50 protein-coding genes and 2 tRNA genes (2 of these 52 running past the window's edge) are annotated in these 57671 nt (G+C 61.1%); 16 read left to right on the top strand and 36 right to left on the bottom strand.

Features of this window, described 5'->3' with window-relative positions; translation table 11 throughout:
• A protein-coding gene (locus V3W39_RS07610) for an AsmA family protein (RefSeq protein ID WP_177041337.1) crosses the window boundary here: on the bottom strand, nucleotides 1-109 show its beginning. Its footprint begins 1961 nt before the window's first position; only the first 109 of its 2070 coding nucleotides appear in the window; the start codon lies at nucleotides 107-109; its stop codon lies off the left edge, out of view.
• Between the two features lie 368 nt (nucleotides 110-477).
• Between V3W39_RS07610 and V3W39_RS07605 the strand changes: the two genes are divergently transcribed.
• Together V3W39_RS07605 and V3W39_RS07600 are read left to right on the top strand one after the other, a co-directional pair.
• Nucleotides 478-927: a hypothetical protein gene (locus V3W39_RS07605; RefSeq protein WP_177041335.1), complete on the top strand. Its 450-nt coding sequence runs from the start codon at nucleotides 478-480 to the stop codon at nucleotides 925-927.
• Nucleotides 928-1078: 151 nt separating this feature from the next.
• Entirely contained in the window at nucleotides 1079-1711 is a 633-nt protein-coding gene (locus tag V3W39_RS07600) for a TetR family transcriptional regulator (RefSeq protein WP_177041333.1), read from the top strand.
• 4 nt (nucleotides 1712-1715) lie between these two features.
• Here V3W39_RS07600 and V3W39_RS07595 read toward each other — a convergent pair whose 3' ends face one another.
• Nucleotides 1716-2195: a C40 family peptidase gene (locus V3W39_RS07595; protein WP_330212439.1), complete on the bottom strand. Its 480-nt coding sequence runs from the start codon at nucleotides 2193-2195 to the stop codon at nucleotides 1716-1718.
• Nucleotides 2196-2532: 337 nt separating this feature from the next.
• Between V3W39_RS07595 and ureE the strand changes: the two genes are divergently transcribed.
• The 5 genes from ureE (at nucleotide 2533) to V3W39_RS07570 (ending at nucleotide 6238) form a co-directional block, all read left to right on the top strand.
• Nucleotides 2533-3033, top strand: a complete 501-nt coding sequence (ureE, locus tag V3W39_RS07590; protein ID WP_330212438.1) for an urease accessory protein UreE — start codon at nucleotides 2533-2535, stop codon at nucleotides 3031-3033.
• Nucleotides 3030-3704: an urease accessory protein UreF gene (locus V3W39_RS07585; protein WP_330212437.1), complete on the top strand. Its 675-nt coding sequence runs from the start codon at nucleotides 3030-3032 to the stop codon at nucleotides 3702-3704. Before ureE ends, V3W39_RS07585 begins: the two co-directional genes overlap by 4 nt.
• Before the next feature lie 23 nt (nucleotides 3705-3727).
• The gene (ureG, locus tag V3W39_RS07580; protein ID WP_003217431.1) at nucleotides 3728-4342 is read left to right on the top strand and encodes an urease accessory protein UreG; all 615 of its coding nucleotides are present in this window, start codon (nucleotides 3728-3730) and stop codon (nucleotides 4340-4342) included.
• 24 nt (nucleotides 4343-4366) lie between these two features.
• Nucleotides 4367-4939, top strand: a complete 573-nt coding sequence (locus V3W39_RS07575; RefSeq protein ID WP_177041325.1) for a HupE/UreJ family protein — start codon at nucleotides 4367-4369, stop codon at nucleotides 4937-4939.
• A 168-nt stretch (nucleotides 4940-5107) separates the two neighbouring features.
• Nucleotides 5108-6238, top strand: coding sequence for an AGE family epimerase/isomerase (locus tag V3W39_RS07570; protein ID WP_177041324.1), 1131 nt, complete (start codon nucleotides 5108-5110; stop codon nucleotides 6236-6238).
• Here V3W39_RS07570 and V3W39_RS07565 read toward each other — a convergent pair.
• The 9 genes from V3W39_RS07565 to amaB all read right to left on the bottom strand — a co-directional run bounded on the left by V3W39_RS07565 (nucleotide 6210) and on the right by amaB (nucleotide 17375).
• On the bottom strand, nucleotides 6210-7115 hold the full coding sequence (locus tag V3W39_RS07565; protein WP_177041323.1) for a cation diffusion facilitator family transporter: 906 nt from the start codon (nucleotides 7113-7115) through the stop codon (nucleotides 6210-6212). The genes V3W39_RS07570 and V3W39_RS07565 overlap by 29 nt on opposite strands.
• A gap of 224 nt (nucleotides 7116-7339) precedes the next feature.
• Nucleotides 7340-8107 (bottom strand): SDR family oxidoreductase, encoded by a 768-nt coding sequence (locus tag V3W39_RS07560; protein ID WP_169386496.1) that lies wholly within the window; start codon nucleotides 8105-8107, stop codon nucleotides 7340-7342.
• Nucleotides 8108-8899: 792 nt separating this feature from the next.
• Nucleotides 8900-9616 carry an ABC transporter ATP-binding protein gene (locus V3W39_RS07555; protein WP_003217439.1) on the bottom strand — a complete coding sequence of 239 codons (717 nt, stop codon included), beginning with the start codon at nucleotides 9614-9616 and terminating at the stop codon, nucleotides 8900-8902.
• A complete protein-coding gene (locus V3W39_RS07550) occupies nucleotides 9613-10488 on the bottom strand; it encodes an ABC transporter ATP-binding protein (RefSeq protein ID WP_010173909.1) in 876 nt (291 codons plus the stop codon). Before V3W39_RS07550 ends, V3W39_RS07555 begins: the two co-directional genes overlap by 4 nt.
• Nucleotides 10485-11762, bottom strand: a complete 1278-nt coding sequence (gene livM, locus V3W39_RS07545; RefSeq protein WP_294739450.1) for a high-affinity branched-chain amino acid ABC transporter permease LivM — start codon at nucleotides 11760-11762, stop codon at nucleotides 10485-10487. Before livM ends, V3W39_RS07550 begins: the two co-directional genes overlap by 4 nt.
• Nucleotides 11763-11764: 2 nt before the next feature.
• On the bottom strand, nucleotides 11765-12679 hold the full coding sequence (locus V3W39_RS07540; RefSeq protein ID WP_003217447.1) for an ABC transporter permease subunit: 915 nt from the start codon (nucleotides 12677-12679) through the stop codon (nucleotides 11765-11767).
• Between the two features lie 252 nt (nucleotides 12680-12931).
• On the bottom strand, nucleotides 12932-14068 hold the full coding sequence (locus V3W39_RS07535; RefSeq protein ID WP_177133081.1) for a branched-chain amino acid ABC transporter substrate-binding protein: 1137 nt from the start codon (nucleotides 14066-14068) through the stop codon (nucleotides 12932-12934).
• 376 nt (nucleotides 14069-14444) lie between these two features.
• On the bottom strand, nucleotides 14445-15728 hold the full coding sequence (gene amaA, locus V3W39_RS07530) for an L-pipecolate oxidase (RefSeq protein WP_330212436.1): 1284 nt from the start codon (nucleotides 15726-15728) through the stop codon (nucleotides 14445-14447).
• Nucleotides 15729-15884: 156 nt separating this feature from the next.
• Entirely contained in the window at nucleotides 15885-17375 is a 1491-nt protein-coding gene (amaB, locus tag V3W39_RS07525; RefSeq protein ID WP_177041315.1) for an L-piperidine-6-carboxylate dehydrogenase, read from the bottom strand.
• A 155-nt stretch (nucleotides 17376-17530) separates the two neighbouring features.
• On the opposite strand from amaB, the gene V3W39_RS07520 reads away from it, so the two are divergent.
• From V3W39_RS07520 to nadE, 3 genes are all read left to right on the top strand, one after another.
• Nucleotides 17531-18427 (top strand): LysR family transcriptional regulator, encoded by an 897-nt coding sequence (locus V3W39_RS07520; protein ID WP_177041313.1) that lies wholly within the window; start codon nucleotides 17531-17533, stop codon nucleotides 18425-18427.
• 213 nt (nucleotides 18428-18640) lie between these two features.
• Nucleotides 18641-19855 carry a nicotinate phosphoribosyltransferase gene (gene pncB, locus V3W39_RS07515; RefSeq protein WP_177041311.1) on the top strand — a complete coding sequence of 405 codons (1215 nt, stop codon included), beginning with the start codon at nucleotides 18641-18643 and terminating at the stop codon, nucleotides 19853-19855.
• 3 nt (nucleotides 19856-19858) lie between these two features.
• A complete protein-coding gene (gene nadE, locus V3W39_RS07510; RefSeq protein ID WP_177041309.1) occupies nucleotides 19859-20686 on the top strand; it encodes an ammonia-dependent NAD(+) synthetase in 828 nt (275 codons plus the stop codon).
• A 270-nt stretch (nucleotides 20687-20956) separates the two neighbouring features.
• Here nadE and azu read toward each other — a convergent pair whose 3' ends face one another.
• Nucleotides 20957-21403 carry an azurin gene (azu, locus tag V3W39_RS07505; protein WP_177041307.1) on the bottom strand — a complete coding sequence of 149 codons (447 nt, stop codon included), beginning with the start codon at nucleotides 21401-21403 and terminating at the stop codon, nucleotides 20957-20959.
• Nucleotides 21404-21740: 337 nt separating this feature from the next.
• Here azu and V3W39_RS07500 point away from each other — a divergent pair, with 337 nt between their 5' ends.
• Nucleotides 21741-22328: a TIGR00730 family Rossman fold protein gene (locus V3W39_RS07500; RefSeq protein ID WP_063033377.1), complete on the top strand. Its 588-nt coding sequence runs from the start codon at nucleotides 21741-21743 to the stop codon at nucleotides 22326-22328.
• A 68-nt stretch (nucleotides 22329-22396) separates the two neighbouring features.
• Nucleotides 22397-22585: a hypothetical protein gene (locus V3W39_RS07495; protein ID WP_010173886.1), complete on the top strand. Its 189-nt coding sequence runs from the start codon at nucleotides 22397-22399 to the stop codon at nucleotides 22583-22585.
• 109 nt (nucleotides 22586-22694) lie between these two features.
• Here the strand turns inward: V3W39_RS07495 and V3W39_RS07490 are convergent, their stop codons facing one another.
• The 13 genes from V3W39_RS07490 to rnr all read right to left on the bottom strand — a co-directional run bounded on the left by V3W39_RS07490 (nucleotide 22695) and on the right by rnr (nucleotide 40961).
• Nucleotides 22695-23585 (bottom strand): transglutaminase family protein, encoded by an 891-nt coding sequence (locus tag V3W39_RS07490; protein ID WP_177041306.1) that lies wholly within the window; start codon nucleotides 23583-23585, stop codon nucleotides 22695-22697.
• Complete coding sequence (locus V3W39_RS07485) at nucleotides 23585-26071, bottom strand: circularly permuted type 2 ATP-grasp protein (RefSeq protein WP_330212435.1); 2487 nt, start codon at nucleotides 26069-26071, stop codon at nucleotides 23585-23587. Before V3W39_RS07485 ends, V3W39_RS07490 begins: the two co-directional genes overlap by 1 nt.
• 153 nt (nucleotides 26072-26224) lie before the next feature.
• Nucleotides 26225-29518 (bottom strand): transglutaminase family protein, encoded by a 3294-nt coding sequence (locus V3W39_RS07480; protein ID WP_330212434.1) that lies wholly within the window; start codon nucleotides 29516-29518, stop codon nucleotides 26225-26227.
• A 187-nt stretch (nucleotides 29519-29705) separates the two neighbouring features.
• Nucleotides 29706-30155 carry a hypothetical protein gene (locus V3W39_RS07475; RefSeq protein ID WP_177114203.1) on the bottom strand — a complete coding sequence of 150 codons (450 nt, stop codon included), beginning with the start codon at nucleotides 30153-30155 and terminating at the stop codon, nucleotides 29706-29708.
• Nucleotides 30152-31072, bottom strand: coding sequence for an NAD synthetase (locus V3W39_RS07470; RefSeq protein ID WP_177041301.1), 921 nt, complete (start codon nucleotides 31070-31072; stop codon nucleotides 30152-30154). The genes V3W39_RS07475 and V3W39_RS07470 overlap by 4 nt, the downstream gene beginning before the upstream one ends.
• Nucleotides 31073-31277: 205 nt before the next feature.
• Complete coding sequence (locus V3W39_RS07465; RefSeq protein ID WP_177041300.1) at nucleotides 31278-33581, bottom strand: YgiQ family radical SAM protein; 2304 nt, start codon at nucleotides 33579-33581, stop codon at nucleotides 31278-31280.
• A gap of 99 nt (nucleotides 33582-33680) precedes the next feature.
• Nucleotides 33681-35075 carry a replicative DNA helicase gene (gene dnaB, locus V3W39_RS07460; RefSeq protein ID WP_064450415.1) on the bottom strand — a complete coding sequence of 465 codons (1395 nt, stop codon included), beginning with the start codon at nucleotides 35073-35075 and terminating at the stop codon, nucleotides 33681-33683.
• Nucleotides 35076-35195: 120 nt separating this feature from the next.
• A complete protein-coding gene (gene rplI, locus V3W39_RS07455; RefSeq protein WP_003171376.1) occupies nucleotides 35196-35642 on the bottom strand; it encodes a 50S ribosomal protein L9 in 447 nt (148 codons plus the stop codon).
• Nucleotides 35643-35660: 18 nt separating this feature from the next.
• A complete protein-coding gene (locus tag V3W39_RS07450) occupies nucleotides 35661-36548 on the bottom strand; it encodes a hypothetical protein (RefSeq protein WP_010173874.1) in 888 nt (295 codons plus the stop codon).
• Between the two features lie 36 nt (nucleotides 36549-36584).
• A complete protein-coding gene (rpsR, locus tag V3W39_RS07445; RefSeq protein ID WP_002551829.1) occupies nucleotides 36585-36815 on the bottom strand; it encodes a 30S ribosomal protein S18 in 231 nt (76 codons plus the stop codon).
• Nucleotides 36816-36843: 28 nt separating this feature from the next.
• On the bottom strand, nucleotides 36844-37266 hold the full coding sequence (gene rpsF, locus V3W39_RS07440; protein ID WP_003217491.1) for a 30S ribosomal protein S6: 423 nt from the start codon (nucleotides 37264-37266) through the stop codon (nucleotides 36844-36846).
• A gap of 309 nt (nucleotides 37267-37575) precedes the next feature.
• On the bottom strand, nucleotides 37576-38331 hold the full coding sequence (gene rlmB / locus V3W39_RS07435; RefSeq protein ID WP_177041299.1) for a 23S rRNA (guanosine(2251)-2'-O)-methyltransferase RlmB: 756 nt from the start codon (nucleotides 38329-38331) through the stop codon (nucleotides 37576-37578).
• Nucleotides 38328-40961 carry a ribonuclease R gene (gene rnr / locus V3W39_RS07430; RefSeq protein WP_177120454.1) on the bottom strand — a complete coding sequence of 878 codons (2634 nt, stop codon included), beginning with the start codon at nucleotides 40959-40961 and terminating at the stop codon, nucleotides 38328-38330. The genes rlmB and rnr overlap by 4 nt, the downstream gene beginning before the upstream one ends.
• Before the next feature lie 224 nt (nucleotides 40962-41185).
• Here rnr and V3W39_RS07425 point away from each other — a divergent pair.
• The 4 genes from V3W39_RS07425 (at nucleotide 41186) to V3W39_RS07410 (ending at nucleotide 44270) form a co-directional block, all read left to right on the top strand.
• A tRNA-Leu gene (locus V3W39_RS07425) sits at nucleotides 41186-41272 on the top strand.
• A gap of 176 nt (nucleotides 41273-41448) precedes the next feature.
• Nucleotides 41449-41535: transfer RNA gene (locus tag V3W39_RS07420), tRNA-Leu, on the top strand.
• Between the two features lie 144 nt (nucleotides 41536-41679).
• A complete protein-coding gene (locus V3W39_RS07415; protein WP_177041295.1) occupies nucleotides 41680-42705 on the top strand; it encodes an extracellular solute-binding protein in 1026 nt (341 codons plus the stop codon).
• Complete coding sequence (locus V3W39_RS07410; protein WP_177076158.1) at nucleotides 42705-44270, top strand: ABC transporter permease; 1566 nt, start codon at nucleotides 42705-42707, stop codon at nucleotides 44268-44270. Before V3W39_RS07415 ends, V3W39_RS07410 begins: the two co-directional genes overlap by 1 nt.
• A 108-nt stretch (nucleotides 44271-44378) precedes the next feature.
• Here V3W39_RS07410 and V3W39_RS07405 read toward each other — a convergent pair whose 3' ends face one another.
• The 11 genes from V3W39_RS07405 to tsaE all read right to left on the bottom strand — a co-directional run.
• Nucleotides 44379-46313, bottom strand: a complete 1935-nt coding sequence (locus tag V3W39_RS07405; RefSeq protein ID WP_177129811.1) for a methyl-accepting chemotaxis protein — start codon at nucleotides 46311-46313, stop codon at nucleotides 44379-44381.
• Between the two features lie 139 nt (nucleotides 46314-46452).
• Nucleotides 46453-47742: an adenylosuccinate synthase gene (locus V3W39_RS07400; RefSeq protein ID WP_177041289.1), complete on the bottom strand. Its 1290-nt coding sequence runs from the start codon at nucleotides 47740-47742 to the stop codon at nucleotides 46453-46455.
• Nucleotides 47743-47796: 54 nt separating this feature from the next.
• Nucleotides 47797-48984, bottom strand: a complete 1188-nt coding sequence (locus tag V3W39_RS07395) for an ATP phosphoribosyltransferase regulatory subunit (RefSeq protein ID WP_093202353.1) — start codon at nucleotides 48982-48984, stop codon at nucleotides 47797-47799.
• A gap of 301 nt (nucleotides 48985-49285) precedes the next feature.
• On the bottom strand, nucleotides 49286-50152 hold the full coding sequence (hflC, locus tag V3W39_RS07390) for a protease modulator HflC (RefSeq protein WP_003217510.1): 867 nt from the start codon (nucleotides 50150-50152) through the stop codon (nucleotides 49286-49288).
• A complete protein-coding gene (hflK, locus tag V3W39_RS07385; RefSeq protein ID WP_177041285.1) occupies nucleotides 50152-51330 on the bottom strand; it encodes an FtsH protease activity modulator HflK in 1179 nt (392 codons plus the stop codon). Before hflK ends, hflC begins: the two co-directional genes overlap by 1 nt.
• Nucleotides 51331-51426: 96 nt before the next feature.
• Nucleotides 51427-52728, bottom strand: a complete 1302-nt coding sequence (gene hflX, locus V3W39_RS07380) for a ribosome rescue GTPase HflX (RefSeq protein WP_177041283.1) — start codon at nucleotides 52726-52728, stop codon at nucleotides 51427-51429.
• A gap of 12 nt (nucleotides 52729-52740) precedes the next feature.
• Nucleotides 52741-53004, bottom strand: a complete 264-nt coding sequence (hfq, locus tag V3W39_RS07375; protein WP_003217515.1) for an RNA chaperone Hfq — start codon at nucleotides 53002-53004, stop codon at nucleotides 52741-52743.
• Nucleotides 53005-53098: 94 nt separating this feature from the next.
• On the bottom strand, nucleotides 53099-54070 hold the full coding sequence (miaA, locus tag V3W39_RS07370; RefSeq protein WP_330212475.1) for a tRNA (adenosine(37)-N6)-dimethylallyltransferase MiaA: 972 nt from the start codon (nucleotides 54068-54070) through the stop codon (nucleotides 53099-53101).
• Complete coding sequence (gene mutL / locus V3W39_RS07365) at nucleotides 54070-55968, bottom strand: DNA mismatch repair endonuclease MutL (RefSeq protein WP_177041528.1); 1899 nt, start codon at nucleotides 55966-55968, stop codon at nucleotides 54070-54072. The genes miaA and mutL overlap by 1 nt, the downstream gene beginning before the upstream one ends.
• A gap of 14 nt (nucleotides 55969-55982) precedes the next feature.
• Complete coding sequence (locus V3W39_RS07360) at nucleotides 55983-57416, bottom strand: N-acetylmuramoyl-L-alanine amidase (protein WP_218170869.1); 1434 nt, start codon at nucleotides 57414-57416, stop codon at nucleotides 55983-55985.
• Between the two features lie 3 nt (nucleotides 57417-57419).
• A protein-coding gene (tsaE, locus tag V3W39_RS07355) for a tRNA (adenosine(37)-N6)-threonylcarbamoyltransferase complex ATPase subunit type 1 TsaE (protein WP_177114209.1) crosses the window boundary here: on the bottom strand, nucleotides 57420-57671 show its 3' portion. The gene runs 219 nt beyond the window's last position; the window shows 252 of its 471 coding nt (coding positions 220-471); the start codon falls outside the window, past its right edge — the gene reads right to left on this strand; its stop codon occupies nucleotides 57420-57422.

The following is a 57671-nucleotide window of genomic DNA, read 5'->3' as shown; positions in this document are numbered from 1 at the left end:
GCGGCTTGATCCGGTTCCAGTCGAAGAACACCAGCACCAAAACCACGATGGCGATTAACAAAACGAAGCTGGCGCAGCTCCAGGCGAGAATTTTACGAGTGCGCGTCATTGCACAGGACTCCAGGTTACGACTGAGCGGGCGCCTTGGGGCGCACGTTTTGACTACAGCTTATATGGCTACGACTGACAAACGGCGCGGGGGTTTAACCCCATCGATGAATTAGCCGTAAAAACAGATTTTTCTGATCAACCGGACAGCTTCAATCATCAACGACGCACCGTTGTTACCCACGATCGTGTCGAAAATACCCACCACGGTGCAAAACCGCGGGCTTGAGACGTGCGAGATAGAGCCCTCGCAGGGAACAATCAATTCTGTTGATTATTACCATTGTGTTTATGAACTTTTATATCGACTTATCAAGAGTAGCATTAGCCCTGTACCCAATTTATCGCCCTCCCAAGGAGCAACCCATCATGAAACGCCAATTACTCGCAAGCTTTGTACTTTCCGTCCTGGCCACCAGCGCATTTGCCCTGCCAGCTGCTGAACAGGCCACCCCACAAGTGAAAGCCGATGCATCCCACGTAAGCCAGACCCTGGCCCGCAGCGGTGCTTCGGACAAGAACAACACCGACTACAACGGCAGCATCACTGAAAACGGTTCGGAACAAGCCAACAAACGCGCTTACACCGAAGGCGTTGCTGAAGGTGGCCGTGATCGTCTGGAACAGAAAGGCCTGGTTGAAGGTGGCGCTGATCGCCTGATGGAACGCAACGCTGTTGCCGAAGGTGGCCGTGATCGCCTGGAACAGAAAGGTCTGGTTGAAGACGGTTCGAGCCGTGCCAACAAACGCGCTTATGCTGACGGCGTAGTGGAAGGCGGTGCTGACCGTCTGCAAGAACTGCATCAAGCACAGAGCTAAGCCCGTGCTGGCCCTGGAAAAAAGCCCGATCACCCGATCGGGCTTTGACTTTGTGTGAACCGCAACGCCCTTCTCCCTTGTGAAGTTCGACGCTGGCAAAGCTGATTTGCTAGAGTGCGTCGCTGTCCTTGTCCACAAAGCCCGCCTGCCAATGCTGCCCCGTGCCGAACAGAAGCAACAGACCCGACTCGCCCTGATGGACGCAGCCCGCCATCTGATGGAGTGTGGCCGTGGGTTTGGCAGCCTGAGCCTGCGTGAAGTGGCCAAGACCGCCGGCATCGTGCCCACCGGTTTCTACCGTCACTTTGCCGATATGGATCAGTTGGGCCTGGTCTTGGTCAGTGAAGTCGGCCAGACCTTTCGCGCGACGATCCGCCTGGTGCGCCACAACGAATTCGTGATGGGCGGCATCATCGACGCCTCGGTGCGAATTTTCCTCGATGTGGTCACCGCCAACCGTTCGCAATTCCTGTTCCTGGCCCGTGAGCAATACGGTGGCAGCCTTGCCGTTCGCCAGGCCATCGGTGCCTTGCGCGAAGACATCGCCAGCGACCTCGCCGCCGACCTGACCTTGATGCCCAAGCTCCAGCACCTGGATGCCGACGGTTTGCACGTGATGGCCGACCTGATCGTCAAGAGCGTGTTCGCCACCTTGCCCGACATCATCGACCCACCGGCAGAAGCCTTGCCGCCGCACCTCACGCCTCAAGCCAAGATCACTCAGCAACTGCGCTTTATCTTTATCGGCCTCAAACACTGGCAAGGCCTGGGCAGCACCGAATAGGCCGTCAGTGGAAACGCTTGGCCGTGGTGTAGTTCCTGCTCCAATAACTGTTGGCGAGCGAATCGATGCGCACACTCTTGCCCGTGCGTGGCGAGTGAATGAATTTCCCCTCGCCTATATAGAGCCCGACGTGGCTGACCTGCCCGCGCCCATTCCCCCGGAAAAACACCGCATCACCCGGTTTCAATGCATCGCGCTTGACCGTGGCCGCCGTTGACCGGTGCATCGCCGTCGTAGTGCGAGGCAGATGGATGTTGGCTTCGGTCTTGAACAGGTAAACTAGGAAGCTGCTGCAATCGAAGCCCTGCCTCACCGAGGTGCCACCCAGCTTGTAGGGCGTGCCCAGCAGTGAATGGGCGCGTTCGATCACGTTGTCGATAGAAGACGATGGTGCGAGGGACGGGGCACGCTGGAGATTGGCCGAGGCGGATGAAATCGCCAGCGACAGGCTGACAATCAATAAACAGAGAAATGACTTGAACATGGTGGAAACCGCTGTGGATTAAATACGGAGCGGAATCCTAATGAAACGGCGCGTAACTCGACGCACGGCAAATCCTGCAAGTGCGTAGGGAAAATCCCAAGAAACCAAAACTCGCAAAAGGTGAAAGAAATTTCATGCAGCGAGCAATGGAATTCAACGCTGAGCGCCCGAATCCGGTGCTATAAATCCATTCACGCACCAAAATGAAACATTTTGGAATAATTTCCTGCGCCATGAGGTGGCACACGCCGCCTGCCTACAGGGAATTCCCACTCCCCGCGTGGTTGGCAAGACCCTTGCTCTAGCTTGCTTATCGCTCATAGCTGGAAGCTTTCTGATGCTGGTGATCCACCGCCGAATCGCCCCCGAACCCGTCTGGGCCGCCGAGTTGCTGCTGAATTTCGAAGCCCGCAGCAAAAGCCGCCTGCGCTGTTTCAGTGCCGAAGGAGAAGACGTCGGCCTGTTTCTGGAGCGCGGCCAGCCGCCGCTGCACGATGGTGAATTCCTACAGGCTGAAGACGGACGCGTCGTACGCGTGTGCGCCCGCCCTGAACAACTGCTGCACGTCACCTGCGGCAACGCCTTTGAACTGACCCGCGCCGCCTATCACCTCGGCAACCGCCACGTGGCCCTGCAAGTGGGTGACGGCTGGCTGCGCCTGCTCGATGACTACGTGCTCAAGGCCATGCTGGATCAATTGGGCGCCACCACTGAACCCCTTTCAGCGCCGTTCCAGCCGGAACACGGCGCCTATGGCGGCGGCCATCATCACTCCCGTCATGGCGACGAAGACTTCAACTACCCGCCCAAGCTGCACCAGTTCGGCGTTCGTCCATGAACCCAGCCTGGGCGCTGCTGCGTCTGGCCAGTCCGCAGTTGCCGATTGGTGGCTACAGCTATTCACAGGGCCTGGAAATGGCCGTGGAGCAAGCCCGCGTGACCGACCCGGCGAGTGCCGCGCGCTGGATCAGTGATCAATTATTGCTCAACCTGGCGCGCTTTGAGGCGCCGCTGCTGCTCGCCCACTGCAAGGCTGGCGCAGAAGAAGACTGGCCGCGCCTCGCGCAGTTGTGTGAAGAACACCGCGCCAGCCGCGAAACCCGCGAGCTGTATCAGGAAAGTCGGCAGATGGGCTATTCCCTCGCGCAACTGCTCAACGGCTTGCCGGAGCTGGACGCCGCCGCTCGGGATTTTCTGGCGCAACGCGGCGAACCGCATCTCGCACTCGGCTGGGCCCTGGCCGCCCGCGCCTGGCAGATCAGCCCCGACGACGCCCTGGCCGCGTGGCTGTGGAGCTGGCTGGAAAACCAGCTGGCGGTGCTGATGAAGACCTTGCCCCTGGGCCAGCAAGCCGCCCAGCGCCTGACCAGTGAACTGCTGCCGCTGTTGCAACAAGCCCAGCAGGGCGCCAGCCAACTCGACCCCAATCACTACGGCAGCGCCGCGTTTGGCCTGTCCCTGGCGTGCATGGCCCATGAGCGCCAGTACAGCCGCCTGTTCCGTTCCTAGGGCCCCTTATTTTGGAGAATCACATGAACACACAACCCCTGCGCGTCGGCATCGGCGGCCCGGTCGGCTCCGGCAAAACCGCCCTGACCCTGGCCCTGTGCCTGGCCCTGCGCGACCGCTACAACCTGGCGGTGGTCACCAACGATATCTACACCCGCGAAGACGCCGACTTCCTGGTGCGCAACCAGGCCCTGGCGCCCGAGCGCATCATCGGCGTGGAAACCGGCGGCTGCCCCCACACCGCGATTCGCGAAGACGCTTCGATCAACCTTGAAGCCGTGGACCAGTTGAACCGGCGCTTTCCAGGCCTGGACCTGATCCTGGTGGAATCCGGCGGCGACAACCTGTCGGCCACCTTCAGCCCGGAACTGTCGGACCTGACCATCTACGTGATCGATGTGTCGGCTGGCGACAAGCTGCCGCGCAAGGGTGGCCCGGGGATCTGCAAATCCGACCTGCTGGTGATCAACAAGATCGACCTGGCGCCGCTGGTGGGCGCGTCCCTGGAGCTGATGAACAGCGACACCCAGCGCATGCGCGGCGGTAAACCCTTCGTCTTCAGCAATCAGAAAACCGGCGTCGGCCTGGAAGAAATCGTCGCCTTCATTGAACGCCAGGGTCTGCTGACTGCAGCCTGATCAACCTGAACAAGGAGCCTGTCCATGCGCCTCAACACACTTCTCGCCGCCGCAGCCTTGCTGCTCACCCCCGCCCTCGCCTTCGCCCACCCCGGGCATGGCGACAACGGCTTGGTGGCCGGTATCAGTCACCCGCTGGGCGGTATTGACCATCTGCTGGCGATGCTCGCCGTGGGCTTGTGGGCCGCCCAACAGAAAGGTGCGGCGCGCTGGGCGCTGCCGTGCACCTTTGTCGGCACCATGCTGATCGGTGGGATGCTGGGCTTTGAAGGCCTGGCATTGCCGGCGCTGGAAAGCGGGATTGCCGCATCGGTACTCGCGCTGGGCCTGGCGGTGGCGCTGGCGGTACGGCCGCCGTTGTTTGTGGCGGTGGCGGCGACGGCGTTGTTTGCGCTGTTCCATGGCGTGGCTCATGGTCTGGAACTGCCGGACATGTCCAGCCCTTGGGCGTATGCCGCAGGGTTTGTGGCTGCGACGGCGGTTCTGCATGCGGCGGGTTATGCCGTGGTGCGTTTCCTGCCGGCGGCGGCAGCGCCGTTGGTACGGGTGGCCGGGGCGGCTTCGGCGGCGACTGGGGTCTGGTTGCTCGCTGCCTGAGATTTACGGCGTTTCTAATGGCCTCATCGCGGGCAAGCCCGACTCCCACAGTTGACTGAGTACTCCTGTGGGAGCCGGGCTTGCCCGCGATGACGGACTCACAGCCACCACCTACCTCAAGCCTGATACCATGTCGCGCAAACACCCCTGCCGTGACGACGCCAGCCGATGCCCATCGCTCCAAGCTCCGCCCTCAAGCCTCAATTGACCGCCGTGTTGACGCACTTCCACGACCTGATCGTGCCGCTCTGGCAAGGCCCGGGCTGGAATGCCGACCTGGCGCTGCCTTATGAAGCCCTGGACGCCGACCATCGGCCTTTGCCCCCGCAACGCTATCGCGCCATGGCCTGTGCCCGGCAGTTGTACCTGTTCGCCAGCCTGATCGGCGAGCCCGGCGCAGCCTTTGCCGAAGAGCGCGCCGCCGCGCTGTTCCGCTCCCTGCAACGGCACTTCCACGACGCCGAGCACGGCGGCTGGTTCTACAGCATCGACGCCCACGGCAAGCCGCTGGATAAACGCAAAGACCTCTACACCCACGCCTTCATCATCTTCGCCTGCGCCCACTATTGGGCCAAGGTGCGTGAGCCGCTGGTGGAATCGGTGCTCGATGCCGCCCTGGAAGTGGTCGCCGAACGCTTCGCCACCGGCGACGGCCTGTACGAAGCGGTGCTGGAACGTAACTGGTCGTCGCTCAAATCCGGCCCCCTGCAAAACCCGCTGATGCACCTCGCCGAAGGCTTCCTCGCCACCCTGGCCGTGCGTGAAGACGCCGTGACGCAAGACGCCTTGCTGGACCTGGCCAACGCCATGCAGAAGCGCTTCATCGACCGCCAGCACGGCGTGATGATGGAGAAACCGCTGGGCGCTGTGGATAACTGGTTTGAGCCGGGGCACCAGTTCGAATGGTTCTTCCTGCTGGAATCTTCAGACCTGTTGCGTGGCACACCGCTGCACACATCGCTGAACAAAGCGTTCAGCTATGCCGAGCAGAAGGGTGTGGATAACGCGACGGGCGCGGTCAGCGGCATGCTGGCCCTGGACGGCAGCGTGCGCGACGGCACCCAGCGTATCTGGGCCCAGGCCGAATACCTGCGGGCGCTGACCTTGCGGCCCAACAGCGAAGCCGTGCTGCAACGCCAATTGCTGGCGCTGCAACAGCGCTTCCTGCACGACAAAGGCTGGAATGAATGCCTGGATGCCAAGGGGCAAGTCAGCCGACGGGATATGCCGTCGACCACGCCTTACCACTTGGCCACGTGCTACCTGGGCCTTACGCAATCCATTTGCGATCCCCGGTAAAACTGATCGTCAGCCAGCGCGCCGCGTCTGGCTTGCCCAGCCCTGTGGATATCTCTTCGCGCAGCCCGTCCAGGGTGGCGACGTTATCCACCGGGTAATCCGCCGGCAGCACCACATGAATCTCGATAAACCGCGCCCGCCCGTGCTTCTGCACGTAGGACACGTAGTCGTCGAAACCATGCCTGGCCACCGCAGCCTCCATCACTTCGCGCACTTTGCCGTCCAGTTGGTCCGGCACGATCCCCAGCACATCCCGCAGCGCCGGGCGCAGGATCTTGAAGGCCGGCGCCAGCATGCTCAGCGCCAGCAGGATCAGGATCAACGGGTCGACATACACCGCCCACTGCCCATAGCCCTGGGACTTGAGCAACAGCGCAGCCAGGAAGCTCACCAGCAGCCCCACCGACAGCATGGCGTCCACCAGCCAGCTGATGTTGTCGAACTGGATCAGCGACGATTTGAGCGTGCGATTGCGGTAGCGTACGTAGAAGAAATAGGCGAACTCGACAACGGTAAACACCGCCGCGTAGATGATCACCAGGCCCAACTCGATATCGCGCCCGCCATTGATAATGCCGAACACACCGTTGAGAAACGCATAGATGGCGATCAGCAGCAAAAAGCTGCCTTCGATCAGCAGCACCATGGGTTCCAGGTGCCAATAACCGAACTGGAAACGCTCGTTGCTTTTCTTGGCGATCAGCTTGGCCGTGATCAGCATCAACACCTTGATGGCGGTGGCGATCAGCGAGAAAAAGCCGTCGAATAAAATCGATTGGGCGCCCGACACCACACCCGTGACAATCCCGGCGATCGCGACCGCGAACATCAGAATCGTCGATTGTTTGAGCAGCGACTGCTCACCTCGGTTACTCACATATCCTCCTGTCAAAACCTTGAAACCGCAGAGCGCGGCGGGGTTTTCCGGAGTGGAGTGTACCTTATGTCCTGTTTTGGCCGATTTGCCGCATTTTCCAGGCTGACAAAAAACCTGTGGCGAGGGAGCTTGCTCCCGCTGGGGCGCGTAGCGGCCCTGGCTTTTTTGGGGCCGCTTCGCAGCCCAGCGGGAGCAAGCTCCCTCGCCACAAAACCCCGGTGTGCTTAGCCCTTGGCACCACGCTCAATCGCAAACCCGGCCCAGGTCTGGCTCACCGGCATCAGCTCCAGGCGGTTGATGTTCACGTGCGCCGGGGTGTTCAGCACCCAGAAGATCGTGTCCGCAATATCCTGCGGCTGGATCGGCTCGGCACCGGCGTAGGTCGCGTCATAACGCGCCTGGTCACCGGCAAAGCGCACCAGGGAGAACTCGCTTTCACACAGGCCCGGCTCGATGTTAGTCACCCGCACGCCCGTGCCTTGCAAATCACAGCGCAGGTTCAGCGAGAACTGTTTGACGAAGGCCTTGGTGCCGCCATACACGTGGCTGCCCGGGTACGGGTAGCTGCCGGCGATGGAACCGAGGTTGATGATGCCGGCGCCACGGCCATGGGCGATCAGGCGCGGCAACAGCAGGCTGGTGGTGGTCAGCAGGCCCTTGATGTTGGTGTCGACCATGGTTTCCCAATCGTCGAGGCTGCACTTGGGCGCCGGGTCGGTACCCACCGCCAGGCCGGCGTTGTTGATCAGGCCGCGCAGGGTGCTGAAGGATGGCGGCAGGTTGGCGATCGCCTCTTCCATGGCCTTGCGGTCACGTACGTCCACCACCAGGCCGTGCACTTCGGTCTGCTTGGAAAGCTCGGCGCACAGGGCGTTCAGACGCTCTGCGCGGCGGCCGGTGAGCACCAGTTTCCAACCGGCTTCGGCAAAACGCCGGGCACAGGCTTCGCCAAAACCCGAGGTCGCGCCAGTAATAAACAGCGTATTGGACATGGTGTTCTCCTTGCAGGGCTACGAGGTAAAAAATCAGCCAGCAGAATGCCCGGCCCGCGGGCTGGCGGCAACTGATACACGCTGTGAATAGAGGTGAACGCCTCTCATGTTGTACAAAATTCAACCAACCACTCGAAACCCATACAGGCCGGGGCATGCAGCCATGTGCGCGCACGTTATCCACAGCCCCGTCCACAGTCTTTGGGGGCAAGTGCAAAAGCTGAAAGCCGCGGGATACAAGGCTTCCAGCGCGATTCAAAAAGTTTTTTGCTTGACCTTGGCCCAGCCGTATGTAGCCCGGTTCAAAACGGTGCAACCAGGACGATGGCTCCAGGCCAGTCATTCCGGCCTCTGCGGCACTCTTTCCAGAGTTTAGTCACAGACTTATCCACAGGGTGGAGTGACATATTCCGGTCATATACCTGTGTCTTTAAACAGGTTGACAAACCCCGCGGACGGCCGCGAAAAAACCGCTGATCAAAAAATAACCACCACGCTGCAAGCCGCGAAAACAAAGGCCTCCAGCCAGCTACTCCCACGTTACCCACAGCCGGTTCCACAGTGGTTGGGGACAAGTCAAAACTGTGACAAAACAGGGATTTGCGGCGGCTATATGTCGCGCTTTGGCAGGTGCCCGGATTTGTTGTCCACAATTTTGGGAAAGCCTGCAGGCGACGCAAAAAAATGTGGGAGCTGGCTTGCCTGCGATGCAGACACCTCGGTCATTCAGGCAAACCGAGGTGATGCTATCGCGGGCAAGCCCGGCTCCCACAGGAGGGTTATGCGCCAGGCTTAATGCCCGCCGAGGTAGGCGTTACGCACTTCCTCATTCACCAGCAGCTCCTTACCGGTGCCTGTGAGGCGGATCTCGCCGTTGACCATCACGTACGCCCGGTCCGACAAGCGCAACGCATGGTTGGCGTTCTGCTCCACCAGAAAGATGGTCATGCCGGTGGACGCCAGCTCCCGCAGTGTGGAAAAAATCTGCTTCACCACAATCGGCGCCAGCCCCAGGCTCGGCTCGTCCAACAGCAACAGCTTGGGCCGGCTCATCAGCGCACGGGCGATGGCGAGCATCTGCTGCTCACCACCGGACATGGTCATCGCCCGCTGGTTACGCCGCTCCTTGAGCCGCGGGAACAGCTCGAACATGCGCTGCATGTCCTCGGTGGCAAACTTGTCGCCAATCGGGATGGTGCCCATCAGCAGGTTTTCCTCGACGGTCATGTCGGGGAACACCCGCCGCCCTTCCGGCGACTGCGCAATGCCGTTGGAGGCGATGTAGTGGGACGACTTGTGGGTAATGTCGACACCGCGGTAGATGATCTGCCCCGACTCGGCCCGTGGCTGGCCGAAGATCGACATCAGCAGCGTGGATTTACCCGCGCCGTTGGAGCCGATCAGGCTCACGGTTTCGCCTTCGTTGATGTGCAGCGAGACTTTTTTAAGCGCCTGGATCGGGCCGTAGAACACGTCCAGGTCTTTCAGTTCGAGGATTGGCTCACTCATACCAGTTCCTCTTCATCAGCGCCCAGGTAAGCCGCGATCACTTTAGGGTCATTGCGGATTGCTTCAGGGCCGCCCTCGGCAATCACGTTGCCGTGGTCCAGCACCACGATGTGGTCGGAAATACTCATCACCATGCCCATGTCGTGCTCGATCAGCACCACCGTGAGGTCGTGTTCATCCCGCAGCAGGCGAATCATCGCGCTGAGGGCTTCGGTTTCCTGGGGGTTGAGGCCGGCAGCCGGTTCGTCGAGGCAGATGATCTGCGGCCGGGTGCACATGGCGCGGGCGATTTCCAGGCGGCGTTGCTGGCCGTAGGACAGTTCGCCGGCCAGGCGGTTGGCGCAGTCCACCAGGTCCACCACTTCCAGCCAGTAGAACGCATGGTCGAGGGCGTCGCTTTCAGCCTTGCGGTAGCCCTTGGTGTTGAGGATACCCGCGAGCATGTTGCGGTTGACCCACATGTGCTGAGCCACCAGCAGGTTCTCCACCACCGACATTTCCTTGAACAGGCGAATGTTCTGGAAGGTGCGCGCCAAACCGGCACGGTTCACCAGGTGAGTGCCACCGAACATTTTGTAGAACACCCGGCTGAAGAAGCTTTTCGGTGAGACAAAGTCGGTGGCCTTGAAGCGCTCGCCGAGCAACTGGATCACGTTGGTCTGCTTGCCGCGCACATTGAGTTCGATCTTGCCGCCGGAGGCTTTGTAGAAACCGGTCAGGCAGTTAAACACCGTGGTCTTGCCGGCGCCGTTGGGGCCGATCAGGGCGAAGATCGAGTTGCGTTCGACCTTGAGGCTCACATCGCTCAAGGCCTTGATGCCACCGAAGTGCATCATCAGGTGTTCAACGGAGAGGACGACTTCCTTGCTCATGGCGCCACTCCTTTACGTGGGACGACACCGGTACGGCTGATGCGAATCAGGCCTCGTGGTCGCCAGATCATCATCACCACCATCAACACGCCGAACAGCAGCACGCGGTATTCAGAGAAGCTGCGCAGCAGTTCCGGCGCCACGGTCAACACGAACGCGGCAATCACCACGCCGACGGTGGAGCCCATGCCGCCCAACACCACAATGGCGAGGATCAGCGCCGACTCGAAGAAGGTGAACGACGACGGGTTGACGAAGCCCTGGTAGCTGGCGAAAAACACCCCGGCCAAACCGGCAGTGGACGCGCCGATGGTGAACGCCGAGAGCTTCACCAGCACGTGGTTGAGGCCCATGGAACGGCAGGCGATTTCATCTTCGCGCAAGGCTTCCCAAGCGCGGCCCACCGGCATGCGAGTCAGGCGGTGCTTGATGTACAGCACCAGCAGCACCACCAGGAACAGCACGATGTAGATAAACAGGAATTTGATGTTGGGGTTGTAGTCGATGCCGAAGAACTCGTGGAACGGCACCCCGCCATCCTTCGCCTTGCGCACAAACTCCAGGCCGAAAAACGTGGGCGACGGCACAGGCATGCCGTTCGGGCCACCGGTAAACGACAGCCAGTTGTTCAGCACCAGGCGGATGATTTCACCGAAGCCCAGGGTCACGATCGCCAGGTAATCCCCGTGCATTCGCAGCACCGGGAACCCGAGTATGCACCCCGCCAACGCGGCACAGATGGCCGCCAGCGGCAGTACCGACCAGAAGCCCAGACCGAGGTATTGATAACCCAGCGCCAGGCCGTAGGCACCGATGGCGTAGAACGCCACGTAGCCCAGGTCAAGCAGCCCGGCCAGGCCCACCACGATGTTCAGGCCCAGGCCCAGCAACACGTAGATCAGCCCGAGGATCACCACGGTCAGCAGGTATTTGTTGGCGAAGAACGGGAACACGATGGCAATCACGATCAACGCCGGGATGATCCAGCGCAGGCGCGATTTGTAGTCCGGCTTGAGTACATGCACACCGGAGCCGGTGCTTTCAAAGCCCTGGAGAATCCGCAGGCCCTTGGGGGTTTGCAGGAACAGGCTCATGGCAAACCGGCCGACCATCACAATGGCCACCAGGATGCCGACACGCGCCGGTTCCAGGTTGAAGCTGTAGCCGTCGAGGACCACGCCGACGATCGGACCGAACACGATCAGCGAAATCAGCCCGGCGAGTACCGCATCGACGACACTTTTCTTGATATCGATAGAGTAGGCAGCAGACATAGTTATACCTTCGCCACGAGTGGGCGACCGAGCAGGCCCTGGGGACGGAAAATCAGGATCACCACCAGCAGGGAGAAACTGAACACGTCTTTGTAGTCAGAGTTGATCAACCCCGAGAACAGCGACTCGGAAATACCCAGGATGATCCCGCCCAGCATGGCCCCAGGCAGGGAACCGATGCCGCCGAGTACCGCTGCGGTAAATGCCTTGATGCCGATGATGAAGCCGGCATAGAAGTCGAACGTGCCGTAGTTCAGGGTGATCAGCACACCGGCCAACGCGGCCATGGCGGCACCGATCACGAATACGTAGGAGATAACCCGGTCGGTGTTGATGCCGAGGATCGACGCCATTTTGCGGTCTTGCTGGGTTGCGCGGCACATGCGGCCGAGCTTGGTGTACTTGATGATGTAGGTCAGCAGGCCCATGCCGACGAACGCGGCCACCAGGATAAACACCTTGGTGTAGGTCAGCTGCACGAACCCGGTGCCGATATCGACTCTCCAGGCGCCGGCCAGCAGCGTCGGGATGCCTTGTTGCTTGGCGCCCTGGGCGATCTGCGCGTAGTTCTGCAGGATCAGCGAGATACCGATGGCGCTGATCAGCGGTGCCAGTCGGGTGGAGTTGCGCAGCGGTTTGTAGGCGACACGCTCGATGACCCAGCCGTAAACGCCGGTAACGACGACGGTGAAGATCAGGGTGCCAAGGATGAGCAGCGGGAAGGATTCGATGCCGAAGTAAGCCAGCAGTGCCAGACTGATCGCCGCGAGGTAAGCGGAAATCATATAAACCTCGCCGTGGGCGAAGTTGATCATGCCAATGATGCCATAGACCATTGTGTAGCCGATGGCGATCAAGCCATAGACCGACCCGAGGGTCAGCCCATTGACCAGTTGCTGCAGGAAAATACCATCCATAACGCAATCTCACGCAGTGAGAGCCTGCACACCTGTGGGTGTGCGGATCTTCTAGGAGGAAAAGACAGACACAAAAGGGCTGGCAACCAAGTCCCCGTGTGGGAGCTGGCTTGTGTGGGAGTCGGGCTTGCCCGCGATGCAGACACCTCGCAATGTCAGTCAAACCGAGGTGACGCTATCGCAGGCAAGCCAGCTCCCACAAAAGCCCGGCTCCCACAGGGTCAAGTGGCGTCTAACCGATCGCGCTAACTATTACTTCTGCTTTTCCAGCTGGTGATACTTGCCGTCCTTGTCCCACTGGTAAACCACATAGTCGGAGACTTTCAGGTCGCCCTTGGCGTCCCAATTCTTCTCGCCCATGACGGTTTTGACCGGGTGGGCTTTGAGCCACTTGGCCGCGTCTTCACCCTTGTTGGACTTGGCGCCATTGAAGCCAGCGGCCAGGGCCTGGATCGAAGCGTAGGCGTACAGGGTGTAGCCCTCAGGCTCGGTACCATTTTTGCGGAACTCTTCCACGACGGTCTTGCTGTCTGGCAGCAGGCGCGGGTCGGCGCCGAAGGTCATGTACACGCCATTCACGTACTGTGCACCGCCGGCGGTTGCTACCAGTTCATCGGTGACCACACCGTCATCGGACATGAACTTGACGTCTTTGAGGCCCGCTTCACGAATCTGGCGAACCAGTGGACCGGCTTCCGGGTGCAGGCCGCCGAAGTACACGACGTCAGCACCGGTGGAGCGGATCTTGGTGACCAGGGCGCTGAAGTCTTTCTCGCCACGGGTCAGGCCTTCTTCCAGCACCGGCTTCACGCCGCGCTTGGTCAACTGCGCCGCGGTGGCATCAGCCAACCCTTTGCCGTAGGTGTCCTTGTCGTTGATAACCGCGACTTTCTTGCCCTTGAGCACGTCGACGATGTAGTCGCCAGCCACGATGCCCTGCTGGTCGTCACGGCCACACATACGGAACACTGCCGACAGGCCGCGCTCGGTGACCTGTGGGTTGGTGGAGCCCGGGGTGATCATGATGATGCCCGCTTCGTCGTAAACCTCAGACGCCGGGATAGTGTTGGACGAGCAGAAGTGCCCGACCACGCCGATCACTTTGTCCTGGTCTGCCAGACGGTTGGCCACGGCCACGGCTTGCTTGGGTTCGCAGGCGTCGTCGCCGGCCACCAGCTTGATCTGCTCGCCGTTGATGCCGCCAGCCTTGTTGATGACATCGGCTGCCGCCTGGGCACCCTTCATGTACTGCTCACCAAATGCCGCGTTGGCGCCGGTCATCGGCCCCGCTACGCCAATCTTCACATCAGCTTGAGCAAACGCAGAAACACCCAGCGCAGCAGCAACTGCGAGGGCTACAAAACCTTTCTTGTAAAACGTCTGGGACATGAGTGGTGCTCCGAGGTTTTTGTTGAATTGGCACTGCAGCTTCACTTCAAAAACTTTCAGCGAAAGCCCAGAGCAAGCGGCGTGCCATTACGTTTTTATTATTCAAAAAGACACGGTGTCATTGTTATTGCAGGTTTTTGGGCGCCTTTTGATTGGACGTGCAACCGTCTATCTCAGCTAGGTGCAACCATTGGATCCATAAAGTGCAACCCGACGGGTCAAGCACTGCAACCCGGCCATTAAAGGGCCACCCTTGAACCTGTAACAGCGTGCGTAACGGAAGTGCACATTTACAGTGCGTTACTGCTACGACTCGCACCAATACAGATTAGTAGCCGGCTAAGAAAATGCAGGCTTCTGAGGGGTATTTCGTTGATCAGATCACGATCCGCAGGCATTGGCCCGCGTGATACAGCGAGAATCCTGCCTCATACAAACAGCTGCGCAGGCCGACACCGGCCAAGGGCTGCATCGGTGCGAACGGAATCGGCAACGCCTGTGGATCCTGGCGACACAGGTAATCGGCAAAGGCTTTGCCCACCACACTGCCGGTCGTCACCCCACGCCCGTTGTAACCGGTGACCGCCACCAGCCCCGGCGCCGGTTCGAACAGGCGCATCAGGTGGTCCGGGGTGAAGGCGATACAGCCGGTCCAGGTGCATTCCCACTGCACCGGCTTGAGGTACGGGAAGTAGTGCTGCTGCACCCGATCGGCCCAGGCCTTGAGGAACCACGCGGGTTTCTGGTTGCCATTGCCCAGGCTGCCGAGCAACAGCCGGCCTTCGGCATCGCGGCGGATGCTGCTGAGAACCTGGCGGGTGTCCCAGGAGCCCTGGCCGCCGGGGAGGATTTGTTGCGCGGCGTCGTCGGTCAGCGGGGCCGACGCCACCTGGTAGTAATAGCCGGGGAAAAAGTTGCGGCGCAACTCGGTCCACTCGCCCTCGGTGTAGGCGTTGGAGGCGATCACCACTTGTTCGGCCTGCACCGAGCCCTGGGCAGTTTGCACAGACCAGCGTTGGCCCTGGCGCTCCAGTTGGGTGACCGGGGAATGGTCGAACAGTTGCCCGCCCAACCCGACGGCGGCATTGGCCAAGCCGCTGGTGTAGGCCATCGGGTTCAGGGTGCCCGCACGCCGATCCAGCAAGGCGGCGGCGATCTTTTTAGTACCGGTGGCTTGCTCGCAGGCCGCGCCGGTCAACAGCTCCACCGGGGCGCCGCGACGCTTCCATTGTTCTTCACGACTGCGCAGATCCGCCTCGCCACGGGCGTTGTGCGCCATGTGCAAGGTGCCCTCGCGGCGCAGTTGGCAGTCGATGTTGTATTTGTCGATCAGGCTGAACACCAGGGACGGTGCCGCGCCGAGCATGCGGTTGAGCTGGCTGCCTACCGCTTCGCCGAAACCGGCTTCGATCTCGTCCGGAGGAATCCACATCCCGGCGTTGACCAGGCCCACGTTGCGCCCCGAACCACCGTGGCCGGTGCGATGGGCTTCGAGTACGACGACGCTTTTACCTTGTTCCAGCAAGTGAATGGCCGCCGACAAACCGGTGATACCGGCACCGATCACGCACACATCCACGTTGACCTCGCCCTTGAGCGCGGCACGATCCGGCCGGCCAGGGGTGAGCTGTTCCCACAAACATGCTTCGCGTAATGCCATTGCCAGACTCCGATGAGACCTAACAAACCACTATTTTTGATGTGCGAACCCGATCAAATGTAGGAGCTGGCTTGCCTGCGATAGCATCAACTCGGTGTAACTGATGTACCGAGTTGTGCACATCGCAGGCAAGCCAGCTCCTACATGAGCAGAGACTCAGTCGAAGGTAATGCCCTGGGCCAGCGGCAGTTCCAGCGAGTAGTTCACGGTATTGGTCTGGCGACGCATGTACCCGCGCCATGCATCCGAACCCGACTCACGCCCGCCGCCGGTCTCTTTCTCACCGCCAAACGCGCCACCAATCTCCGCGCCGCTCGGGCCGATGTTGACGTTGGCGATCCCGCAGTCGCTGCCCACCGCCGACATGAACTGCTCGGCTTCACGCACGTCGGTGGTGAAGATGCACGACGACAGGCCTTGAGGCACGGCGTTGTTCAGGCGCAGCGCTTCAGCGAAATCGGTGTAGCCCACCACGTACAGGATCGGCGCGAAGGTTTCGGTGCACACCACGTCACTCTGCTCCGGCATTTCCACGATGGCCGGCGACACGTAGTAGGCATTGGGGAATTTATCTTCCAGTTGACGCTTGCCGCCAAACACCCGGCCGCCTTCGCTCAAGGCCTGTTCCAGGGCGTCCTGCATGTTGTCGAAGCTGTGCTTGTCGATCAGCGGGCCGATCAGGTTGCCTTCCAGCGGGTGGCCGATGCGCACCTTGGAGTAAGCAGCCTTGAGGCGGGTGACAATTTCTTCTTTCACCGACTCATGGGCGATCAACCGGCGCAGGCTGGTGCAGCGCTGGCCGGCGGTACCGACGGCGCTGAACAGGATCGCGCGCACGGCCATGTCCAGGTCGGCGCTTGGGCCGAGGATCATGGCGTTGTTGCCGCCCAGTTCGAGAATGCTGCGGGCAAAACGCGCGGCGACTTTCGGCGCCACTTCGCGGCCCATGCGGGTGCTGCCGGTGGCGCTGATCAGCGCCACACGCGGGTCATCCACCAGTGCGGCACCGGCGTCACGACCACCGATGATCACTTGGCTCAGGTACTCGGGGGCACCGTCGAATTTCTTCAGCACGCGCTCGAACAGCGCCTGGCAGGCCAAGGCGGTGAGCGGGGTCTTTTCCGAGGGTTTCCAGATCACCGCGTTGCCGCACACCAGTGCCAGCGCGGTGTTCCACGCCCACACGGCCACCGGGAAGTTAAAGGCGCTGATCACGCCGACTACGCCCAGCGGGTGCCAGGTTTCACGCATATGGTGGCCCGGGCGCTCGGAGGCGATGGTCAAGCCATACAGTTGGCGCGACAGGCCGACGGCGAAGTCGCAGATGTCGATCATTTCCTGCACTTCACCCAAACCTTCCTGGGTGATCTTGCCGGCTTCCCACGACACCAGCTCGCCGAGGTCGGCCTTGTATTCACGCAACACGTCGCCGAACTGGCGCACCAACTCACCACGACGGGGTGCCGGCACCTTGCGCCAGGCGTCGAATGCATGCTCGGCGCGACTGACCTGCTGCTCCACCTCGGCGGCGCCTTCCCAGTGCACGCTGGCAATCCGGCTGCCATCAATGGGCGAATGCACGGGCTGTTTGCCCGACTGGTACAGCGCCGGGTTTACCCCGAGACGATCAAGCAATGCGGCAACCATGGGTCACTCCTTCAAGCTACAAATACAAAATATGCGCCGCCAGTTCCCGCGACGATCCAGACCTTATTTGTAGCTGGCCCAAGACTTGCCAACAAACGACGATTAGGCGAGATATCATTCCGTTTATTCATGCTAAGAACAAAAAGAGGCGTGCCGTGCTCAATAAAAGACATTTGCCCTCGATCACCGCCTTGCAGTGTTTCGAAGCGGTCACCCGCCACCTGAGTTTTACCCGCGCCGCCGAGGAGCTGAACCTCACCCAGAGCGCCGTCAGCAAACAGGTCGCGCAGTTGGAAGAACTGCTGCAGCACCTGCTGTTTCGCCGGGTGCGCCGCCGCTTGCAGATGACCCCGGCGGGCGATCTGTACCTGGTGGAAGTGCGCAAGATCCTGACCCAGGTGGAAATGTCCACTCACTACCTGCGCTCCTACGGCGGCGAGACCGAAGTGCTGCGGGTGTCCACGCCCTACACCTTCGGCGCCCGCTGGCTGGTGCCGCGTCTCAAGGGCTGGCGGCTGCGCCATCCGCAGATTCACCTGGACCTGTGCAACGAACAGGAACCGGACGAGCTGCTGCAAGGCAAGGCCGACCTGGCGTTCTACTTTGGCCAGGGCTCACGGCCCGGCACCGAGAGCCTCAAGCTGTTCAGCGAAGAGCTGGTGCCCGTGTGCTCGCCCGACAGCCTGCCCGCGCAACCCTTTACCGACCCCACGCAACTCAGCGAACTGGTGCTGCTGCAAAACGCTTCGCGCCCGCAAGGCTGGCACGACTGGTTCGCCGCCCAGGGTTATCACACCGAACACAGCTACCACGGGCCGCGCTTCGAGACCTTTTATATGTGCATCCGTGCCGCCCAGGTCGGCTGTGGTGTGGCGCTGTTGCCACGCTTCCTGGTGGAGGAAGAATTGGCCGAGGGCAAGCTGGTGATCCCCTGGCAGCACGCGATGCCGAGCCAGGATGCGTATTACCTCGCCTACCCCGAGCACTCGGCGGAAGTGCCCAAGGTGCGGGATTTTGTGAAGTGGATGATGGAGCAAGTCGAGCCTGTTTGATTTTCTTTGCCTGCAATACCGCTATCGCAGGCAAGCCAGCTCCCACCTTTTGGAATGCATTCACCTGTGGGAGCTGGCTTGCCTGCGATGGCGTCAGTGGTCCCACCGAAAAAACTGCTGGCAAAACAGCACAGGTCTATGCGCCACTAGCACCATTCCTTAATTGTGCGTAAAGGTCGGCGCCCATCGCCGACCCGTCTGGAGATTCCCGTTATGAGCGAGAGTGTGTTTGCCGATCGCATCGTGCAGAACCTGCTCGACACCGACTTCTACAAGCTGACCATGATGCAGGCGGTGCTGCACAACTACCCGAACGTGGAAGTTGAATGGGAGTTTCGTTGCCGTAACAGTGAAGACCTGCGCCCGTACCTGGCGGAGATCCGCTACCAGATCGAGCGCCTGGCCGAGTTGAGCCTGAGCCCCGACCAACTGGGCTTCCTGGAACGCATCAGCTTCATGAAGCCGGATTTCCTGCGCTTCCTCGGGCTGTTTCGCTTCAACCTGCGCTACGTGCACACCGGCATCGAAAACGGCGAGCTGTTTATCCGCCTGCGCGGGCCATGGCTGCATGTGATCCTGTTTGAAGTGCCGATGCTCGCGATCGTCAGCGAAGTGCGTAACCGCTATCGCTACCAGAGCGTGATCCTCGAACAGGCCCGCGAGCAGCTGTATCGCAAGTTCGACTGGTTGACCGCCAACGCCAGCGTCGAAGAACTGTCCGAATTGCAGGTGGCGGATTTCGGCACGCGCCGGCGCTTCTCCTACCGCGTGCAGGAAGAAGTGGTGAACGTGCTCAAGCACGACTTTCCCGGGCGTTTTGTCGGTACCAGTAACGTGCACCTGGCCCGCGAGCTGGACATGAAGCCCCTGGGCACCATGGCCCACGAATGGATCATGGCCCACCAGCAACTGGGCCCGCGGCTGATCGACAGCCAGATCGCCGCCCTCGACTGCTGGGTACGCGAATACCGTGGCCTGCTGGGCATCGCCCTGACCGATTGCATCACCACCGACGCGTTCCTCGGCGATTTCGACCTGTACTTCGCCAAGCTGTTCGACGGCCTGCGCCACGACTCCGGTGACCCGGTGCAATGGGCCGAAAAGGCCATCGCCCACTACCACAAGCTGGGGATCGAGCCGATGAGCAAGACCCTGGTGTTCTCCGACAGCCTGTCGCTGCCCAAGGCGCTGGAGATTTTCCGCGCGTTGCGGGGTCGGATCAATGTGAGCTTCGGCATCGGCACCAACCTGACCTGTGATATTCCAGGTGTGGAACCGATGAGCATCGTGCTTAAAATGACTGCCTGCAATGGCCAGCCCGTCGCGAAGATTTCTGATGAAGCGGGCAAGACCCACTGCACCGATCCGAATTTCGTCGCCTATTTGCGCCACGTTTTCAAAGTACCTGCCCTACCCAGCAAGGAGTGAATCATGCAAGCCGTACAGCGCGAGATTGCTGAACAGCTCAAGGTCCAGCCGCCGTTCAAGGACCAGGCCGCCCTTGAGGCGGAGGTCGCCCGGCGCGTTACCTTTATCCAGGATTGCCTGCTCAATTCAGGCCTCAAGACGTTGGTGCTGGGCATCAGCGGCGGCGTCGATTCCCTGACCGCCGGCCTGCTGGCCCAGCGTGCGATGGAAGAGTTGCGGGCCGCCAAGGGTGACGAGGCCTACCGCTTTATCGCGGTGCGCCTGCCCTACGAGACCCAGTTCGACGAACACGACGCCCAGGCGTCCGTGGACTTTATCGAGCCCGACGAGCGTCACACCGTAAACATCGGGCCGGCGGTGAAATCCCTGGCCAATGAAGTGGCGGCGTTTGAAGGCAAGGCGGCGGTCTCCCGGGACTTCGTGCTGGGCAACACCAAGGCGCGCATGCGCATGGTGGCGCAGTACACCATCGCCGGCGCGGCCGGTGGGCTGGTGATCGGTACCGACCATGCGGCGGAAGCGGTGATGGGCTTTTTCACCAAGTTCGGTGATGGCGCCTGCGACCTGGCACCGTTGAGCGGTCTGGTGAAAAACCAGGTGCGCGCAATTGCCCGGCACTTTGGTGCGCCGGAGTCACTGGTAGAGAAAATCCCGACGGCCGACCTCGAAGACCTGTCGCCAGGCAAACCGGACGAGGCGTCCCACGGCGTGACCTATGCCGAGATCGATGCCTTCCTGCACGGCGAGCCGGTACGCGAGGAAGCGTTCCGGATCATTTGCGAGACCTATCGCAAGACCGAGCACAAGCGGGTGATGCCGTTTGCGCCATAAGCTGACGTAGCAGCTCATTCTGGCAAAAGGGCTTACTGTGGTGAAGGAGCTTGCTGTGGCGAGGGAGCTTGCTGTGGCGAGGGAGCTTGCTCCCGCTGGGGCGCGAAGCGCCCCCCGAAACCCGCTTACCGCTTTTTCTGATGCTACGCGGTGACCTTATTGGGGCTGCTCCGCAGCCCAGCGGGAGCAAGCTCCCTCGCCACAAAAGCAGCTTGCCTACAGCTCAAAAAAAAGCGCCCCGAAGGGCGCTTTTTTTTGCCTGAAGAATGATTACTTCAGGGTCACAGTGCCTTTCATCATCGAGATGTGGCCTGGGAACGAGCAGAAGAACGAGTAATCAGTACCTGCCGCCAGCTTCGACACGTCGAAGGTCACGGAGTCTTTCTCGCCGGCACCGATGATCTTGGTGTGGGCGATGATGCGGGTGTCGCCGTCTTTCAGGTAGTTCTTGTCGATACCGGCAGCCATGCCGTCGCTGGCGATGCCAGGCATGTCGGCGGTGGAACTCAGCACCCAGTTATGGCCCATGACGTTTTTCGGCAAGCTGCCGGAGTGGGTCAACTCAACGGTGAACGTCTTGCAGCTCTTGTCGATTTCGACGGCCTTGGTGTTGAAGGACATCTGGTCAGTGGAGTCGACAGTGACCTTGCACTCTGCAGCAAGCAACTGGCCGCTAGCCAGAGTCAGCAGGGAAACAGCAACGAGTTTGGCAAACATGTGAATCTCCAGGGCAGGGTTTAAAAAACGCATATTGCGACAAGGGTGCCTGAGTCAGGCAGGACTTCATATGATCTGTATCAACAGATTGTATACAACTTTAGGCTATCAGACTCATCGACACAATCTACCGGCCAAAGTCCCGAGGCCAGCCTATGATCGGCTCATCTTCCTCCTGGAGTCCGAGCCATGCACCTCAATAGCCTGTTCCGCAGCCTGCTTGCCGCCTACGCCTGTGGTGCCAGCGGCACGTACGAAACACCTCAACGCGAGGTTTAATCCTTTGAGAGACGCAAGCCAGCCTTTACTCTTTAGCCACAACTGAGTGGAGTCAGGTATGTCTTTGAAGTCTGTCTGTGTGTTTTGCGGTGCCAGCAGCGGCACCAACCCGGCCTACCGCGAAGCGGCCGTGGCCCTTGGGCGCGCCCTGGCCGAGCGCAAGCTCACCCTGGTATATGGCGGCGGCGCCGTGGGCCTGATGGGTATCGTCGCGGATGCGGCCCTGGAAGCCGGTGGCGAGGTGATCGGGATTATTCCCGAAAGCCTGAAAGTCCTGGAAATCGGTCACAAAGGCCTGACCCGCCTGGAAGTGGTCGACGGCATGCACGCTCGCAAGGCGCGCATGGCCGAGCTGAGCGACGCGTTCATTGCGCTGCCGGGCGGCCTGGGCACCCTGGAAGAACTGTTCGAAGTCTGGACCTGGGGCCAGCTCGGCTACCACGGCAAACCGCTGGGTTTACTCGAAGTGAACGGTTTTTACCGCAAGTTGACCGATTTTCTCGATCATATCGTCGGCGAAGGTTTCGTCCGCGCACCGCATCGTGCCATGCTGCAAATGAGCGAATCGCCGGCTGAGCTGCTTGACGTACTGGATGCCTGGCAACCGCTGGTCCTGCCCAAATGGGTAGACCAAAAACCCGATTAACCCTTGGGACGCGATTAAAGGCAGAATACGCGCCGCTCAACCTCACCTTCGACCCCAGAGGATCGCCCATGGCAAAACCTAATTACTCCTTCGCCAAACGTCAGAGAGACTTGGCCAAAGAGCAGAAGAAAGAGGAAAAGCTGCAGCGCAAGAAACTTGCAGCCGACGAAGAAGCCGGTGCACTGAACCCGGATGCTGAAGGTACAGTGGCTACAGACGAAACCGAAGCACCGAAAGATCAGGCGCCGGACGCCTGAGAACCACTGGATTTATGTAGGAGCCGGCTTGCCGGCGATCGGGCCGAATCATCACCAGAGATCTCAAGGCCGCCATCGCCGGCAAGCCGGCTCCTACAGTGGATCTGCGCTATTCCAGCGGCATCACCGTCACCCGCACTTCCGGGTCATGGCTCCCTCCCCCCAGAATTACCCCCCGCAACGGCGAAACATCAGAAAAATCCCGGCCCCAGGCCAGGGTGATGTGTTCCAGTGCCGGCTGCACATTGTTGGTCGGATCAAAATCCACCCAACCCGACACCGGGCAAAACACCGACACCCACGCGTGGGATGCATCCGCGCCGATCAGCCGTGGCTGGCCGGGCGGTGGCTGGGTCAGCAGGTAACCGCTGATATAACGCGCCGCCAGGCCCCGGGAGCGCAGGCACGCGAGCATCAGGTGGGCGAAGTCCTGGCACACGCCCCGCCGGCGCTCCAGCACTTCCACCAGCGGCGTGGCGACTTGGGTGGCTTCGGCATCGAAGGTGAACTCGCTGAAGATCTTTTGCATCAGTGCCTGCACGCCCAACAGCAACGGGCGACCGGCCGGGAAACAGTCTTCGGAGAACTCGACGAAGCTTTTCTTCAGATGCACGTAGGGCGATTCGAAGCGATAGCGACAGGCCTCGATCACCTCGGCCGACAACGGCTGGCTGCTGTAGGTCAGGCCGTTGCGTGTCTGGTCCCAGGCCGGCGACAGGTTGAAGTCCAGTGCCGGCCGCGCCAACACCTCCACAGTCAGCCCGGCGTTCACCAGCAGCTCATCATGGGGCCGCTCGAACGCCAGCCGGGTGATCGGGTTGCCAAACACGTCCAGCTCATCCCGGCGCGAAGTCGGCTCGGGGCTTATCTCCAGTTGCTGCGAGCTGCAGCGCTGCCAGGCACACGGCCGCGGCCACAGGTGCGCCAGCTGCTGGGCCAGGGACACCGGGCTGTCGTAGTGGTAATGGGTATCGTGGAAAATCTGGTAGCGGGCACTCATCACACAGACACCGTTTGCTGGCTGACATCATCCACATGGGCAAAATGGCGCAAGGCCAGGCGGTCGGAGACTTGCCCGCTTTCGTCAGCCACCGCTTGCAGCAGGTCGGCCAGGCCATCCAATGCGGCACGCACGCTGGACTCACCGAACAGCGGGTTCTCCAGGCAGCCCAGGTCAAAGCGCGCCAGGCGCTCCACCAACGGCGCCAGCCCGGTTTCCCGAGGCACGCCGAAATCGTCATTCAGGCGACGCAGGGTGCGGCTCACCAGTTTCAGCTGGAACAGCACCGCGTGGGGGTTTTGCTCATCCAGCAGCAACAGGTCCAGCACCGGGATCAATTGCGGCACCGCGAGGTAACGCGAGCGATAGGTGATGCTGCTGTTGCCCAGCTCCAGCAACCACTCCAGCCCGGCCTGATCGAACACCGCCACGCCCCGCAGGAAGGCCGCGAGGCTGCTGCTGAGAAACTGCAGACGCTCGATGCGCCGGCCCATCATCAGGAAGCGCCAGCCTTCGTCGCGCGTCATGTCGTCGAGGGCAAAGCCCGACAGCGCCGCGAGGGACATCACCAGCCGGTTGAGGAAGTCGAGCAGTTCGCCGAAGTCCGGCTCTTCGCTTTCCAACTCCAGGGCTTCGCGCTGCAATTCCACCAGCGCCTGCCAGTTTTCCCGGGACAACTTGCCGCGCACCTGGGACGCCGCCCACTGCAAACGCTGCAAGTTGGCCCGCAGGCTCGACGGCCAGTCATCCCCGAGCAACGCCGCCTGAAGCCGCTCAGGCAATTCGCCCTCCTCCGGCAACAGTCGCAGGTTCTCACCCAGCTCAACCGCTGCCTGCAGCGCCAGCGGGTCATCTCCGTCGACATAGCGGGCGAGGACGATCCGCAACCAGCGCGCGCTGTCATCACAGCGCTCGCAATAGCGGCCAAACCAGAACAGGTTCTCCACCACCCGCGACGGCAGGTACGGGTCACGCCGCACCAGGTCGTGGGCGCCAATGGCTCGCTGGGCACGCCACTGTTCGACGCCGTGGGCGCGCTCGCCGAGCACCCAGGTGTCCTTGCTCGCGCCGCCGCGCTGCATTGACACCACTTCGGCATCGGCCTCGGCGGCCACTCGGGTCAGGCCGCCGGGCAGTACCCGGTAACCTTCAGCGCTGGCCACGGCGTACACGCGCATGCCGATGGCGCGGTGTTGCAGGTGATCGTCCACCGTGTGCCAGACCGGCGCCTGGGACAGTTGCGCGAGTTCCTGGGCGACGTAGGCGTAAGGTCGCGCCTGCATGCGTTCGGCCAGGGCCTGGCGCTGCTCATCGTTCAAGTCGCGGCCAAATACCGGGGTGAAACTTTGCGACGGGAACGCCGGTTTGATCAGCAGCTCCGGGAGCTTTTCCAGGGCTTCGGCCAGTACCGGCGGCTCACCGCACCACCAGGTGGCGATGGACGGCAGGATCAGTTCTTCGCCAAACAGGAATTGATTGATCTTCGGCAAAAAGCCCAGCAGGCCGGGGGATTCCAGCACGCCGCTGCCCAAGGCATTGGCCACCAGCACGTTGCCTTGTCGCACCGCGTCCAGCAGGCCGGGCACGCCCAGGGCCGAGTCGGTGCGCAGCTCCAGCGGGTCGCAGAAGTCATCGTCCAGGCGGCGCATGATCGCGTGTACCCGGCGCAGGCCACTGAGGGTCTTGAGGTACACCGTGGCGTCGCGCACGGTCAGGTCGCCACCTTCCACCAGTGGGTAGCCGAGCTGACGGGCGAGGTACAGGTGCTCGAAATAGCTTTCGTTGAAACGGCCCGGGGTCAGCAGCACGATCAGCGGTGGCTGGTCATCGCTCGGCGCCTGGCGGGCCAGGGTTTCCTGCAAGGTGCGGAAGAAACCGGTGAGGTGCTGCACCTGCAAGTCGCGGTACAGGTCCGGGAAAGCACGGGACACGATGGTGCGGTTTTCCAGGGCATAACCGGCGCCGGACGGGGCCTGGGTACGGTCGGCAGTGACCCACCAGCGGCCATCCGGCGTACGCGCCAGGTCCACGGCGTACAAGTGCAGAAACGCACCGTCGGGCGGCTGGATGCCCTGGCACGGCCAGAGGAAATTGTTATGGCCGAACACCAGCTCTGCCGGCAGCAAACCTTCGGCGATCAAGCGTTGCGGCCCGTAGAGGTCGGCCAGTACCGCATTCAGCAGGCGTGCGCGCTGGGCGATGCCGGCGGAGAGTTGCTTCCACTCATCGGCGGCCAGCACGTGGGGCAACAGGTCCAGCTCCCACGGGCGATCGGCGCCCTTGGGGTCGGCGTAGACGTTGTAGGTCACGCCGTTTTCCTGGATCTGCCGGGTCAGCAAGGCCTGGCGCTGGGCCAATTGCGCCGGAGTGCTGCGTTGCAGGTGATCGAGCAGGCGCTGCCAATGGGCACGAACCGCGCCACTGTCGTCCAGCAGTTCGTGATAAGTGCCCGCGGTCAGCGGGTAACGGTCGAGCAAGTCGGGCATGGAACGCTCGGCAGAGGCAAGGGAAGTCAGTATGTAGGAGCCGGGCTTGCCCGCGATGCAGGCACCTCGGTGCATCTGGTGTACCGAGGTGATGCTATCGCAGGCAAGCCAGCTCCCACATTAGGGATTTGTCGCTTTCGGGATTATGTACATTCAATCCTCTGTTTTTTTTGCAAAGCGCCGCAAATCCAGGGTCATTGGCAGTTCATCATTGATCACCACACTCGGCACCGGCAGTTTCCCGGGGCTGTGTCCCAGGCGGAAAAACCGCGCCATCCGCCGGCTTTCAGCTTCGTTGGCATTCACCGGCAGGCTGTCGTAATTACGCCCGCCAGGATGGGCGACATGGTACTGGCAACCACCCAGCGAGCGCTGCATCCACGTGTCCAAAAGATCAAATACCAGCGGCGCATGCACCGGGATGGTCGGCTGCAAACAGTTGGCCGGTTGCCAGGCGCGATAGCGCACACCGGCAACAAACTCGCCGACCCGCCCGGTGGGTTGCAGCGGCACCGGAATGCCGTTGCAGGTCAGCAGGTAACGCTGGGGCGGCAGGCCGCTCAACTTGACCTGCAAGCGCTCCAGGGACGAATCCACATAACGCACCGTGCCGCCCACCGCGCCCTCCTCGCCCAGCACATGCCAGGGTTCCAGGGCCTGGCGCAGCTCCAGTTCGATACCACTGACGGCGTAGTCGCCGACCTTGGGAAACCGGAATTCCAGGTGCGCGGCAAACCATTCGGCCCGCAGCGGGTAACCGGCAGCGTTCAACTCGACGATCACGTCGGCAAAATCCTGCTCGATAAAGTGCGGCAGCAGGAAGCGGTCGTGCAACTCCGTGCCCCAGCGCGCCAGCTTCGGCGGCGCATAGGGTTCACGCCAGAAACGCGCGACCAGTGCCCGCAGCAACAGTTGCTGGGTCAGGCTCATGCGTGCGTGGGGCGGCATTTCAAACGCCCGCAGCTCCAGCAGGCCCAGGCGTCCGGTGGCGCCGTCCGGCGAGTAGAGCTTGTCGATGCAGAACTCGGCGCGGTGGGTGTTGCCGGTGACGTCGATCAGCAGGTTGCGCAGCAGGCGGTCCACCAACCATGGCGGGCACTCTTCGCCTACTTCGGGCATCTGGGCGAAGGCAATTTCCAGCTCGTACAACGCATCGTTGCGCGCTTCGTCGACCCGTGGCGCCTGGGACGTCGGGCCGATGAACAGGCCGGAAAACAGGTAGGACAAAGACGGGTGGTTATGCCAGTAGCTGATCAGGCTGCGCAGCAGATCGGGGCGCCGCAGGAACGGCGAATCCTTGGGCGTCGCGCCGCCGAGCACAAAGTGGTTACCGCCGCCGGTGCCAGTGTGGCGGCCGTCGATCATGAATTTTTCGGTGGTGAGGCGGGTTTGCCGGGCTTCTTCATAGAGAAACTCGGTGCGCTCCACCAGTTCGTCCCAGGTGGCGGACGGCTGCACGTTGACCTCGATCACGCCCGGGTCCGGCGTCACCCGGAAGTTGCTCAGGCGCGGATCGCTCGGTGGCTCGTAGCCTTCCAGCAGTACCGGGCAATGCAGTTCTTGCGCAGTGGCTTCGATGGCCGCCACCAACTCCAGGTAATCCTCGACCCGCTCCAGCGGCGGCATGAACAGGTACAGCCGGCCTTCCCGCGCTTCGGCGCACAGGGCGGTGCGGGTCAGCCAGTCGGCGGATTCGTCGATCTTCGGGATACGGTCCTGGCTCGCGGCTGCCTCGCCATGACTTTGCAGTTGTGAGCTGCTCGGCAGGTCTGCCAGCTCCTGATTGGGATCGGTGGGGTGCACGAACGGATAATCCGCCGCCGTCACCCACGGCTGCGAGGCCAGGGGCAGGCGATAACCCAGGGGCGAATCGCCCGGCACCAGGCGGCAATGGTTGTCCCGCAGGTACCAGCGGCCGCTCTGCCAGCGGTCATTGGCCGCCGTACGCGCCAGCGGCAGCACCTGGCCGATGACTTTATCCAGGCCCTGGCTGAAGACTTTGCGCAGGCGTTCGCGCTCAAGCTTGTCATCCAGGCGCGGATCTTCGGCGCTGACGTTTTGCGGCAAGGCGCCTTCGCGCCACAGGTAATAGAAATTGTCTTCGTAGGCCGGGAATACAAAATGCGCAGGCAGTTTCAGGCGCTCGGCGACACTCGCCAGAAAACGCCCGGCCATCACACCATCGGCGCCGTAGCTTTCCTGCTCATCGGCGATCAGCGCGCTGTTGTGCCAGATCGGCACCCCATCGCGGCGCCAGTAGCAGTTCAGGGACCAACGCGGCAACTGTTCACCGGGGTACCACTTGCCCTGGCCGAAATGCACCAGGCCCTTGGGTGCGTAGTGCTTGCGCATACGCTGGAACAGCTCGGCGGACAGACGGCGTTTGTCCGGACCAAGGGCGGCGGTGTTCCATTCGGCGCCGTCGGGGTCGTCGATGGAAACGAAGGTGGGTTCGCCGCCCATGGTCAGGCGCACATCGTCCTTGATCAGGTCGCCATCAATCTGTCGGCCCAAAGCCTGGATCGCCAGCCACTGCTCTTCGGTGTAGGGCTTGGTAACCCGTGGGGCTTCCCAAATCCGCTCTACGGACATCTCGTGGGTAAATTCGCACTCGCAAGGCTCCACCAAGCCACTGATGGGCGCAGCGGAAGAAGGATCAGGACTACAGGCCAACGGAATATGGCCTTCACCGGCGAACAAGCCGGAGGTGGCATCGAGGCCGATCCAGCCGGCGCCGGGCAAATACACTTCACACCAGGCGTGCAGGTCGGTGAAGTCCACTTCGGTGCCGGACGGGCCGTCCAGGGCTTTGACGTCGGCGGTCAACTGGATCAGATAGCCGGACACAAACCGCGCCGCCAGCCCCAGGTTACGCAGCAGCTGCACCAGCAGCCACGCCGAGTCGCGGCAAGAGCCGGAGGCATTTTCGAGGGTGAATTCCGGGGTTTGCACGCCCGGTTCCATACGGATCAGGTAGCCGATATCCGCCGCCAGACGCTGATTGAGCCCCACCAGGAAATCCACGGCCGGCAACGGTGTGCGGTCGATACCCGCCAGATAGGCGGCGAATCTCGGGGTCAGCGGCAAGGTTTCCAGGTACGGCGCCAGCTCGCGCTGCTCATCGGCGGCGTAGCTGAAGGGGATTTTCTCGGCGTAGGGCTCAAGGAAAAAGTCGAACGGGTTGAACACCGCCATCTCGGCGACCAGGTCGACTTCGATGCGCAACTCGTCGGTCTTTTCCGGGAACACCAGACGCGCCAGGTAATTGCCCTGGGGGTCTTGCTGCCAATTGATGAAGTGCTGCTCCGGCAGCACTTTCAGCGCGTAGGACAAAATCCGCGTGCGGCTATGGGCCGCCGGACGCAGACGAACAATCTGTGGGCCGAGTTCGACCGCGCGGTCGTAGCGGTAATGCGTAACGTGGTGCAACGCGACATGAATCGACACGGCGGCCTCCTGCGAGCCAGGGCATGGAAACAAAGCGCGCAAGACTTATGCCAGAGCGGCCGTCATTGCGCTTTATCGTGGGACCCGGTGCAGTACAGCACCAAAACGGCGCGATGGCCGCCGTCGTGGTGCGAGGGTTGCACATATTTGTGGCGGGCGTGTGAGGGCGGGTGGTGAATCTACCCAGTCAACGGGCTTTGTGCCTGGCGATCACGGCTTCGCGCAGGTGGCGGACTTCCAGCAGTTTCTGGCGCATTTCGCGGTGGCGCTTGCTGTTGAGCACCAGCAGCGCCAGCAAGGGTAAAAGCACGCTCATGCCATAAATGAACGGATGCGGCCGATACCCGATCGTGGGCAGCACACCCACAAAACAAACGCCCAGCAACCCCACCAGCGGCCACACCCATTGCGGACGTCCGCGGGCGATCATGAAGTTGCAGTGCACGATGACCAACGTCAGGGCGATTCCGCCGAAAAAGGAGTACCTGGCGTTATCCGCCAGGGGCAGGTCCTGAAAATAGCTGTCAAAAAACAAAGGCACCGCAAACACCAGGGAAAACACGGCGGCAAATATCGCCCCCATGAAGACCGGAAAGTACCGGGATAGAAAACCGCGAATGCTCGGTACTTCGTTCATTGCTCGATCTCCTCATACAGGCCCACGGCAAGGGTTCGAACGTTGCCTGAGAGCGCACTGCCAGTGAAGCCAATGGAGGCACCCAGCGCGTCCTGTATTTGCGTGACCGTTGCGTGCTTGAGCTGAGTGGGCGTGAAGCGCTTGGGCAACTCACCGGATAACTGTCGCAACTTGAGCATCTTCGAAGTCAGGCGCGGGTCATTGATGCTCAGCAACTCCTTGGTCAGTTTGGCGCGCTCCTGCCGATTCAGGCCCTTGAGCACCTCCCGCAGACTTTTGCCGGTTGTCGCCTTGTTCAGCCTGACCAGCTTGAGGGTGGTCAGTGAAGAAGCGCCGACGCCGACCAACGACGCAGCGTCCAGCGCGATCATGGTGTATTGGTACCACTCCTCGCCGTCGAGCTGGTCGTTGCGCGACGGATTTCTTATTTCGTTGACGGTGCGATAGCCGCCGGCAAAACACTGCACGGTACTGGCTGCCGCAGCGGTGTAGCCGAGTGCGGCAATCACCGTACTGGCACCCGCTGAAAACGGGATCGCAACGGAGCCGCTGAGCACCACTACCCAGCCGATGACAGCACCGGCACACGACAGCGTGGTGTTGATCGCTTCACCCACCAGTCGCGACTCGCGCGGGTTGTCCTGCACCTGCTGGGCGAACTGCGCAGGTGCAATGTACCTCTGCGCTTCACGCAGGATCACGCGCTTGGGCGCAATGCTGCAGATGGGTTGGAATTCGCGCAGGGTGACGACATTGAAGTCAGCATCGATATACACCACACCTGCACCTACGATGCCGGGGTCGGCGTCGATGGCGGCAAACAGGCGCGGCAGGTTGATCTGGCTTTCGATGCGCTGGCGCGCCATGAACTGGGAGCGGTTGGAGTCCATGCCAATGCCAAGCAGGGGGCTGCTCATGGGGGCGTTCTTCCTTGAAAGTGATGGTGACCTGACCGGCCTCATCGCGGGCAAGCCCGGCTCCCACATGTGGAATGCATTCTCCTGTGGGAGCTGGCTTGCCTGCGATGGCGCTCGAATGGGCGCCACCTTAACAAACAGGCTACCCACCCGCTAGAAAGCAAAACGCCAGCACGAGGCTGGCGTTTTGCGATTCAGGCTGCGATCAACGCGGCACCACCGGCTTGCGGGCTGGCTTCTTGCCTTTGCCCTTGGCCGCGTCAGTGCGTTCCTTGGCGGCCTGCTTGTTGCGCGCCATGGCCGCGGCCTTGGCTTGCTCGCGCTTGTCCCACGGGTTGCTGCCGTCACTGCCACGCGGCGGCAAGCCGGTGTGCTGGGTGAGGATTTTGGTGGTGGTTTCCTTCGCGACCTTGTGGCTGCCAGCCGGCGTCGAGTTCTTGCGACGGGCGCTCTGGTAGCTGTCGGTGGACGGCTGGTGCAACGGAATCAGTTGCTCCTTACCCGGCCCGATCAAGTCGCCACGGCCCATGCGGGTCAATGCTTCACGCAGCATCGGCCAGCCTTTCGGGTCGTGGTAGCGCAGGAAGGCCTTGTGCAGACGGCGCTGTTCTTCGCTCTTGACGATGGTCACCGCGTCGCTCTTGTAGGTGACCTTGCGCAGCGGGTTCTTGCCCGAGTGGTACATCGCGGTGGCGGTGGCCATTGGCGACGGGTAGAACGCCTGCACCTGGTCGGCGCGGAAGCCGTTACCCTTGAGCCACAGGGCCAGGTTCATCATGTCTTCATCGGTGGTGCCCGGGTGGGCGGCGATGAAGTAAGGAATCAGGTACTGCTCCTTGCCCGCTTCCTTGGTGTACTTCTCGAACATGCGCTTGAACTTGTCATAGCTGCCAATGCCCGGTTTCATCATCTGGTTGAGCGGACCTTCCTCGGTGTGTTCCGGGGCGATCTTCAGGTAGCCACCGACGTGGTGGGTCACCAGCTCTTTGACGTATTCAGGCGACTCGACCGCGAGGTCGTAGCGCAAGCCGGAAGCGATCAGAATCTTCTTCACACCCGGCAACGCACGGGCGCTGCGGTACAGCTGGATCAGCGACGAGTGGTCAGTGTTCAGGTTCGGACAGATGCCCGGGAACACGCAGGACGGCTTGCGGCACGCGGATTCAATTTCCGGGCTCTTGCACGCGATGCGGTACATGTTCGCGGTCGGGCCGCCGAGGTCGGAGATGACGCCGGTGAAGCCGGGCACCTTGTCGCGGATCTCTTCGATTTCGCGAATGATCGACTCTTCGGAACGGTTCTGGATGATCCGGCCTTCGTGCTCGGTGATCGAGCAGAAGGTGCAGCCGCCGAAGCAGCCACGCATGATGTTCACCGAGAAACGGATCATGTCGTAGGCCGGGATCTTCTCCTTGCCGTACGCCGGGTGCGGGACACGGGCGTAAGGCATGCCGAACACGTAGTCCATTTCTTCAGTGGTCATGGGAATCGGTGGCGGGTTGAACCATACGTCCACTTCACCATGCTTCTGCACCAGGGCGCGGGCGTTGCCCGGGTTGGTTTCCAGGTGCAACACGCGGTTGGCGTGGGCGTAGAGCACCGAGTCGCCACGGACCTTTTCCACGGACGGCAGACGGATGACCGTCTTGTCGCGGGTCATGCGCGGGCTCGCCAGGATCTGGACGACCTTGGCTTCTTCCGGGTCTTCCACCGGGCCCTTTTCCTGCTCGATGGCGCAGGCCTGGGTGTCCTGGGTATTCACGTACGGGTTGATGATCTTGTCGATCTTGCCCGGACGGTCGATACGGGTGGAGTCCACCTCGTACCAGCCCTCAGGCGTGTCACGGCGAATGAACGCGGTGCCGCGCACGTCGGTGATGTCTTCGATCTTGTGGCCCCACGACAGGCGCTGGGCAACTTCGACGATGGCCCGCTCGGCGTTGCCGTACAGCAGGATGTCGGCGCAGGCGTCGATCAGGATCGAGTTGCGTACACGGTCCTGCCAGTAGTCGTAGTGGGCGATGCGGCGCAGGGACGCTTCGATGCCGCCGAGTACGATCGGCACGTGCTTGTAGGCTTCCTTGCAACGCTGGCTGTACACCAGGCTCGCGCGGTCCGGACGTTTGCCGGCCATGCCACCCGGGGTGTAGGCGTCATCGGAACGGATTTTCTTGTCGGCGGTGTAGCGGTTGATCATCGAGTCCATGTTGCCGGCCGCGACGCCGAAGAACAGGTTCGGCTCGCCGAGCTTCATGAAGTCGTCTTTGGACTGCCAGTTGGGCTGGGCAATGATCCCGACGCGAAAGCCCTGGGACTCCAGCAGCCGGCCGATGATTGCCATGCCGAACGACGGATGGTCCACGTAGGCGTCACCGGTGACGATGATGATGTCGCATGAATCCCAGCCAAGCTGATCCATCTCCTCCCTGCTCATCGGCAGGAATGGCGCAGGACCGAAACATTCGGCCCAGTACTTGGGATAGTCAAATAACGGCTTGGCTGTTTGCATGACGGTGACCGGTGTTGAGATGAAAAATCGCGGGCGCGGAATATAGCACAAAATTTGACCAATTCCGACCTTTGCAGTCGGAATTGGTGGGCAGCGCTTTTACTCGTCGTCGAAGTTATAGCTGCCCGGCGCCAGGTTTTCGAAACGGGTGTATTTACCGATAAACGCCAGGCGCGTGGTGCCGATGGGCCCGTTACGCTGCTTGCCGATAATGATTTCGGCGATGCCTTTATGCTCGGTTTCCGGGTGATACACCTCGTCCCGGTAAACGAACATGATCACGTCCGCATCCTGCTCGATCGCTCCGGATTCCCGCAAGTCGGAGTTGATCGGGCGCTTGTTGGGACGTTGCTCCAGGGAACGGTTGAGCTGCGAGAGGGCAACCACCGGGCAGTTGAATTCCTTGGCCAGGGCTTTCAACGAGCGGGAAATCTCGGAAATCTCGTTGGTCCGGCTGTCGCCGCTGGAGCCCGGGATCTGCATCAGTTGCAGGTAGTCGATCATGATCAGGGCGATGTCGCCGTGTTCACGCACCAGGCGCCGGGTACGCGCACGCATTTCCGACGGGCTGATGCCCGCGGTGTCATCGATGAACAGCTTGCGGTCGTTGAGCAGGTTGACCGCCGAGGTCAGGCGCGGCCAATCGTCGTCTTCCAGGCGACCGGCACGCACCTTGGTCTGGTCGATGCGGCCCAGGGACGACAACATACGCATGATCAGCGATTCACCTGGCATCTCGAGGGAGTACACCAGTACCGCCTTGTCGCTGCGCAACACGGCGTTTTCCACCAGGTTCATCGCAAAGGTGGTTTTACCCATGGACGGACGGCCGGCGACGATGATCAGGTCAGACGGCTGCAGGCCGCTGGTCATGCCATCCAGGTCGGTGTAGCCGGTGGACAGGCCGGTGATCGCGTTGTCGGTGTTGAACAGGGTATCGATACGGTCGATGGCCTTGGTCAGCAGGTCGTTGACGCTGACCGGGCCGCCGGTTTTCGGCCGGGCCTCGGCGATCTGGAAGATCTGACGTTCGGCCTCGTCGAGAATCTCTTCAGCGGTGCGGCCTTCGGGGTTGAAGGCGCTGTCGGCAATCTCGGTGGCGATGCCGATCAACTGGCGCAACGTGGCCCGCGCACGGACGATCTGCGCATAGGCCTTGATGTTGGCGACCGATGGCGTGTTTTTCGCCAGTTCACCCAGGTAACCGAGGCCGCCCACTTGGGACGTCTGGCCTTCCTTGTCCAATTGCTCGGCCAGGGTCACCACGTCGATCGGTGAGTTCTGGTCGGCCAGCTTGGCAATGGCGCGGAAGATCAGGCGGTGGTCATGACGGTAGAAATCGCCGTCCGAGACTTGATCCAGCACGCGTTCCCAGGCGTTGTTGTCCAGCATCAAGCCACCGAGCACGGCCTGTTCGGCCTCGATGGAATGTGGCGGCACCTTCAGGGCAGCGGTTTGCAGGTCATATTGCTCAGGAGCGGAGATATCGTTCATGGCCACTTGGAATAGTTGGAGAATCAGGGGCTACAGAAAAACAAAAGGCACGACCTGTAAACAGGATCGTGCCCGATGTTAACCGGCTGACACGCGTGGTGCCAGTCAGTTAGGTGCTGCTTAAGCTGCTACCACAACAACGCGTACGGTGGCTTCAACTTCAGCGTGCAGGTGCACGGCTACGTCGAATTCGCCCACGTTGCGGATGGTGCCGTTCGGCAGACGAACTTCGCTCTTCTGCACTTCAACGCCGGAGGCGGTCAGTGCATCAGCGATGTCGTGGGTGCCGATCGAACCGAACAGCTTGCCTTCGTCACCGGCGGTGGCAGTGATAGTCACTTCCAGCTCAGCCAGTTGGGCAGCGCGAGTTTCGGCCGAAGCTTTTTTGTCTGCTGCTGCTTTTTCCAGCTCAGCACGACGCTCTTCAAACGCAGCCAGGTTGGCAGCGGTTGCAGCGGTGGCTTTGCCGTATGGCAGCAGGTAGTTACGACCGTAGCCGGCCTTAACGTTCACTTTGTCGCCCAGGTTGCCCAGGTTGGCGACTTTTTCCAGAAGGATCAGTTGCATGTGAAAATCCTCTAACTTTTAACCTTCACCGTTCGCGTTATCGGCGTCTTTCGGCGCCAGACGACCGCGAAAATCAATCAGGCCGTCGACAATGGCCAAGACCACGAGTAACGGATAGATCAGCTGCATGAACAGCAACAGCGTCACGTACAACCCCACCAGCCAGAATCTGCCCAGTCGCTTTTGCGCCACCAGCCCATGAATCAGGGACAGGCCGGCGAATACCAGCGGTACGCTGCACAACGGCACCAACAGCGCCAGGCCAAACGTCGGCCCGACCACCATGAACGCCAGCAGCAACATCGCGGGTCCTGCGGGGATTCTGATACTGCGAAACTCGCGACCAAAACCGCCCGGGTTATACAACAACGCCTGCCAGTAACGCCCAAGAATCAGGCTCAGCACGCTGACGATCTGCAACAAGGCCGCAATCAGGCCGGTAAGCATCGGTGCAATCACTGACGCAAGGCGCGCTCGCTCCTCTACCGATAACTGCTGGTAGAGATCCCCGAGGGCCAGCGGCAGGATCTTTATGATCTCCTGCGCCAGCGCCTCGATTTGCGGGCGGAAAGCCGCGCCAAGCGCCAGTGAATACACCAACCCCAATGCCACGCTGACCAGCAGCGTACGGACCCAGGACTCACTTGCGCGTAAAACCAACGCAAGGGTCGATGAACCGAGCAGTACCAGAAGTACCCGTGGATCATCGAATTTCAACCACCAGACCAAGGCCGGCAGTATTCCCAGGGCAAGAACGCCAAGGGCGTCCTTCAAACCGCGCCGCAGCAGCACAAGGCAACCTGCGGCAGCACCCAACCAATACAACAACGGCAATGCTGCACATCCAGCCACTACCAGAGTGGCCTGCACACGACCGCGCATGATGAACTCAGCTAAGGCGCGCATGCATTCAATCCCTTACTACTTGTCGACTGCCCGGTCTCAGCGGCCGTGGCTGTCGGTGTAGGCCAGCAGGGCCAGGAAGCGGGCGCGCTTGATAGCGGTGGCCAGCTGACGCTGATAACGAGCTTTGGTACCGGTGATGCGGCTTGGAACAATTTTGCCGGTCTCGGATACGTAGGCTTTCAGAGTGTTGAGATCTTTGTAATCGATCTCCTTCACGTCTTCAGCGGTGAAGCGGCAGAATTTACGACGACGGAAGAAACGTGCCATTTGATAGGCTCCTTAAAAGGTCCGTGGATTACTCGTCAGCGTTATCGCTGTTGTCGCTGTCATCACTATCAGCGCTTTCAGCGCCTTCGTGCTCAGGACGGTCGCGACGCTCACGGCGCTCACTGCGGTTTTCTTCAGCCTTGAGCATCTCGGATTGGCCGGTAACAGCTTCTTCGCGACGGATGACCAGGTTACGGATCACAGCATCGTTGTAGCGGAAGTTGTCTTCCAGCTCGGCCAGGGCCTTGCCAGTGCACTCAACGTTCAGCATCACGTAGTGAGCCTTGTGAACATTGTTGATTGCGTAGGCCAGTTGACGACGGCCCCAATCTTCCAGACGGTGGATTTTGCCGCCGTCTTCTTCGATCAGCTTGGTGTAACGCTCTACCATGCCGCCGACTTGCTCGCTTTGATCCGGGTGGACCAAAAAGATGATTTCGTAATGACGCATGAATGCTCCTTACGGGTTGTAGCCTGCCGCTCAAAAACGGTCAGACAAGGAGTGAATGACACTTATGGATCTTGCCGAAGGGAGGCACATGCGTGCCTGCCATGAAGGCAAGGGGCGCAATTGTAGAGAAGGGGGAGAAAGGGCGCAAGGTGATTGGTGATTATTTGAACAGTCACCCCATCCCACAAAAACAAATGTGGGAGCTGGCTTGCCTGCGATGACAATGGCACAGGCAACATCTCTGCTGGCTGACACACCGTCATCGCGGGCAAGCCCGGCTCCCACAGGGTCTTGCGTCGATCTCAAGTCTTACTTTTTAGCTTTAGCCTTGGCACCACGCTGGCGCCGGGCTTCGAACAGGCAGACGCCCGTTGCGACTGAAACGTTGAGGCTGCTGACGCTACCGGCCATCGGCAGGTGCACCAGGTAGTCGCAATGCTCGCGCGTCAGGCGACGCATACCCTTGCCTTCGGCACCCATGATCAGGATGGTCGGGCCGGTGAGGTCCTGGTCATAAATGCTGACCTCGGCCTCCCCCGCCGTACCCACGATCCACAGGCCGCGTTGCTGGAGTTTCTCCAGGGTACGCGCCAGGTTGGTCACGGCCACCAGCGGAATCACTTCCGCCGCGCCGCAGGCGACTTTACGCACCACAGGCGTCAGGGTTGCCGACTTGTCTTTAGGCACGATCACCGCCAACGCACCGGCAGCATCGGCAGAACGCAGGCAGGCGCCGAGGTTGTGCGGGTCGGTCACGCCGTCGAGCACCAGCAACAGCGGTGCGCCTTCGGTGCGATCGAGCAGCTCGTCGAGCATTGCTTCACCCCAGACCTGGCTCGGGCTTACGTCCGCGACCACGCCTTGGTGAACACCTTCGACCCAAACGTCCATTTCGCGACGTTCAGCCTGGCCGATGGCAACTTTGTTTTGGTTCGCCAGCTCCACCAACGCTTGAACGCGCGGCTCGCTACGGCCTTCCGCCAACCACACCTGCTTGACGCGCTTCGGGTGGTGACGCAGCAATGCTTCTACGGCGTGTACGCCGTAGATTTTTTCCAGACTCATGACTTGGCCTTAGGTTTGCGCGACCCGCCGCTTTTGGCGGGGGCCGAACCCGCTTTTGGCGGGCCTTTACGGTGTTTACTCGGCTTGCTCGACGGTTTTTCCGCCTCGCGGGACTTTCCCCCAGACGCCGCTTTACCACCGCTTTTGGCTTCGTTGAGCAACTGCTGCTTCAACTCGCGGCTCTTGCGCAGCTCGGCGTTTTTCGCCGCAGCGTCGCTTGGGCGGTAGGCTTCAGGGGCCTTGTCCTTGGCAGACGAACGACGCGGCGCCTTGGCTGGCGCAGGCTCGGCGACCACTGCTTTCGCAGGAGCACCTTTGCCTTTGGAGGCCGGGGCTGCAGTTTCGCTGCCACGTTTTTTACGACCAGTCGGTTCGGCTGGCTTGTCCGGCATGCCGAAGTCGATCTTGCGCTCGTCGAGGTCGACGCGCATGACCTGCACTTCCACGGTATCGCCCAAACGGAAGCTGCGACCGGTGCGCTCGCCCGCCAGGCGGTGATGCACAGGGTCGAAGTGGTAGTAGTCACCCGGCAAGGCGGTGACGTGCACCAGGCCCTCGACGTAGATGTCGGTCAGTTCGACGAACAGGCCAAAGCCGGTCACGGCGGTGATCACACCCGGGAACGATTCGCCAACGCGATCCTTCATGAACTCGCACTTGAGCCAGTTCACTACGTCGCGGGTGGCTTCGTCGGCACGGCGCTCGCTCATGGAGCACTGCTCGCCCAACTGTTCCAGGGCCGCTTCGTCGTACGGATAGATCCGTGCCTTCGGAATGGTCATGGCACCGGCGCGCTTGACGTGCGGGGTGTTCTGCTTGGAATGGATCACGCTGCGGATCGCCCGGTGCGTGAGCAAGTCCGGGTAACGGCGAATCGGCGAGGTGAAGTGGGTGTACGCCTCGTAATTCAGGCCAAAGTGGCCCTGGTTATCAGCGCTGTACACCGCCTGGCTCAGGGAGCGCAGCATCACGGTCTGGATCACGTGGTAATCCGGACGGTCCTTGATGCTGGCCAACAGTGCCTGATAGTCCTTCGGCGTCGGGCCGTCCTTGCCTTTGTGCAGGGACAGGCCGAGCTCACCGAGGAACGCGCGCAACTTCTCCAGACGCTCCGGCGGCGGGCCGTCGTGCACCCGGTACAACGCAGGAATCTCGTGCTTCTTCAAGAATTCTGCAGTAGCCACGTTGGCGGCCAGCATGCATTCCTCGATCAGCTTGTGAGCATCGTTGCGTGTGGTCGGGGTGATCGCGGCGATCTTGCGCTCGGAACCGAAGACAATCCGGGTTTCCTGGGTTTCGAAGTCGATCGCGCCACGCACGTGACGAGCGCCCAGCAGCACCTTGTACAGCGCATAGAGCTGCTTGAGGTGCGGCACGACATGGCCGTACTCACCGCGCAAGGCTTTGGCTTCGCTGGTTTTCGGCTGTTCCAGGATGGTGCTGACCTTGTTGTAGGTCAGGCGGGCCTGGGAGTGGATCACCGCTTCGTAGAACTGGTAGTCAGTCATTTCGCCGGTTTTCGAGATGGTCATCTCGCACACCATGGCCAAACGGTCGACTTTCGGGTTCAGGGAGCACAGGCCGTTGGACAGCTGCTCAGGCAGCATCGGGATTACGCGCTCAGGGAAGTACACCGAGTTGCCGCGCACCTGGGCTTCGTTGTCCAAAGCCGAGCCGATCTTCACGTAGCTGGACACGTCGGCAATCGCGACGAACAACTTCCAGCCGCCGGAGAACAGGCGCAGTTTGCCGGGCTTGGCTTCGCAGTAGACCGCATCGTCGAAGTCGCGGGCATCTTCGCCGTCAATGGTGACGAACGGCAGATGACGCAGGTCGATGCGTTTCTCTTTGTCTTTTTCTTCCACTTCCGGCTTGAGCTTGGCGGCTTCTTTCAGCACCGCCTCAGGCCAGACGTGAGGGATATCGTAGGTGCGCAGCGCAACATCGATTTCCATGCCCGGCGCCATGTAGTTGCCGACCACTTCAACGATATCGCCCTGTGGCTGGAAGCGCGCAGTTGGCCAGTGGGTGATTTTCACCTCGACGAACTGACCGACCTTGGCGGCGCCATTACGGCCCGGGGTGATCAGCACTTCCTGTTGGACCTTCGGGTTATCCGGCACGACAAAGCCGATGCCGCCTTCTTCGAAGTAACGGCCGACGATGGACTCGTGGGCACGGGACACCACTTCGACGATCACACCTTCACGGCGACCGCGACGGTCGAGACCGGAAACGCGCGCCAGGGCACGGTCGCCATCGAACACCAGGCGCATTTGCGCCGGGCTCATGAACAGGTCGTCGCTGCCATCGTCCGGGATCAGGAAGCCGAAACCGTCACGGTGGCCGGCGATGCGGCCGAGGATCAGGTCGAGCTTGTCCACAGGGGCGTATGTGCCACGGCGGGTGTAGATCAACTGGGCATCGCGCTCCATGGCGCGCAGGCGGCGACGCAGGGCTTCGAGTTGGTCTTCGGTGGTCAGACCGAATTCTTCAACCAGCTGCTCGCGGCTAGCAGGCGAACCCCGATCGGCGAGATGCGCCAGGATCAGTTCGCGGCTAGGAATAGGGTTTTCATATTTTTCCGCTTCACGAGCGGCCTCGGGATCGAGGGACTGCCAATCGGCCATTAGAGAGTTTTCACCTTGTCTATATGCGGGTTAGTTTGGCATACGCGTATTGAAACGGGAAATTTCAGGTGTCAACAAGCCCGTAAAAGCACTTTGTAGCCCTTGGAATGCACCTTGCGCGACCGCCCGCGAAATTTTCCAGGCTTTTTTGATAACGGGGCTTTACAGCGCAAAAAGCGGTCCGTATAGTGCGCGCCATCGACGACGGCAACGTTGTTGATGCTGCCCAGGTGGTGAAATTGGTAGACACGCCAGCTTCAGGTGCTGGTGATCGCAAGGTCGTGGAAGTTCGAGTCTTCTCCTGGGCACCAATTTCAAACTCAAGGTTCTTCCTCGAGTCTCCAAAAACCCGCGAAAGCGGGTTTTTGCGTTTCAGGCCTTTGATTTTTAACAAGAATCTTGATTTATATTTTTGAATCAGGGGTTTACAGATCAAAAAGCCCTCCGTATAGTTCGCTCCATCAACAGCGCAAGCGTTGTTGATAATGCCCAGGTGGTGAAATTGGTAGACACGCCAGCTTCAGGTGCTGGTGATCGCAAGGTCGTGGAAGTTCGAGTCTTCTCCTGGGCACCAAATTCAGATCAAACCCGCGAAAGCGGGTTTTTTCGTTTCCGGGGTTTGAAAACCTTCCCGGTGATTTTCCCCTCGTCCGCACTTGAGAAGTTTTATCGTTTATCCTTGTAAGGATTTGTTGCACTCAAGTGAGGAAAACCCCGGATGATGATCCGCGATACCCGTCTCAAGACATCCCTTCTGCGTGGCCTGACCATCACTCTGCTCGGCCTGACCCTGCTCTCGCCCGCTGCCTATTCTGCCGACAAGGTTGCACTGACCTTGTACAACGGCCAACACAAGGAGGTCGGCGATGAACTTGCCAAGGCCTTCGAAGCCAAGACCGGTATCCACGTCAACGTGCGCAAGGGCAGCAGCAACCAGCTGGCCAGCCAGGTCGTGGAAGAAGGCGACCGCTCCCCTGCCGACGTGATCTACACCGAAGAATCGCCGCCGCTGAATAAGCTCGGCGAGCAAGGCCTGCTGGCAACCATCGACGCCAGCACCCTCGACGTTCTGCCCAAGGAGTACGTGGCCGCCAACGGCGCCTGGATGGGCGTGACCGCACGCACCCGCGTCGTGGCTTTCAACCCGAAACTGATCGCCGAGAAAGACCTGCCCAAGTCGGTACTGGATTTCGCCGGTCCCGAGTGGCAAGGCAAGGTCGGTTTCGTACCCACCAGCGGCGCGTTCCAGGAACAGGCTGTCGCGATCATCAAGCTGCACGGGCGCGAAGCGGCTGAAGAATGGCTGACCGGCCTACGAGCGTTCGGCAAGGTCTACAGCAACAACATGGTTGCGCTCAAAGCCGTGGAAAACGGCGAAGTCGCTACGGTACTGGTGAACAACTACTACTGGTTCGCCCTGAAGAAAGAAAAAACCAACCTGGATTCGCAACTGCACTACTTCACCAACGGTGATGCGGGCGGCCTGATCACCGTATCTGCCGCGGCTGCGCTGAAATCCAGCAAGCATCCAAAAGAAGCCCAGCAACTGCTGGCCTTCATGGCCAGCGAAGAAGGCCAGCGGGTGATCACCAACACCTCCGCTGAATACCCGCTGCGCAAAGGCATGCAATCCAACCGTGGCCTCAAGCCTTTCAGCGAGCTGCAACCGCCGAAAGTCACCCCGGCCGACCTGGGCAACGCCGAAGAAGCCCTGGAACTGGAACGTGACGTTGGCTTGAACTGATGAACCCATCGCTCCCCGCCCCCGCCCTGCGCGGGGGGTTTACGCCGAGACGCAAACGCCCTTCGATCTGGTTATTGCTGCCCGTCCTGCTGCTGGTAGGCCTGAGCCTGCTGCCGCTGGCGTATGTCGGCCTCAAGGCCTGGCAAGCAGGCTGGGCCGAGGCCGTGCACTTGCTGTGGCGACCTTATGTGTTCGGACTGCTGCGCAACACCCTGGCGCTGATGGTCGGCGTGACCGTGGCGTGCGGCGTGATCGGCCTGTCGCTGGCCTGGCTGCTGGAACGCAGCAATTTGCCGGGGCGGCGTATCTGGGGAGTGGTTCTGTGCCTGCCTTTTGCGGTGCCAGCATTTGTCAGCAGCTTTACCTGGGTTTCGCTGAGCGCCAACTTTGAAGGATTGGGCGGAGCAATCCTGGTGATGACCCTGTCCAAATACCCGCTGGTGTTCCTGCCAGTGGCGGCGACCCTGCGCAATCTTGATCCGTCCCTGGAAGAATCGGCCCGCACCCTGGGACTGAATCGCTGGGGCGTGTTCTTTCGCATCACGCTGCCCTTGCTGTGGCCCTCACTGCTGGCCGGTGCACTGTTGATTGCCCTGCACATGCTGGTGGAGTTTGGCGCGCTGTCGATCATTGGCCTGCAGACTTTTACCACCGCGATCTATCAGCAATTCGAGCTGGAGTTCAGCAACGCCAATGCGGCGATGCTCTCGGCGGTGCTGCTGGTGATGTGCCTGACGCTGCTCTGGCTGGAGCTGCGGGTACGCGGCAACGGCCGGCATGTGCGCACCGGCCAGGGCGCGGCACGGCATGCCGAACAGGTTCGACTGGGTAAATGGACATCGCTGGGGCAACTGTATTGCTTGCTCCTGGCGATCATTGGCAGCGGCATTCCATTGGGCATGCTCGGCTATTGGCTGGCCGTGGGCAGCTCGGCAGCATTTCCGGTCGCCGAGATCAGCGAGGCGCTGCTGTCTTCCCTGGCACTGTCCCTGGGCGGCGCAGCGCTTTGCCTGTTGTTTGCCGTGCCGGTGGGCTTGCTGGTGGTGCGCTACAAGGGCCAACTCGCGCTGTGGGCCGAACGCCTGCCGTACTTGCTGCACGCCCTGCCCGGCCTGGTGATTGCGCTGACGCTGGTGTATTTCGCCCTGCATTACGTGCCGGCGCTGTATCAGACCTCGGCGTTGTTGCTGATCGCGTATGCGTTGCTGTTTTTGCCGCTGGCCCAGGCGCCGATTCGCACGGCGCTGAACAAAGCGGCACCGCAGCTGGAAGAGGCGGCGCGAACGCTGGGAGCGTCGTCGTTCAGTGCGTTTTGTCGGGTGACGTTGCCGATTATTTTCCCGGCATTGGGGGCGGCGTTCGCGCTGGTGTTTCTGGATGCGATGAAGGAATTGACGGCGACGTTACTGCTCAGTCCGACCGGGCTGAATACCTTGGCGACTGCCGTATGGGCGCATACCTCGAATGTGGAATTCGCGGCAGCGGCGCCTTATGCGGCATTGTTGATTCTGGTGTCGGGGCTTCCGGTGTATCTGCTTACGACGCGGATGTATCTGAGCCGCTGAAGTCGCCATCGCAGGCAAGCCAGCTCCCACACTCGACCGAGTTCCAACTTTGGAATGCGGTCAAATGTGGGAGCTGGCTTGCCTGCGATGAGGCCCAACCAGACAACATCAAGCCCGAAATTGCCCCAGGCTCGCCTTCAACTGCGCCGCCAGCCCATCCAGCACCTTGCCACTGGCGGTAGTCTCCACCACCGCCTGAGCGGCCCGCTCAGCCTGGGCATGGATGATTTCCACCCGTCCACGCACCGCATGCGCACCTTGCGCCTGATGCTCAGCCGCACGCGTCGCCAGGCCAATCGCGGCATGCACCTGCTCCACCGAAGCCTGTACCGACTGTTGCAGGCGCACGCTATCGCGCAACACCAGCAAACCTTCACTGGCTTGGCGCCCGGCCTTGCCGATGGTCTCCACCGCCTCTCGGGCACCTTGCTGCAACGCCACGATATGGGCCTGGATGTCGCCGGTAGAACTCTGGGTTTTACTGGCAAGGGCACGCACCTCGTCCGCCACCACGGCAAATCCGCGACCGGTCTCACCGGCTCGCGCCGCCTCGATCGCCGCGTTGAGCGCCAATAGATTGGTTTGCTCGGCAATCCCGTGGATCACTGTCAATACCACCTCAATCTGCTCGCTCTGCTGAGCCAGCCGCTCGATCACCTTGGACCCGGCCTGCACCTGCCCGGCCAACGCCTCGATCAGGCTGCCCACTTCGGCAGAGGTGCGCGAGTTTTCATCGGTCGCCTGGCGGATATCCACCACCTGCTGCAAGGCCGCCTGCATCGCATGGCTTTCCGCCTGGGCCTCATCCGCCATTTGCGACAGCGCCCGCAGGCTTTCGGCAACCTCATCACGCTGCAAACCGGCAGCCGCATCGGCACCGGCGTTGCGCAGGGTCATCGCGCCGATTTCCACGCCGGTACGCTGGGCCACATCCCCCGCCTCACGCACGATCGGTTGCAACTTATCCACAAAGCGATTGACCGCCGAGGCCATGTCACCGATTTCATCCTGGCTGTTGATCTGCACGCGCTTGGTCAGGTCGCCCTCGCCCGCCGCCAGATCGTCCATCGCGGCAATCAGCAGCTTCAGGCGATTGACCACCCGACGCCCGAGCACCACAGCAATCAGCAACAGCACGCCAAAGCCGACAACCGCCAGGCCCATGCCGATGCGCCAGCGCAGCGTGCCTGCGGCCTCTTGCACGGCGCTGGTGGTATTGGCGGTCATTTGGGTCGCGGTGGCTTGCGCCGACTGCAAACGCGCGCCCATGGCCGCAGCGCTGTCAGCAGCAGCACCTTTAAGACTGTCGCCCACCAACTGGTCACCGCTGGCGATCAGTGCAGCAAACCGCTTATCCAGCGCAGCCAGGTCAGCTTCTACTGCGGCGGTCGAAACCCCCATGCGGACCTTGCCGATCTCTACGCCGTTGGGGCTGATGGACGCTTCGACGTAGAACACCGAGGGATCATTTTTCGCCGCGTCCAACACTTTATCCAGGGCACGATCACCCTTGCCCTTTTCCAGCAGCGCCTGGTTGATCGGGTTTTCACGGTTGAGGTAGCGGGTCAGATGCTCGCCAGCCGCGTCGTCATACACCACGAACAACACGTTGGGATTACGCTGGGCTCTGCGGGCAAACTCCGACAGCGTCGGTACGTCACTGTCCCACATGGCGCGTGGCGCCACCGAGGCGAGCAGTTGCGCCATGTCACTGGCAGAGTCCTGCAGGTCTTTTTCCAGGGTCGCACGCAGTTGCTTTTGCTCTTCCTGCAGTCGCGTGGAAAGCCCAGAAGTCAGACGTTGGCGCGTACTGGAAGACAAACTGTCCAGGCTGGATGTCACTTCCTTGCCGGCCTGGGCCAGCTCGCCGGACAGTTTCTGGCTGTCGACGCCCAGGCGATTGCCCAAATCCGCTTCCAATGCAGTGACGGTGCTTCGCGTCAGGGCGACGGCCACCAGTACTTGCACCAAAAGAGCGATACCTAGGGTAACGAACACCGGCCGCAACAGCCGGCTTTGTAACAATGAGAGAACGGCAGACACTGGGAATCCCTCCACCACGGGTGCCATTAATTTGATAGCACCGCGAAAGAAAGAACCATAGCAAGGGTCGTGCCGCTTAGCAGGCGGAAACGACAAAGGGCTCCCGAAGGAGCCCTTTGCTTTTTACATCAACAGCTTATTAAGCGAACGGGTGACGCAGAACGATGGTCTCGTTGCGGTCCGGGCCCGTCGAAATAATGTCGATCGGTGCGCCGATCAGCTCTTCAACGCGCTTGATGTAAGCACGAGCGTTGGCCGGCAGTTCTTCCAGGGTCTTGGCACCCACGGTCGACTCGGTCCAGCCCGGCACTTCTTCGTACACAGGCTGCAGGCCTACGTAGCTGTCAGCGTCAGTCGGAGCAACATCCTTGCCTTGCGCATCTTTGTAGCCGACGCAGATGTTGATGGTTTCCAGGCCGTCGAGTACGTCCAGCTTGGTCAGGCAGATGCCCGAGATGCTGTTCACATCGATAGCGCGACGCAGGATAACGGCGTCGAACCAGCCGCAACGACGGGCACGGCCGGTAGTGGCGCCGAACTCGTGGCCTTGCTTGGCCAGGTGGGCACCGACATCGTCGAACAGCTCAGTCGGGAACGGGCCCGAACCTACACGCGTGGTGTACGCCTTGGTGATGCCCAGGATGTAGTCCAGGAACATCGGGCCAACACCCGAACCGGTGGCAACGCCGCCAGCGGTGGTGTTGGAACTGGTCACGTACGGGTAGGTACCGTGGTCGATGTCCAGCAACGAGCCCTGGGCGCCTTCGAACATGATGTCTTTGCCAGCGCGACGCAGGTCGTGCAGCTCGGCCGTGACGTCGAGCATCAGCGGCTTGAGCAGCTCAGCGTATTCCTTGCACTCGGCCAAGGTCTTTTCAAACTCGATGGCAGGCTCTTTGTAGTAACCCACCAGCATGAAGTTGTGGTAATCCACCAGTTCACGCAGCTTGTCTTCAAAGCGCGGCATGTTGAGCAGGTCACCCACACGCAGGCCACGACGTGCAACCTTGTCTTCATAAGCCGGGCCGATGCCGCGACCGGTAGTACCGATCTTCAGCTCGCCACGGGCCTTTTCACGGGCCTGGTCCAGCGCAACGTGGAAGGACAGGATCAGCGGGCAGGACGGGCTGATACGCAGGCGCTCACGCACAGGCACGCCTTTCTCTTCCAGCTTGGTGATCTCGCGCAGCAGGGCGTCAGGTGCAACCACCACGCCGTTGCCGATCAGGCACTGCACGCCTTCGCGCAGTACACCCGACGGGATCAGGTGCAAGACGGTTTTTTCGCCATCGATGACCAGGGTGTGGCCAGCGTTGTGGCCACCTTGGTAGCGCACTACGGCGGCAGCATGTTCGGTCAGCAGATCAACGATCTTGCCTTTGCCCTCATCACCCCATTGGGTGCCCAGGACTACGACATTCTTACCCATAACACTTGTCCTCATTCGCGCAAACTTGGTGCCGGCAGCGGCCGGCAGGAAAACTCAAGAAGCCAGTGGCGAAACTTGCCAAAGCCCGTTCTGCTGAATCAATTGCCGGTCGCAGTCCGCATCACGGGCGGCGGCCAATGGTTGCCCAGGCAAGGCCTGGACCACACGTTGACCCTCACTGCGCAACTGGCAAACCTGCTGCCAGAGTGCTGCGTCCGTACTGTCGGGCATCCAGATACCGCCAGACGGCAGCTCGACCTCAGCACGCCCCAGGGTCACCAGGGTTTTCAAATCGGTAGAAAAACCGGTCGCCGGACGGGCGCGACCGAAGTCAGCGCCGATGTCGTCATAACGACCGCCCTGGGCGATGGCTTGGCCAACACCCGGGACAAACACCGCGAACACCACACCGGTGTGGTAGTGGTAGCCGCGCAACTCACCCAAATCGAAATACAACGGCAACTGCGGGAACCGCGCCGACAACTGCTCGGCAATCGCCAGCACGTCGTCCAGGGCTGCCAATACGTCAGCCGGCGCATTTGCCAGGCGATCACGGGCAGCGGTCAGTACTTCACGGCCGCCACACAGGTCTACCAGCGCACGCAGCATGCCGGCCAGGTCGGCAGGCACGCCCGCCGTCAGGGCGATCACTTCATCGATGGCCTTGCGTTGCAGGGCATCGAACAACTGTTGTTCCACTTCACCCGACAAGCCGGCCGCACGGGCCAGGCCGCGGTAGATGCCAACATGCCCGAGGTCCATGTGCACATCCGGCACATCGGCCAGTTGCAGCATGGCCAGCATCAGGCTGATGACTTCAACGTCGCTGCTCGGGCTGGCATCGCCGTACAACTCGGCGCCCAACTGGATCGGGCTACGGGAAGACGACAAGGCACGCGGCTGAGCATGCAGCACGCTCCCGGCGTAGCACAGGCGGCTTGGCCCTTCACGACGCAGGGTGTGCGCATCAATGCGCGCTACTTGCGGCGTGATGTCGGCACGAAAGCCCATTTGCCGGCCCGATTGCGGGTCGATGACCTTGAAAGTGCGCAGATCCAGGTCCTGGCCCGCGCCGGTCAGCAGGGATTCCAGGTACTCGATATGGGGGGTCACGACAAACTCGTAACCCCAGCTCTGGAACAGATCCAACACCTGGCGGCGCGCGATTTCAATGCGCGCAGCTTCTGGTGGCAGTACTTCTTCGATGCCATCTGGCAGCAGCCAGCGGTCTACCGTTGCCATTACGCCATTCCCCTATGATCCGGGCGGCCAGCCCTCGGGCGAGCCTTGAGTGAAGCAGAAAATACCCGGCCCCTGCATAAACCACGCGCAAGAGCGACGTGACGAACGACCAACAATCGGCCTCGTCGGGCACTTTCCTCGAAAAACCTGTGGCGCCTGCAGCGCACAACCACAATCAAACATGCAGACGCAAAAAAGCCGGGAATTTCCCGGCTGCCGCATCATACACCCGTTTTCTGAAAGGATCACCCCGCCCGGCATTTTAGCCGCCCGACGGAGTGATTCTCAGACTACATGCGGGTTACTTGGACTTTTCCAGGTAGCGGAAGAAATCGCTACTTGGGTCCAGCACCATGACGTCGGTTTTGTTCGCAAAGCTTTCACGGTAGGCACGCAGGCTACGGTAGAACGCGTAGAACTCCTGGTCCTGGCCATACGCCTTGGCGTAGATCGAAGCGGCTTGAGCATCACCATCACCACGGGCCTCTTCAGACTCGCGATAGGCTTCAGCCAACAGTACGCGACGCTGACGGTCGGCATCCGCACGGATCCCTTCTGCCAGTTCGTTACCCTTGGCGCGGTGCTCACGAGCCTCGCGCTCACGCTCGGTGCTCATACGCTCGAACACGCTGCGGTTCACTTCCTTCGGAAGGTCGATGGCCTTGACCCGAACATCGATCACTTCGATGCCCAGCTCTTTTTCTGCCATCGCGTTCAACGAACGCGTGATGTCAGCCATCAGCGCATCACGCTCACCAGATACCACCTCGTGCAGGGTGCGCTTACCAAACTGGTCACGCAGGCCCGATTCCAGACGGCGCGACAAACGCTCGTCAGCAATCTGCTTGAGGCCGGAGGTCGCGGTGTAGAAGCGCTCGGCGTCCTTGACGCGCCACTTGGCGTAGGCGTCAACCATTACAGCTTTCTTTTCCAGAGTCAGGAAGCGTTGTGTCGGTGCATCCAGGGTCATCAGGCGGCCGTCGAACTTGCGCACCTGGTTGACGTAGGGGACTTTCACATGCAGGCCCGGCTGGACATCCGCCTGGACCACGCGACCGAATTGCAGCAACACCGCGCGCTCGGTCTGAGACACGATATAGAAGCAGTTCCACGCAGCGATGACCACGACGACGCCCACAATCAGGGCGGTCAGCGATTTATTGCTCATCAACGACTCTCCCTGGTACGTGTTTGCTGTTGCAGCAAGTCAGCGGCCGCACGGGCGCTCGCTTCATTGGCAGCGGCATTGGAACCGGTAGCCGGTGCGTTGGTGCTGCTACGACCACCTTCGATCATCTTGTCCAGCGGCAGGTACAGCAGATTGTTCTGCCCGCCCTTGCTGCCGGTCACGAGAACCTTGCTGGTGTTGCTGAAGACTTCCTGCATGGTGTCCAGGTACAGACGCTCACGGGTGACTTCCGGTGCCTTGCGGTACTCGGCCACCAGCTTGGTGAAGCGGTCTGCCTCACCCTTGGCGCGGGAGACCACTTCGTCGCGGTAACCGTTGGCATCTTCAAGGATGCGCTGGGCCTGACCACGAGCTTCCGGCACGACGCCGTTGGCGTAGGTTTCAGCCTGGTTGCGCGAACGCTGCTCGTCTTCACGGGCGCGGATCACGTCATCGAAGGCTTCCTGTACTTCACGCGGTGCGGCTGCGCTCTGTACGTTGACCTGGGTCACGGTGATACCGGTGCGATACGTGTCGAGGAACCGTTGCAGGCGCTCCTTGATTTCACTGGCCATCAATTCACGACCTTCGGTCAGCACCTGGTCCATGGCGGTGGAACCCACCACGTGGCGCAAGGCGCTTTCGGTCGCATGTTGCAGGCTGATTTCCGGCTGATCGACGTTCAGCACGAAGTCCTGCAGGTTGCTGATCTTGTACTGCACGGTCAGCGGCACTTCGACGATGTTCTCGTCTTCGGTCAGCATCTGGCCCTGCTTGGTGTAGGCACGCTCGCGCGTGACGTTCTCCATGTACTTCTTGTCGATCGGCGGGAAGTAGATGTTCAGGCCCGGGCCGACGGTCTCGTAGTACTTGCCGAAGCGCAGCACCACGGCTTGCTCCTGCTCGTCCACGACATAGACGGCGCTGTACAGCCAGACGGCCGCCAGCACGACAAGGCCGATGCCGAGCAGGCCGTAACCACCGCCCTTGCCCGAACGACCGCCTTCGTCACCACCACCACGTTTTTTTCCACCACCGAACAACCCATTCAGGCTTTCCTGCAGCTTTCGGAAGGCCTCGTCGAGATCTGGTGGCCCCTTGCGGTCGCCATTATTGCGGCGTTTACCACCCCAAGGATCCTGATTATTCGAGTTGCCACCCGGCTCATTCCAAGCCATAGCGCTCTCCATCTGATAAAGCAAAGACGCACCCACGGCGCGCCGACCAATGCTACAGAATGCCTGTCACAGCGGCACAACCGCTTTCTCAGGCTTTTATTGCAAAGTGTGTTGTTCGATGAACTCCGTCGGCACAACGCCTTCACGGCTGACCAGCCGATTCAGCTCCGAGCGCGGCAATCGAACGGCCAGCAAGCTGACGCCTTCTTCGTCGTGTTCTTCTTTCTGTACCGCGCCCAGCTCGAAAAACTGTGCACGCAGTCGAGCAAAACGCTGAGGCAAGCGCAAGGTGCCAACAAACAAATCGCTGCCCAACAACTCGGCAATGGCTTGTTCGAGCAATTCCAGGCCACTGCCATCACGCGCCGACAGCCAGACCCGCTGGGGCTTGCCGTTCTCGTCGCGCTGGATCTGTGGCTCAACGCCTTCAAGCAAATCGAGTTTGTTATAGACCTCGAGGATCGGCAAGTCCTGGGCACCAATCTCGCCCAGCACCACCATCACCTGCTCAATCTGCAACATGCGATCCGGTTCGGCCGCATCGATCACGTGCAACAGCAGGTCGGAATTGCTCGACTCTTCGAGCGTAGACCGAAATGCCTCGACCAGCTTGTGGGGCAAGTGACGAATGAAACCCACGGTATCGGCCAGGACAATCGGCCCCAGGTCGTCCAGCTCCAGACGGCGCAAGGTCGGGTCGAGGGTCGCAAACAGTTGGTCGGCCGCGTACACGTCCGATTTCGTCACGTTATTGAAGAGCGTGGATTTGCCGGCGTTGGTATAGCCCACCAGGGAAACGGTAGGGATATCCGCCCGCATGCGGCCACGGCGCGACTGTTCGCGCTGGCTGCGCACCTTTTCCAGGCGGCCCTTGATCTGTCGCAGGCGCACCCGCAGCAAACGCCGGTCGGTTTCCAGCTGGGTTTCACCCGGGCCGCGCATGCCGATACCGCCACCCTGACGTTCAAGGTGAGTCCAGCCACGAACCAGCCGGGTGCTCATGTGGTCAAGCTGGGCCAGTTCTACCTGGAGCTTGCCTTCATGGGTACGGGCGCGCTGGGCGAAAATATCGAGAATCAGACCCGTGCGGTCGATCACGCGACACTCGAAGACACGTTCGAGGTTACGTTCCTGACTGGGCGTGAGGATGTGATTGAAAATCACCAGATCGGCCTTTTCGGCATGGACCAGGTCGTGCAGCTCCTGGACCTTACCGCTGCCAATCAGGAATTTGGCGGTTGGCCGATGACGCGGCACGTTAAAAAACGCGACGGTCTCGGCGCCGGCCGAATTTGCCAACTCCTGAAACTCCTGCGGATCTTCGCGCGCCTCAGGGTCCTGTCCATCCAAGTGAACGAGGATTACTCGCTCACCACCACCGTGGCGCTCAAAGAACAAAGGAGACTCCTATCAGGCGTTACCCGGTGCAGGCTCGGCGTCACCCTGTTCTTCGGTTGCGCTAGGCAGACGAATTGGACGAACCGGCACTACGGTCGAGATAGCGTGCTTGTAAACCATTTGGCTTACGGTGTTTTTCAGCAGGATCACGAACTGGTCGAACGACTCGATCGTACCTTGCAGCTTGATACCGTTGACCAGATAGATGGAAACCCCAACTTTCTCTTTACGTAAAGTATTCAAGTAAGGGTCTTGTAGCGAATGCCCTTTTGACATGTGCCGCACTCCTTTAAGGATCAATAATAAAAAATCGGAAAATAGATAGCTCATGGCCGTCACACCCCCAAGGATAGACGGCAATTGCAAGGACTCAGCTCAATATGGAGACCGTTCCCAAGTATTTCAAGGCGCGTGACAGATTGTCGCAATCCAGACTGTCCAGCCAGTGCAAATCAGTCCAGCTGCGCAGCCATGTGAACTGGCGCTTCGCCAATTGGCGCGTGGCAATGATGCCGCGCTCCTGCATTTCGGCTGACGTCAGCTTGCCATCCAGATGATCCCAGACTTGGCGGTAGCCTACAGCACGTATCGAAGGCAGCCCGGGATGCAGGTCACCTCTTGAACGCAGTGCTACGACCTCGTCCACAAACCCCTGTTCCAACATAATTGTGAATCTTTGTGCAATTCGTTCATGCAGCACCTGGCGATCCGTCGGAGCGATGGCCAGATTCGCCACAGTATAGGGCAATTGTGACTGTCCCGAAGCGCCTGCTTCAGTACTTTGCGCAGTTTGTTTCAGCCTGTGTTCAGTCATGGTCTGGCCACTGACCCGCCAGACTTCCAGGGCCCGTGTCAGGCGCTGGGGGTCATTGGGATGAATCCGCGCCGCGGAAACTGGATCCACGGCGCGCAACTGATCGTGCAAGGCTTGCCAGCCAAGGCGTACAGCCTCTTCTTCAAGTTCGGCGCGCACTTGCGGGTCGGCCGGCGGCATGTCGGCCAGGCCTTCCTGCAACGCCTTGTAGTAGAGCATCGTGCCGCCCACCAGCAGCGGAATCTTGCCCCGCGCAGTGATATCGGCCATGGCCGCCAGGGCATCGGTGCGAAAATCCGCCGCCGAATAGCTCTCGCTGGGATCGATAATGTCGATCAACCGGTGCGGATACTGGGCCAACAGCTCTTTTGAAGGTTTGGCGGTGCCGATGTCCATGTCCCGGTAAACCAGTGCAGAGTCGACACTGATCAGCTCGCACGGCAAGACCTTGGTCAGCTCGATAGCCAGGTCGGTCTTGCCAGCGGCCGTCGGGCCCATCAGGAAGATGGCGGGGGGCAAGGCACTCATCAACGGCCGCGCAAGAACAGTTTGTCCAGGTCGTCCAGGCCCATTTGGGTCCAGGTCGGCCGGCCATGATTGCACTGGCCGCTGCGCTCGGTGTTTTCCATGTCCCGCAGCAGGCCGTTCATTTCCGGCAAGGCCAGGCGGCGGTTGGCGCGGATAGCGCCATGGCAGGCCATGGTGCCGAGCAGTTCGTTGATGTGCGCCTGGATCCGGTCGCTGGTGCCATATTCCATCAGGTCCGCCAGCACGTCGGCCACCAGCCGGTTGGCCTCGGCCTGTTTGAGCAAAGCGGGAATCTGCCGGATAGCCAGGGTTTCCGGGCCCAGGCGCTGCAGTTCAAAGCCGAGTTTCTGGAACACGCTGACGTGCTCTTCGGCACAATCCGCCTCGCGCTGGCTCACCGCCAGGGATTCCGGCACCAGCAGCGGCTGGCCGCTGAGGCCTTCGCTGGCCATGGCGATCTTCAGGCGCTCGTACATGATCCGCTCGTGAGCGGCGTGCATGTCCACCAGCACCAGGCCATGGGCGTTTTCCGCAAGGATGTAGATACCTTTTAGCTGGGCCAATGCGTAACCCAACGGCGGCACGTCGCCCTGGCCTTCCGGCAAGGCCGCAGCACCCGACTCGGCACCCGGCAGCGGCGCAAAAAACTCGCGGTAGGCCGCCTGGGCCTCGGCCACCGGCACCGCCGACTGCGGGCGCGGCGTGTACTGGTATTGATAACCGGCGCCAGCCCCCGAGCCGGGCGCGGTATAGCTCGGCTGGGCTTGCGGCGATTGCAGCAGGTTGGCCGCCAGGCTCATTTCGCCCTGGGGCCCGAATTCACCGGCTTCCGGCCCCGTAGGACGGACAATGGCCGTGACAATCGGCGCACCCAGCTGATCATCCGGGCGCACATCGCCCAAGGCGCGGTGCAAGGTGCCGTAGAGGAAATCGTGAACCATGCGCCCGTCACGGAAGCGCACTTCGTGCTTGGTCGGGTGCACGTTAACGTCCACCACCGACGGGTCGACCTCAAAAAACAGCACAAACGTCGGATGCCGTCCGTTGAACAACACGTCGCGATAGGCCTGGCGCACCGCGTGGGCCACCAGTTTGTCGCGCACCGCCCGGCCATTTACAAAGAAGTACTGCAAGTCAGCCTGGCTGCGGGAAAAGGTCGGCAACCCCACCCAGCCCCACAGGCGCAAGCCATTGCGCTCGATCTCGATCGGCAGCGCCTGCTCCAGGAACCCGCCGCCGCAGATGGCCGAGACACGCCGTGCGCGGGCCGCATCATCATGGGCCTCGTGCAGGCTGAGGATGGTCTTGCCATTGTGGCGCAGGTGGAAAGCCACATCAAAGCGGGCCAACGCCAGGCGCTTGATGACTTCCTGCAGGTGATCGAATTCGGTTTTCTCGGCCTTGAGGAATTTACGCCGGGCCGGAGTGTTGAAGAACAGGTCGCGCACTTCCACCGAGGTGCCTACCGGATGCGCAGCCGGCTGGACCCGGGGCGCCATATCGCGGCCTTCGGTTTCCACCTGCCAGGCCTGGTCGGCGTCGCGCGTGCGGGAAGTCAGGGTCAGACGGGCCACGGAACTGATGGAAGCCAGGGCCTCACCACGAAACCCGAGGCTCATCACCCGCTCAAGGTCTTCCAGGTCGCGAATCTTGCTGGTGGCGTGACGGGCCAGGGCCAGCGGCAGGTCGTCGGAAGAGATACCGCTGCCGTCGTCGCGCACCCGCAGCAGCTTGACGCCGCCCTGCTCGACGTCGACATCAATGCGCTTGGCGCCGGAGTCGATGCTGTTTTCCAGCAATTCCTTGATCACCGAAGCCGGCCGCTCGACGACCTCACCCGCCGCGATCTGGTTAGCCAGGCGCGGGCTGAGCAGTTCAATGCGCGAGGTGTTGCTCAAGACAGATTCGCTCATTATTGCGCCGCCAGTTCAGTGCCCGGGATGGTCAACACCTGGCCGACCTTCAGTTCATCGGTCTTCAGGTTGTTGGCGCTGCGCAAGGTCGCCGCAGACACCTGGAAGCGCACCGCCAGCATCGCCAGGGTGTCGCCCGGCTGCACGCGATGGTCGCGCGGGCCCTGGGCGATTTTCCCGGAGTCACGCAGCCAGGCGATATAAGTGCCTGGAGGCGGGTTCTGCTGGAAGAACTGGCGAACACCGGCGCTGATGGAGCGCGCCAGCGCCTGCTGGTGGCTGGCCGAGGCCAGTTTCGAGGCTTCGTTGGAGTTGGAGATGAACCCGGTTTCCACCAGGATCGATGGAATGTCCGGCGACTTGAGCACCATGAACCCGGCCTGCTCCACACGTTGCTTGTGCAGCGAGGTGACGCGGCCAATGTTGCTCAGGACTTTCTGCCCGACGTTCAGGCTGGAGGTCAGCGAGGCCGTCATCGACAGGTCGAGCAATACACCGGCGAGCATCTTGTCCTTGTCATCGAGGGACACGTTGCCGGCCCCGCCGATCAAGTCGGAACGGTTTTCACTGTCCGCCAGCCAACGGGCCGTCTCGGACGTGGCGCCGCGATCCGACAGGGCAAACACCGAGGCACCAAACGCAGCAGCCGAAGGCGCAGCGTCGGCGTGGATCGAGACGAACAGGTCGGCGCCCTTCTTGCGGGCGATTTCGGTACGGCCACGCAGCGGGATGAAGTAGTCGCCGGTACGGGTCAGCTCGGCGCGATAACCCTTCATGCCATTGATCTGGCGTTGCAGCTCGCGGGCGATGGCCAGTACCACGTCTTTTTCGTGCTGGCCGCGAGAACCGGAGGCGCCTGGGTCTTCGCCGCCGTGGCCGGCATCGATCACCACGATGATGTCGCGCTTGCCCGCCGGAGCAGGCGGCGGTGGCGGCAACTTGACCTGGGGTTGCGATTGGGAGACCGGCACTGCAGGCACCGTCGCGACGCTTGGGGTTGGCGCAGGCGGCGGCGCAGCATCGGCGGCGTTGTCGAACAGATCGACCACCAGCCGGTTGCCATATTGTGCGTTGGGGGCCAGGACGAAGCTTTTCGGGGTCACGGCCTTTTTCAGGTCGATGACCACCCGCAGATCGGTCGGCGTACGCTGGGCGGAACGCATCGCGGTAATCGGGGTATTGGCCATGGCGACTTTCAACGGCGCGGCCAGGGTTGCACCGTTGATATCAATCACCAGGCGATCAGGCGCCGTGAGGGTGAAGACGCTGTGCTGGACCGGGCCAGACAGGTCGAATACCAGTCGCGTGTTATCCGGCGCCCGCCACAGGCGAACGCTTTTCACCTGTGAGGCCGCCAGTGCATTGAAAGTCATTGCCGCAAGCAACACCCCTACGACAGTAACCAACGCGCGAAAGCGCATACCTAACCCCATCAATTATTTGAATTCCAATGCCAAGGCGGCGCACCACGACTCGCCGCGCGCGCTCTGGGACAACAACTTCAGCTGACGTCCATGCTTATGCGGGGTAATGGTAATGGTCAGGTCCGGCTTTGGCAAAAAGCCTGTGCCTTTATCTGGCCACTCGATCAGGCACAACGCGTCCTCATCGAAGTAATCGCGGATGCCCATGTATTCCAACTCTTCCGGATCCACCAGCCGATATAAATCGAAATGGAAGGCGCGCAC

The sequence above is a fragment of the Pseudomonas sp. Z18(2022) genome (assembly GCF_036346535.1).
Classification (GTDB): domain Bacteria; phylum Pseudomonadota; class Gammaproteobacteria; order Pseudomonadales; family Pseudomonadaceae; genus Aquipseudomonas; species Aquipseudomonas yamanorum_A.
This window is presented reverse-complemented; position numbering and strand designations above follow the sequence as displayed.

Bases quoted from the DNA above. Each gene is read 5' to 3' on its own strand.
- V3W39_RS07555 (WP_003217439.1), bottom strand. From the start codon at position 9,616: ATGAGTGAGCCAATCCTCGAACTGAAAGACCTGGACGTGTTCTACGGC.
- miaA (WP_330212475.1), bottom strand. From the start codon at position 54,070: ATGAGTGCCTTGCCCCCCGCCATCTTCCTGATGGGCCCGACGGCCGCT.
- rplI (WP_003171376.1), bottom strand. From the start codon at position 35,642: ATGCAACTGATCCTTCTGGAAAAAGTCGCCAACCTGGGCAACCTGGGC.
- V3W39_RS07410 (WP_177076158.1), top strand. From the start codon at position 42,705: ATGAACCCATCGCTCCCCGCCCCCGCCCTGCGCGGGGGGTTTACGCCG.
- V3W39_RS07395 (WP_093202353.1), bottom strand. From the start codon at position 48,984: ATGGCAACGGTAGACCGCTGGCTGCTGCCAGATGGCATCGAAGAAGTA.
- hfq (WP_003217515.1), bottom strand. From the start codon at position 53,004: ATGTCAAAAGGGCATTCGCTACAAGACCCTTACTTGAATACTTTACGT.
- V3W39_RS07485 (WP_330212435.1), bottom strand. From the start codon at position 26,071: ATGCCCGACTTGCTCGACCGTTACCCGCTGACCGCGGGCACTTATCAC.
- V3W39_RS07540 (WP_003217447.1), bottom strand. From the start codon at position 12,679: ATGGATGGTATTTTCCTGCAGCAACTGGTCAATGGGCTGACCCTCGGG.
- V3W39_RS07575 (WP_177041325.1), top strand. From the start codon at position 4,367: ATGCGCCTCAACACACTTCTCGCCGCCGCAGCCTTGCTGCTCACCCCC.
- V3W39_RS07470 (WP_177041301.1), bottom strand. From the start codon at position 31,072: ATGAGCAGCCCCCTGCTTGGCATTGGCATGGACTCCAACCGCTCCCAG.
- hflC (WP_003217510.1), bottom strand. From the start codon at position 50,152: ATGAGCAATAAATCGCTGACCGCCCTGATTGTGGGCGTCGTCGTGGTC.
- V3W39_RS07465 (WP_177041300.1), bottom strand. From the start codon at position 33,581: ATGCAAACAGCCAAGCCGTTATTTGACTATCCCAAGTACTGGGCCGAA.
- V3W39_RS07495 (WP_010173886.1), top strand. From the start codon at position 22,397: ATGGCAAAACCTAATTACTCCTTCGCCAAACGTCAGAGAGACTTGGCC.
- V3W39_RS07490 (WP_177041306.1), bottom strand. From the start codon at position 23,585: ATGAGTGCCCGCTACCAGATTTTCCACGATACCCATTACCACTACGAC.
- V3W39_RS07415 (WP_177041295.1), top strand. From the start codon at position 41,680: ATGATGATCCGCGATACCCGTCTCAAGACATCCCTTCTGCGTGGCCTG.
- V3W39_RS07560 (WP_169386496.1), bottom strand. From the start codon at position 8,107: ATGTCCAATACGCTGTTTATTACTGGCGCGACCTCGGGTTTTGGCGAA.
- rpsR (WP_002551829.1), bottom strand. From the start codon at position 36,815: ATGGCACGTTTCTTCCGTCGTCGTAAATTCTGCCGCTTCACCGCTGAA.
- rlmB (WP_177041299.1), bottom strand. From the start codon at position 38,331: ATGAGTCTGGAAAAAATCTACGGCGTACACGCCGTAGAAGCATTGCTG.
- V3W39_RS07450 (WP_010173874.1), bottom strand. From the start codon at position 36,548: ATGCGCGCCTTAGCTGAGTTCATCATGCGCGGTCGTGTGCAGGCCACT.
- V3W39_RS07600 (WP_177041333.1), top strand. From the start codon at position 1,079: ATGCTGCCCCGTGCCGAACAGAAGCAACAGACCCGACTCGCCCTGATG.
- dnaB (WP_064450415.1), bottom strand. From the start codon at position 35,075: ATGAACGATATCTCCGCTCCTGAGCAATATGACCTGCAAACCGCTGCC.
- V3W39_RS07535 (WP_177133081.1), bottom strand. From the start codon at position 14,068: ATGTCCCAGACGTTTTACAAGAAAGGTTTTGTAGCCCTCGCAGTTGCT.
- amaB (WP_177041315.1), bottom strand. From the start codon at position 17,375: ATGGTTGCCGCATTGCTTGATCGTCTCGGGGTAAACCCGGCGCTGTAC.
- hflK (WP_177041285.1), bottom strand. From the start codon at position 51,330: ATGGCTTGGAATGAGCCGGGTGGCAACTCGAATAATCAGGATCCTTGG.
- V3W39_RS07475 (WP_177114203.1), bottom strand. From the start codon at position 30,155: ATGAACGAAGTACCGAGCATTCGCGGTTTTCTATCCCGGTACTTTCCG.
- V3W39_RS07360 (WP_218170869.1), bottom strand. From the start codon at position 57,416: ATGGGGTTAGGTATGCGCTTTCGCGCGTTGGTTACTGTCGTAGGGGTG.
- ureG (WP_003217431.1), top strand. From the start codon at position 3,728: ATGAACACACAACCCCTGCGCGTCGGCATCGGCGGCCCGGTCGGCTCC.
- V3W39_RS07500 (WP_063033377.1), top strand. From the start codon at position 21,741: ATGTCTTTGAAGTCTGTCTGTGTGTTTTGCGGTGCCAGCAGCGGCACC.
- ureE (WP_330212438.1), top strand. From the start codon at position 2,533: ATGCTGGTGATCCACCGCCGAATCGCCCCCGAACCCGTCTGGGCCGCC.
- V3W39_RS07570 (WP_177041324.1), top strand. From the start codon at position 5,108: ATGCCCATCGCTCCAAGCTCCGCCCTCAAGCCTCAATTGACCGCCGTG.
- V3W39_RS07595 (WP_330212439.1), bottom strand. From the start codon at position 2,195: ATGTTCAAGTCATTTCTCTGTTTATTGATTGTCAGCCTGTCGCTGGCG.
- azu (WP_177041307.1), bottom strand. From the start codon at position 21,403: ATGTTTGCCAAACTCGTTGCTGTTTCCCTGCTGACTCTGGCTAGCGGC.
- V3W39_RS07550 (WP_010173909.1), bottom strand. From the start codon at position 10,488: ATGAGCAAGGAAGTCGTCCTCTCCGTTGAACACCTGATGATGCACTTC.
- V3W39_RS07585 (WP_330212437.1), top strand. From the start codon at position 3,030: ATGAACCCAGCCTGGGCGCTGCTGCGTCTGGCCAGTCCGCAGTTGCCG.
- pncB (WP_177041311.1), top strand. From the start codon at position 18,641: ATGAGCGAGAGTGTGTTTGCCGATCGCATCGTGCAGAACCTGCTCGAC.
- rnr (WP_177120454.1), bottom strand. From the start codon at position 40,961: ATGGCCGATTGGCAGTCCCTCGATCCCGAGGCCGCTCGTGAAGCGGAA.
- nadE (WP_177041309.1), top strand. From the start codon at position 19,859: ATGCAAGCCGTACAGCGCGAGATTGCTGAACAGCTCAAGGTCCAGCCG.
- amaA (WP_330212436.1), bottom strand. From the start codon at position 15,728: ATGGCATTACGCGAAGCATGTTTGTGGGAACAGCTCACCCCTGGCCGG.
- V3W39_RS07400 (WP_177041289.1), bottom strand. From the start codon at position 47,742: ATGGGTAAGAATGTCGTAGTCCTGGGCACCCAATGGGGTGATGAGGGC.
- V3W39_RS07605 (WP_177041335.1), top strand. From the start codon at position 478: ATGAAACGCCAATTACTCGCAAGCTTTGTACTTTCCGTCCTGGCCACC.
- rpsF (WP_003217491.1), bottom strand. From the start codon at position 37,266: ATGCGTCATTACGAAATCATCTTTTTGGTCCACCCGGATCAAAGCGAG.
- livM (WP_294739450.1), bottom strand. From the start codon at position 11,762: ATGTCTGCTGCCTACTCTATCGATATCAAGAAAAGTGTCGTCGATGCG.